Source organism: Mucilaginibacter corticis, assembly GCF_007558865.1.
Taxonomy (GTDB): Bacteria; Bacteroidota; Bacteroidia; order Sphingobacteriales; family Sphingobacteriaceae; genus Mucilaginibacter; species Mucilaginibacter corticis.
The window spans coordinates 173,015-230,685 of record NZ_VLPK01000004.1; the positions used below are offsets into that span (position 1 = coordinate 173,015).

Here is a 57,671-nt window from a genome sequence, read left to right on the forward strand (position 1 = left end):
TTCTCGCCCAGTTTAGGTACGGTAAATTTTAAAGCATTGTCCTCAAGGTTGATTTTAAAGGGTACAATGATCTCTTTCGAGTCGCTGTTATAACGGCTGCGGAACTCGATAATAGCCAGTTCAAGCAACTCCTCATCGCTTTCGTCAAGACGTTTTTTTAACTCAATGGTTTGTGTTTGGATGATAGTGCCGTTCATCACCTTTAAAAAGTTAACAAAGGCTATCTTTTCTTCGGATGCTATGCTGAACACATCAACATCGGTAATAGATGAATTTACAACGGTAGATTTACTTTGGTAATTCTCCAATAGATCAAACTTGCGTTTTAAACGGTGTGCAAGCTCATAATTCATACTGCTGATTGCACCGTCCATTTCGGCTTTCATTTTGCGCAGTACCGTACCTATCTTACCATTCAGGATATCTTTTATTTCTTCAATGCTGTTGGCGTAATCTTCTTCTGTTTGAAAATTCTGGCAGGGTCCTTTGCAATTACCTAACTGGTACTCTAAACACACCTTAAACTTGCCGGCCTCGATATTGGCGCGGCTAAGTGCCAGGTTGCAAGTGCGCAGGGGGTAGGTTTCTTTTATCAGCCCTAAAATAGCGTGCATCATGCTTACAGAGGCATAAGGGCCAAGGTATTTTGAACCATCCTTAACTATACGCCTTGTCCAGAATATGCGCGGATAATTCTCGTTTTTAATAATGATCCAGGGATAGGTTTTGTCATCCTTAAGCATCACATTATAACGCGGCTGGTGCTTTTTTATCAGGCTGTTTTCAAGCAGCCAGGCATCAACTTCGGTATCAACAATAGTAAATGTAATGTTGCGGATCTTTGATACCAGCACCCGCGTTTTGGCATTTACATTGGCGTCTTTATTAAAGTAAGAAGTAACACGGTTACGCAGGTCTTTAGCCTTACCTATGTATATAAGCTCTTTTTCCTCATTCCAGTATTGATAAACCCCGGGTTTATGAGGGATGTTTTTTAATGCCGCACGATAGTCGAAAGAGTTCATTAGTTCAATTGTTCATTAGTTTATTGGTCCTGTTTTGCGGGATTAAGTTTACCAATAAACTTGAGGTAAGCGTTTAATTTAAGATGAATGCTTTGTAATTTCTCAAATAGCTCATTAAACTGTTATTCAGATAATAAGTTTCTGTTCTTTGATTTTTTTAGCCAGCCTTTTGTCTCTATTATTGATCCCCTGCTGAATAGCAGAAGTTTCTATTTTCTTTGTAGTGAAACCTGCCATATCCCTCCGCAATATTAGCACTAATGGAATCAGCAGAACGGACAATTTGTTTTCCAACAGTATCTTTCGCAAAATAATCCCACCCATTTACAATGAACCAAATTTCATCGCTGAAACTTTCGGCTAATTGATATACTTCCAGGTCTTCGAGATTATGGTAACTCATAAATAATTTATCGAACTATCCACCAATGAACTAATGAGCCAGTGAACCAATGAACAATATTTAAAAACTCAATTTCTTATCCACATCATTGGTGCTTTTTTGATCCTGGTTATAAACGCCACAGTCAAGTACCATAGAGAGGCCTTTTTTAGGCAATTCAAAATCCTGGTTTGCTTTTATACCCAACGATTCATCAGCATAAACCTTTTTAAGATAATAACCAAAGATAGGCAATGCCGAGTTTGAGCCCTCGCCCATGCGGGTGGTACGGAAGTGAAAATCGCGGTTCTCGCAGCCTGTCCAGACACCGGTAACTAATTTAGGGGTAATGCCAATAAACCAACCGTCAGAGTTTTCCTGAGTAGTGCCGGTTTTGCCACCTATCGGATTAGTAAAACGGCCGTATCCCTCATGCCACCTCAACCTGTTACCGGTAGCGCCCGTCATATCCACTACGCTCCGTAGCATATCCACCATTACATAGGCGTTTTGCTCGTTCATTACCTGTTTAACTTTTGGCGTGTGGGTATACAACAGGTTGCCGTTTTTATCTTCAATACGCAATAGATAGGTAGGCTCTGTCCACACGCCATGATTAACAAATGTTGAATAGGCCGCTGTCATATCCATTACGGTAGCATCAAAAACACCCAGGCAGATACTTGGATAAGCAGGTACATCATTATGAATGCCCAGTCTTTTGATCAGTTCGGCAACCGGTTCAGGGTGTACTTCATTCATGATGTAAGCCGTCACCCAGTTTTGCGAATGAGCCAGCGCCTGACGCAAAGTAATCTTCCCCTGCAGCGTCTCTAATGGAGATGATCCAGGTGTCCATGGCCCACTACCATACCCAGTAATAGTTACAGGAACGTTGTCTACCGGGAAGCATGGCGAATAACCATTATCAATGGCAACAGCATAAGTGAATGGTTTAGCGGTTGATCCTACCTGGCGCGCACCTTGCTTTACCTGGTCGTACTTAAAATGCTCAAAATTAATACCGCCTACCCATGCCTTAACAAAGCCAGTGGTAGGGTCCATGCTCATTACCGCGTTACGCAACAACATTTTGCAGTAAACAATTGAGTCTACAGGTTTCATCACTGTATCAATATCTCCACGCCAGGTAAACAGGTTCAAAGTGTCTTTGGTATAAAAATTATGCATGATCTCTTCTTCAGATAACCCATCCGATTTTAACTCGCGATAACGGTCAGACTGATGGATGCCCTGATCTATCAACAGCTTATAATTCTTTATTTTTTCTGATAGTTTGACACCATGCCATTGCGTATTAAACTGGTTCTGCAGATCGCGCATGTACTTTTGCTGCGCCTCTTCGGCATATTGCTGCATCTTCGAGTTAAGCGTGGTATATATTTTCAGGCCGTCGCGGTCAATATCATAAGGTGTACCATCTGCTTTGGTTAATGTTGACAGGATGTTTTTAATATCATCCTTTAAAACCGACCTGAAATAGGGTGCCAGGCCTTCGTTGTGATCCGTCTGGTGGTAATCTAAGCCCAAAGGTTTTGCCTGGTATTCGGCCGCTTGTCCGTCACTGATAAAACCTTCGTCCGCCATCCGTTTCAAAGTGAAGTTACGATTGCTCTTTGCCCTGTCGGGATGCCTTACCGGCGAGTTTTTGGTGGGAGCGGTCAGCATTTGGATCAGCGTAGCTGCCTGGTCGGCCTTTAAATTGGCAGGCGTAGTATTAAAATAGGTTTGCGCTGCAGATGCTATACCAAAGGTATTTGAGCCGAAATCAACCGTATTTAAATACATGGTAATGATCTCTTGCTTGGTATAGTGTTTTTCAATACGTACCGCAATGATCAGTTCCTGTAGCTTTTGGATGAACCTTTTTAAAGGATTTTTAGCCCGGGCATGGTCTGAAAAAAGATTCAGCGCCAATTGTTGGGTAATAGTACTTGCACCTTGTTTTTTACCTACAAGGTTATAAGGGATAATAGAAAATGTGCGCCAAAAATCAATACCTGAATGGGCATAAAAATGATTGTCTTCTTTAGCTACCAACGCGTTTATAACATCAGGCGAGATCTCTTTGTAAGTTACGCTTGAGCGGTTTTTAAAATAGTATTTACCGATGATCTGCTTATCAGACGAAATGATCTCTGAAGCCTGGTCGCTTTTTGGGTTTTCAAGGTCGCGCAGCGATGGCAGGGTGCCAAAAACACCAAGCGTTGTAAGCCCTATCAATATTACTACAAATGCAAAACAGCCTATAAAAAACTTCCAGATGTACCAGTTGTATCTCTTTATATCCTGCTGGGATAATTTAGTTATCATTATTTTAATAGGGTTTGTTGATAATATTCAATATAGTCATCCAATATTTTCTTGGCCGCTAATTTATCCAGATTTTCTTGTGTTATGATAAAAAAACTGTATTTATCGGCAGGCACTTTCATTATCTGCGGCATCAGCGGGATAATTGCCCGTGCATAATCTTTGGCGGTTGCTAAACTGTAAAAGCGGCCCACATAGATCAACTGGTTATCAGGCCCGGCATTTTTTAGCTGATGTTTAATGGTGTTTTCCCTGAAATTTACACGATTAAATTGTCCTATCCCAAAACGCGACGACGACAGATCTGTTGTGCTGGTGCTAACATTTACCACAAAATAGTAATTGGTACTGTCGCGATTTGAAAATAGGGCAGATATAACTTTTTTCTCCGCAGGCTTTACCACAACGGTTGCCTGTACAGCAGGTTTGTTTTCAACTATCTTTTCTTCAACTTTTTTCTCCGCAGGTTTTTCTACAGGTTTATCGTTTGCTGCTACAAATTGGCGATGACGGTTAAACACGGCATCCTTTTGGTATTCGACAGGTGGTGTAAAGTATGCGCCTGTTGTGTCGGCATTCATTATGGCAAATTCTTGTGTTGCCAGTTGGGTTGCATTGGTGTCCACATAAGCAAGGTGTTGTTTAACCAGGGGCGTAATTAATTTATCACCGGGATAATTGGTAACCAGTTGCTGCAGTTCGGAACGGAAAGGTGCAACTTTCTCTGAATGCCCGGCAGATATTACGCGTAAATAAGCCAGCTGTGACGTTCGGTTATTGTCCGGGAAACGCTTTAACAAACTGTCGACACTATTAACAACCTGGCCGTATTTTTTTTGGCTGTATAAGTCATACACTTTATTATAAACCTCGTTAAACTGTGCGTCTTTATCATTCAGCTTTTTGCTGTACTCAGGGTCGATGATCACTTTGGCAAAAACAGTTTCAGGATACTCTTTTAATAGCCTGTTTTTATAATCGGCAGATTTATTGGCGTCGATATCAATATACAGCCTGTATAAACTATAATATATAGGTGCCTTATTATTGTCATTTGGGAATTTGCTTAACAGCAACTCATAATTGGCAATGGCTTCTTTTTTATCCTCTAAAATATCGCGGTAAAAATTGGCTATATCCAAATACGCGTTATAGATGCGTGTGTTTGACTGCAGTAACAGCACAGGTGTTAGCGGCAGATCGCGCAGAAGCGATTGTCTATACCCGGCCGCCGATATATCTGCCACACTTTTTTTCATATCGGCCTGTAAAGCATCCGGGTCGTTACCCGAGGATAACGCTACTGTTGGCGCAGGGATATTACTGCTGACTCCTTTATTTGCCCGTCGCCAGTTATCCTCTAGTTTACGGTTGCCCCACTTACGTTTAAAGTCGGTATAGCCCTGGCTTACCGCAGTTGCATTGTAAAAGTAAAAACTGCTGCCCGTAGCGGCTTTGCCGGTTGGGGTGCTTAGGTTATTGGTAAACGCGGCGTTTGCGGCGGCTATGGTATTATTGGCTGCTACGGCTTGTTGCTGTAACGTATGCGCGGTAACCATTGCATCAATGGCTTTTAAGCGGGCAGGCTCATCCATGCCGGCCAAGCGTTGCAGGGTATCCTCTCGGGCAATGATCTGTAATTTATCAACCAATACCTGCAGGTTATTACTTTTTTTGCGGATAGTTTGATACCCCGGGTAATTTACCGACAGGTTAATTAAGGTACTGTCGTAATATTTTTTTGCGTTAACATAATCGGCTTTGGTGCTAAAGTCAATGTCGGCAATGCGCAAATAGGAGAGGCCTTTTTGGTTTTGATTTTTTAAACTGCTGCGTGCCGATAGCTTATAATATTTTAACGCGTTATCAATATCCTTATTTGCCGCATAAATCTCTGCAACCTGGTAATAGATCTGGTCGTTAAAATCTACGTTGTTCTCATCCTTAAATAAACTCAATAATAAATTAATGCGATTGATCTTAATGCCGTTACGCATATCATTGATACGGATGCGGTTTAAATTGGCATTAAAAGCCATCTCGAACGATGCATTACTTTTTACAATGCGGGTATAGCTAAGCAGCGCGTCGTTGGTTTCATTATTCAATTCCTGCAGTTGACCCAGGATGAAAGTCCAGCGTAGTTTATCGTTGATATTACTACTATATTGTATCGCTTTTTTTGCTGATACTTCGGCATCAATATAGTTTTTGGTATTGATATCGTATTGCAAGGCAGCGGCGTAGATAGTTGCCGGCAGGTGTTTTTTAATGGAATCAGCTAATAAAAAAGCCGAATCAAGTGTATGCTTAGCCTCTGTTTTATTATCAAGATAGAGCAAGGAGCGCGTTTTCCAGGCGGCAGCTTCAATTACCAAATTTTTATCCTTGGGGAAGGACCGCATTACATAACTGAAAAACTCGACCGCGTTAAAAAACTTACCACCTAAAAAATTGGCTTTGCCTAATACCAGGTAAGCGTTGCCAATGTATTTGCTTTGCTCTTTCTCATTAATAATAGTATTGGCCTTAAATATGGCGGCGTCAAGATCTTTGTCAGGCGCGTCGGTATGGGCAACGGTGTCCTGGTAAACACTTAGTATGTTGGTATATTGGTCAATATAAGTGCCGGCGTAGGTTTCTTGTTTCTGGCGAAGCAGTTCATTAGCATTATATAATATATTATAATGTGCGGTTAAATTTTGCATGGCACGGTTAAAACCGGTCTTTTTTTCAAAAGAACAACCGGCAGTAAACAAAACTGCTACCAATCCAAAAAAGACAACCTGCTTATTTACAAGGGATATAGAGATGCGCTTCAAATTAAATACTTATTATAAAAGCATTGCTAATTTAGTAAACATTATGCAATAGGATTTAATAAATTTGCGGGATGGCAGAAAATGAACCAAACAATGGCGACAGCAGTAAGGACGCTGTAACCAATTACGCAAAGTTTGTTGGCGTAGCTTTCCAGATGCTGGCTATTATAGGCGTGTTTACTTATGTCGGCTACAAGATCGATCAAAGTGCAGGGCACGCCACTAAATGGGTTACTGCCGTGTTGTCTGTAGCAGGTGTATTCATATCATTATTCATTGTTATCAGATCTATAAAAAATTGAAAATCGCTCTTAAAATATTCCCGTTTTTAATATTTACCATATTATTGGCTGTTCCACCTGTATGTTTAATTTATTTTGGTGATAAAAGCTTATTAATACCACAGTTTTGGATATTATTTGCTTTTGTAGGCGGTTTAACCTTATTGGCCATAGTTGCCATATTGAAAGCCCAGTCTGTTAGCCCCGAATTGGGCACCCAGGCCTACATGGCAGCAACCGTTATCAAGCTACTGGCCTGCCTTGTTTTTGTATTGTTTTTATTTACGAAACATAAGGTTAACAGACCCGTTTTTGTGTACGATTTTTTCTATTTATATTTCTTAAATACGGGCTTTGAAGTTTATGTTTTGTTGTGTAACTTGCGCAACCAAAATTTAAAGTAAAAAACTTTATTTAGATGTATAAAAGTTCAATTTTGAAATCAAAAATTTTTAGAGGTTTACAGATTTTCTGCGTTTTTTTAACGCTGACAGCGTTTTTAACACCGGCATTTGCCCAGGAGAAACCCACCCAAGAACTTGAAAACGGCACTGAAAAGAAATTTGAGCCAAGCGAAGTAATTCTTGAGCATATTGCCGATTCGCACTACTTTCATATCGGTGGCGAGATCGCATTTCCGCTTCCGGTGATTTTATACACCGACAAAGGCCTGGAAATTTTCTCTTCAGAGCATTTTGATCACGGTCATGCTAACTATGCCGGAAAATATCATACTTATAGTTTAGTTAATGATAAGGTAACAATTACTGACGGAAGCGGCTCATTAACTGATCTTTCAATTACCCGTAATATAGTAAGTATGTGGATGTCTATTATTTTACTACTTATTATTTTCTTATCAGTTGCTTCGGCTTATAAAAAACGCGAAGGACAAGCGCCGAAAGGTCTGCAGTCTTTTATGGAGCCTATCATCCTGTTTGTACGTGATGATATTGCCCGCCCTAACATCGGTTACAAATACCAGCGTTTTATGCCGGTACTTTTAACCATGTTCTTTTTTATCTGGATCAATAACCTGATCGGCCTGGTGCCTTTCTTCCCGGGTGGTTCAAACTTAACCGGTAATATTGCGGTAACTTTAGTGCTTTCAGTTATTACCCTGTTTATGGTTAACCTAAACGGTAATAAACATTACTGGGCGCACGTATTTATCCCTGCCGATGTGCCAAAATGGATCTGGCCATTATGGTGGGTTATTGAGTTGGTAGGTATCATCTCTAAGCCATTTGCATTGATGATCCGTTTGTTTGCCAACATTACCGCGGGTCACATTATTGTATTAAGCCTGATCTCGTTAATTTTCGTTTTCAAATCAATAGCTATAGCACCGGTATCAGTAGCCTTCGTAGTATTTATGGATGTGCTGGAGTTATTGGTTGCTGCGTTGCAGGCGTTCATCTTTACATTGCTTACCGCACTGTTTATCGGTACAGCTATTGAAGAGGCGCACCACTAATTAGTAAATAATTATAATACATATATTAACTTTTAAATTTAAAACAATGATTGGAAGTATCGCTGCATTAGGTGCAGGTTTCGCAGTAATCGGTGCTGGTATTGGTATCGGACAAATCGGTGGTAAAGCCGTTGAAGGTATCGCTCGTCAGCCAGAAGCTGCTGCAAAAATCCAAACTGCAATGATTATCGCTGCTGCCCTTGTTGAGGGTGTTGCGCTTTTCGCTGTGGTAGTATCATTCTTAGGCTTGAAATAATCCTGAGACAAAAACATTAACCGTACCTGTAGCGGTTGGCAACAGGTGCGGTTATTTAAATTGATTTTTCACATATACTATATATAACGTAAATGAATTCATTAGTAACTCCGGATTGGGGTCTGGTACTTTGGACCACCGTATCGTTCTTTGTATTATTTCTGTTGTTAGCTAAATTTGCATGGAAGCCAATCATGTCGGCTATCACCGAAAGAGAGCGCAGCATTGAAGATTCATTGCTTAAAGCAGAGGCTGCTAAAGAAGAAATGGCTCGTTTAACCAACGAGAACGAAGCCTTGTTAAAACAAGCACGTGCAGAGCGCGATGTTATTTTACACGAAGCTAAAAAGGTTAAAGACCAGATTGTAAGCGACGCTAAAGAAACTGCACACAAAGAAGCTGCACGTATGATTGAGCTTGCTCGCGTTGAGATCAACAATCAAAAAGCTATCGCGATGGCTGACGTTAAAAACCAGGTTGCAACATTATCATTAGAGATTGCTGAGAAAGTATTGAAGCAACAACTTGCTGATCAGAAAAAACAAGACGAGTTGGTAAGCCAGCTTTTAAAAGAAGTAAAACTTTAATATCGGATTTCGTCCCGATCGCTATCGGGATCAATTTCTGATTTAGAAGTTGAACAAGCGAAATTTGAATAAGTAATATATACGTGAATTAAAGGATAAGTAAATTCGAAATTGAACATCCGAAATCCGAAATAAGAAATGTCAGAATTAACGGTAGCAGCCAGGTACGCCAAATCACTTATTGATCTTTCGCAAGAGCAAAAAGCACTTGACGATGTAAAAAATGATATGGTGTTTTTCCTGAAAACCTTAAAGGCAAACCCGCAACTGATAGCGGTTTTAAGTAACCCTATCATATCGCACATCAAGAAACTGAATATCCTTACAGATCTGTTTGAAGGTAAGGTTAGCAAAGTATCTATCGGCTTTTTTAAACTGATGATAAACAAAGACCGCGGTAATGTATTATATGCTACCTCGCAAGAGTTTATTAACCAGTATGATGTTTTAAAGAACATTACACAAGCTACCGTAGTATCTGCAACGGCTTTATCAGAAGCTAATAAAGCACAAATATTAGCTGAGGTAAAAGCGACAGTTGGCGGCGATGTAGTATTGGAAACTAAAGTTGACCCGGCGTTGATAGGTGGTTTTGTACTAACTGTTGGCGACAGGCAGATAGATACCAGTATTGCAAGTAACTTAAAGAAATTGAAAAAGAACTTTGCTCAGGGCATTGTTTAATAAATACGTAAAATCTCAAAATTAAAATAAACTATGGTAGAGGTAAGACCAGATGAAGTATCGGCAATTTTGCGTCAGCAGTTGGCGGGTTTCAAGTCAGAATCTGAATTAGAAGAAGTTGGTACCGTACTCCAGGTGGGTGACGGTATTGCACGCGTTTATGGTTTAACAAAAGTACAATCAGGTGAGTTGGTTGAGTTTGACAACGGGCTGCAAGGCATCGTGTTGAACTTGGAAGAAGATAACGTAGGTGTTGTATTATTGGGCCAGTCTGACGAAATTAAAGAAGGCGATACTGTAAAACGTACCAACAAAATTGCCTCTATTAAAGTAGGCGAAGGTATGTTAGGTCGTGTGGTTGACACTTTGGGTAACCCGATTGACGGTAAAGGCCCAATTGCCGGTCAAACCTACGAGATGCCTTTAGAGCGTAAAGCGCCGGGTGTAATTTACCGCCAGCCGGTAACCGAGCCTTTACAAACCGGTATTAAAGCTATCGACGCGATGATCCCTATCGGCCGCGGACAACGTGAGCTGGTTATCGGCGATCGTCAAACCGGTAAAACTGCCGTTTGTATCGATACCATTATCAATCAAAAAGAATTTTATGATGCCGGCAAACCGGTTATCTGTATATATGTGGCTTGCGGCCAGAAAGCTTCAACCGTTGCAAACATCGTTCGCGCGTTAGAAGAAAAAGGCGCTATGCCATACTCAATCATTGTTGCGGCTAACGCGTCAGACTCTGCTACCATGCAGTTCTTTGCTCCGTTTGCAGGTGCTGCTATCGGCGAGTACTTCCGCGATACCGGACGCCCTGCATTGATCGTTTATGATGACTTGTCAAAACAAGCGGTAGCTTACCGTGAGGTGTCTCTATTATTACGTCGTCCACCGGGCCGTGAGGCTTATCCTGGTGACGTATTTTACCTGCACAGCCGTTTATTAGAGCGTGCCGCTAAGATCAACGCCAATGATTCAATCGCACAAGCGATGAATGATTTGCCTGAGTCTATCCGTGGTATCGTAAAAGGTGGTGGTTCATTAACTGCATTGCCTATTATCGAAACACAAGCAGGTGACGTATCGGCTTACATCCCAACCAACGTAATTTCAATTACCGATGGTCAGATCTTCCTGGAGTCTAACTTGTTTAACGCAGGTGTTCGTCCGGCTATTAACGTAGGTATCTCGGTATCACGTGTGGGTGGTAACGCGCAGATCAAATCAATGAAGAAAGTAGCAGGTACTTTAAAACTTGACCAGGCTCAATACCGCGAGCTGGAGGCTTTCTCAAAATTTGGTTCAGACTTAGATGCTTCAACCAAAACCGTATTAGATAAAGGTGCCCGTAACGTAGAGATCCTTAAACAAGGCCAATACTCGCCGGTAACTGTTGAAAAACAAGTTGCTATTATTTACTTAGGTACTAAAAACTTAATGCGTAATGTACCTGTAAACAGGATCCGTGAGTTTGAAAGCGAGTTTACAACCCAGTTAGAGCAACGTCACCCGGAAGTACTTGCAGGCTTAAAAGCAGGTAAATTTGATGACTCTTTAACAAGCGTGCTTGAAACAGTTGCTAAAGAACTGTCAGCGAATTATAACTAATTAGATGTGAGACATGAGATGTGAGTATTGAGATAAATACTCACATCTTATAGAGATACAAAGAAACCCGGGATTGTATTTGATGAAATGAGCGAAATCTCAAATCTCAAATCTCAAATCTCAAATCTCAAAAAATGGCTAATTTAAAAGAAGTAAGAAACAGGATATCGTCGGTATCATCAACGCAGCAGATCACCAAGGCTATGAAAATGGTTTCGGCGGCTAAGCTGAAACGTGCTACCAATGCTATTGTACAATTACGCCCTTATGCAAATAAGCTGAAGGAATTATTGTCAAACTTGTCTGCAAGTTTAGAGGATGGTTCATCACCTTTTTTACAACAGCGCGAGCCGGTGCGTGTATTGGTTGTGGTTGTTTCATCAAACCGTGGCCTTGCAGGTGCTTTCAATACTAACGTTATAAAAACAGCTAATAACCTGATCGCTGAGAAATACAGCGACCAGTTAAAAGCAGGTAACGTTTCTATAGTAGCGGTAGGTAAAAAAGCGCAGGAGTTTTATGAGCGCCGTAAATACAACGTTATTGGCAACAATACCGAATTGTATAACGAGCTGAATTTCGCCAATGCTTCAAAGATCACCGAAAGTATCATGGACGGCTTTTTAAAAGGGCAGTATGATCGTGTTGAGATAGTTTACAACCATTTCAGAAACGCGGCAGTACAATACCTGCTCACTGAGCAATTGATACCGGTACCAAAATCCGAAGAGAAAAAAGAAGAGGTTGCTAAAGATAAAAATGCGGCACCAGCTGCGCAGGTTGATTATATCCTTGAGCCTTCTAAAGAAGAGATCATTGCCGAACTGATACCAAAGAACATCAAAATTCAGTTGTATCGCGCGGTGTTAGATTCTGTAGCATCTGAGCATGGTGCACGTATGACAGCCATGGATAAAGCGACAGAAAACGCAGGAGATCTGTTGAAAGCCCTGAAACTTTCATACAACCAGGCCCGCCAGGCAGCCATCACTACCGAGCTTACCGAGATAGTGAGCGGCGCTGCAGCGTTAGCAGGATAATCCCACCAACCCCCTGAAGGGGGAGTTGAATAACATAATTAAAAGGCTTCCCAAACCGGGAAGCCTTTTTGTTTTTAAACCTTTTGTCATTCTGAGCGATAGCGAAGAATCTGTGGACATTGCAATTGCCTCTCGATAGATGCTTCGTTTTTAATCCAACTAATTAATATTGACGTTACATTGGGTTACTTTTTACTCATATCCAGTATTAAATTAAAAACAACATTAGTCCTGGTAAAACCGGCCGGTAAAAAGGGATAGTTAAACCTATTTTAAAATCTTTAAACCTATGAAAGCAAAATCATTAATGATGCTGGCCGGCATTGTATTGTTCGGCGCGTGCAAGGGCCGGAGCGATTACGCCACAACCGACAGTGTGAACACAGGAAGCGCAAAGCTGGTAAAAACAGCCGATATGCGCATCAAAGTGAAAAATGTACAACAAGTAGCCGAGCAGGTCTCGAAGCTTACACAGCTATGCGGCGGTATAGTAATGCACCACACCATGAAAGCCAATGTGGTAAGTAACCAGGATCTGCAATTAAGTAACGATTCCATTAAAAAGCTAACCGTATATAATACCGATGCCGACCTGGTGATCAAGATCCCGACGGCATATATTGAGCCTTTTATGGACTCGCTTAACCATTTTGGTACTTATGTAGATCAGCGGCAAATGGATATTGAGGACCGATCTATCGATTACCTGTCAACAAAATTAAAAGCCGAGAACAGGCAAGCCTCAGTAACCTTACGGAAAAATATAAAACTTACCCAAGGCGGTGCCGACTCTATACTGGCTTTAAAGGATGATATCGTCGATAAAAAGATCAGTAATTTAAAAACTGACGATGCCGTTGAATACAGCACCATCACCTTGAACCTATATCAAAGCAACACCATACACGCAGAAACGGTAGCTAACGACGATTTGAGCAATTACAAAACGCCAATTAGCACCAGGGCAGGTTTAGCCTTCTCACAAGGCTGGTCGCTTTTTTCTGGAATAGTGATTGAACTGTTAAACCTATGGGTGTTTATAATAGCTGCCGCTATAATTTGGTACGCAGTAATATTATACCGGCGAAAAAGAAAAGCAGTTGTATAGTTACCAAACAATAAAGGCTTTGCATTTGCAAAGCCTTTATTGTTTAATTGTTATTCTGAGCGATAGCGAAGAATCTGCAAACTTTGCATGCACCGCGCGGCAGATGCTTCGTTCCTCAGCATGACAAAAGGAGACAATTTATATCAAATCAAACCCAATATCTTTCCTAAAATAACAGCCATCATAATAGATCCGACTGGCATCGGCAGTGGCTTGTTGCAGGGCGTCGAACATATTATCGCGCAGGGCAGTAACCATGAGTACACGGCCGCCTGTAGCTAAAATATCCTCGCCGCTTTGGGTAGTACCAGCCTGGAATACATGCGAACCACGAACGTTTTCAATACCGCTTATGGCTTTGTTTTTTAAATACTCGCCCGGGTAGCCGCCTGCTACGCAAACGACAGTCGCGGCAACTTTGTCAGACACGGCAAAGTCAACTTGATTTAAGTTGCCATTGGCTACACCTAACAGCAGGTCAACCAGGTCGGCCTCAATGCGTGGTAATACGCTTTCGGTTTCAGGGTCGCCCATGCGGCAGTTATATTCTATCATGTATGGGTCGCCGCCAACATTCATTAGCCCGATGAAGATAAACCCTTTGTAGGGGATGCCTTCCTGTTTCAATCCGTTAATGGTCGGGATTATGATCCTGTCCTCAACCTTTTTTATAAACGCGGCATCAGCAAATGGCACCGGCGAAACGGAACCCATGCCTCCGGTATTTAAACCGGTATCGCCCTCGCCAATGCGTTTATAGTCTTTAGCTGATGGTAATATTTTATAATTGTCACCATCGGTTAGTACGAATACGGATAGCTCGATACCGCTCAAAAATTTTTCGATCACTACTTTTGAGCTCGCCGCGCCAAATTTCGCTTCGGTAAGCATTTCTTTCAGTTCTTGCTCGGCTTCGGCCAAAGTAGGGCAGATCAGTACACCTTTACCGGCTGCCAGGCCATCGGCTTTTAAAACAATGGGTAAGCCTATGGTTGGCAGGTAGGCTAAACCCTCCTGCAAGGTGTCGGCAGTAAAAGTTTGTGATGCCGCCGCCGGGATATGATGGCGGGTCATGAATTGTTTAGAGAAATCCTTGCTGCCTTCTAACTGCGCGCCTTCGCGTTGCGGACCGATAACCGGGATATTTTTTAATTGCTCGTCGTTCAAAAAGAAATCATGAACACCCCTAACCAGCGGTTCTTCAGGGCCTACCAATACCAGGTCAATGTTATTGCTTAGTACGGCTTGTTTAATGCCTTCAAAATCATTAACGCCTATGTTTATATTGGTGCCGTACTGGCCGGTACCCGCATTACCGGGAGCAATAAAAAGTTTGTCGCATTTTGGGCTTTGGGCCAGTTTCCAGGCGAAGGCGCTTTCCCTTCCGCCTGAACCGAGGATCAGGATATTCATGCGGGCAAAGATAATTATTTGGTGATAGGTTGTAATATTTTATAAATTCACATTACCAATTTAAACCTGTCAATTCCCATGATCAACCAAATATTAAAATCGTTGTTTATTACCGCTATTTTAACAACGGTATTTACAAACTGCTTTTGCCAGGTTGACCCCTGGATAACTAATAAAACATATAAAGATTCAAGGCTTAAAGGAAGAGTCGACTCATGTGTAACTAACATTGTCTTTATTTCTTATAAAGACAGTACAGCAAAAAAGCAACTTAGTGCTAAAATTGTTGAATATTATAATAAGCATAATGAGATCATAAAAAAAGTTGACTATATGTTCAACGCTGACCCTGATACCGCTGAAGTTATGAAAAGACCTTTAATAACAGCTTACAATTACAACAAAAAAGGGGGTTTTGAAAAAATGTTTTATCGTAAGTCAAAGCCAATTTCAAAAGACATTTTTACTTATGCCGATGATAAAACAGCAGGGATTTTAAAACAATACAATTTACCGGATAATAAACTGTCTGGTATAACAAAAATAAAACTAAATGCCCGGGGCGATATAGAAGAAAGTGTTGAGTATAGAGATACTGCGTACAACGCAAAACCATTTAGAAAGATCAATTATGAATACAACCAAAATGGTTTTTTGACAAAGTATACTGCCAGCTATACTCATACCACACGCACACAACAAATTTTTTATACATATGATCAGGACAATAATATGATACAAGTACGCAGATCAGGAGATCCTGAACCCAGTATCGAGGTTTATACGTATCCTAAATTTGATAAATCACATAACTGGTTAGAGGAAGATATGTATGTGGATGGGAAATTGATTTATGTGTTTGAGCGGCGTATAGTTTATCATAAATAACTAGCAATATGAAGCGCCAATCATTAAAACCCTTTTTAATAATCATATTGCTATTGGTCAGTTCGGTTTCTCATGCCCAGTTTATTAACGGTTTGAACCATAGACTTAATTTACACGGCAAGGTACAATTATGCGTAACAACACAATATAACCACCTTAGGTATGATACTTCAGCCAGATATAAAGTTTCATTTGATAGCCTTATATTCAATAGTAAAGGTCAGGAGATTAAAGGTTTTACAACGAGTGCTGTACGGGGCGCTGATACAAATAAAAAGTATTGCTTCATTCCTAAATACGACAAAGCTGGTAACTTAACGGAAGTGTTATCTTACGACGAAAACGGCAATGCGGAATTCAAAAACGCTTATAGTTACTCGGCCAACAAAAAGCTTGTCACACTTAAAGGATACTTTCTGGACGGAAAACGTTCATACACAAATTCAGAAAGTTATAAGATAGATGCATCCGGCCGGATACTTGAAAAATATCATTACAATGAAGGTTTTGCGCCGGACGTTAAATACCAATATGAAAAAACAGTTTATAAATACAACGCGAAAGGTTTACGGGTTGAAGAGGTAGAATATGATTTGAATGGTTCAAAAACATCGCAAAGGTTTAACAAGTACAATCAAAATAATGACTTGGCAGAAACGAACTACATATGGCTAAAAGACCAGCGCGGTAATGAGCACATCACCTTTACCTATACAAAATATGACAAGCATCATAACTGGCTGATAAAAAATCTGTTTCTTAACGGTCATTTTCATAGTGTTACTGAACGGCAGATTACCTATTACAAATAACCAACAATATGATCCGTCAATTATCAAACTCATTTTTCTTCGTTATTCTGTTGCTAACTTCAACCACTATAAATGCTGTTGCTCAATTCTCCTATAAAGTTTATGCAGGTTCCAAACCCAAAGGAAAAATAGATTCTGTCATAACTACCTTGTCTGACCAAAATAAAACTGTGGAAATTTTTGACAAAAAAAGGCAGTTAGTCGAATTTTATGAATATCGTAATACAATTTATGAGTTTGGGATGGTTCGTGATACTACCAGGACATTTTATTATTATGATAAAAAAGGTCTTTTATTAAAAAGTGTAAACTTCAGGGTATCTTACTTTCCAAGCGCATCACCCAAACATCAAACAGACTCAACCATTTGGCATTTTGTAAAGGAGGGGGCTGGTTATATAGCTAAATTTGATTGGCATAATGGTTCTACAGTTGAGCACATATATAAATTAAATGAAGCATTTCAATTGATTGAAGAAAGCTTTAATCCAATAGGCGATAACCAAAACTGGTTTTATGAATATGATAAAAATGGATATTTAACAAAGCAAACTATGGTTTTGCCTCCCCGATATCATGTAAAAAACGAAAAATATTACGTAAATGATGCAAATGGTAATATTATAACAGCGGATATCCCAAACACAGAAGATACCCTAAGCCAAACTTTTAAATACTTCTACACCCACTTTGATAAAGCGGGCAACTGGTTGGAGAAAAAGATTTACAGATTGATCACTGAAGATTTTGAAGATTATTTGTTGAATAAAGAAGATTATTTATGGAATAAACAAGAACGGCGCATCACCTATTATAAATAACCAATCTTTAATTGTTTACAAATTAGATTAATAAACTTATGATACGCCAATTATTACTGATCTTTGTTTTATCAGTTTCTTCAGCAACTGTATTTGGCCAATTTATTGGCGACTCATATTGGGATTCTAGACCTAAAGGCAAAATAGACAGTGTGGTTGAAACCAAGTATGAATTTAACGATAACGATACAACAGGCAGGCGCTTTTTTGATAGGTTTGTCTATATCTTTAATGCTAAGGGCCAGGTAATAAAATCCACTGAACATTCTATGGATAGCTACTTTACATCAGTTACTTTTTATACCTATGATGAAAGGGGTTATATACAGCAAAAACAAATCGATGAAAAAGACAATAGAACCGGTACGCTTAACCCGGGTTCAATGATATTTTATACTTATACACCGAATTATCAATGGGTTAAAGTTGATCGTCATTGGACCGGTAAAACCAAGCCCGATTCTCCGACTGATTTTGTAGAGGCAATTGACCTTGACCAATCAGGAAAGCCACTCAAAGACAGTAGTTTCTATATCGGAACTTTACAGATGATACGCAGGCACAATTATAACTATAATATCAAAGGTAATCTTGTTGAGCTGGACGACGCTGAAGGGAATTTAGGTATCCTACCTTCAAAAACATACTTTACTTATGATGATAACCAAAATATAATCAAAGACGAATATATGATTCACCGTGGAACCTACAATAACATTAAAGCGCTTATAGGAACGTATATCCGGCAGTACAACTACCCTAAAGTGGACAATAACCATAATTGGCTTCTCAAAAAAGAATATGTTGATGGCAAATTCGAAAGTATAACCGAGCGACAGATTTATTACGCTAAATAGGTTCTTACTTAACAATCTTTAACCTTTTCTCCTTCTCCCTTTCGGCTCAAAAACGTACCTTTGCCTGCCATAATGACCTTAAAATTACAATGGCGTAATTATTGAGTTTGCTGTGACGTATCAATTATAATTTATGTTAAATTTTATAAGTAAGCTTTTCGGAAGCAAATCAGAACGGGATGTAAAGGCAATTATGCCTTTGGTTGAAAAAGTAAAAGCAGAGTTTGCCAAACTTGACCAGATAACTAACGACGAGCTTAGGGCCAGGACGTTAACATTTAAAGAAACCATCAAACAAGGCTTAGCTCAGATTGATGAAGATATACAGGCTATAAAAGATCAAACCGAGAGCAATCCGGATATGGATGTTCACGAAAAGGTTGAACTTTATACTCAGCTTGATAAATTACAAAAAGACAGGGATAAGGAACTGGAAGTGATCCTGTTAAACTTATTGCCAGAGGCTTTCGCGGTAGTAAAGGAAACTGCTCGCAGGTTTACCAACAACCCAACTATTGAAGTTACCGCTACTGATTTTGACCGTACGCTTGCCGCTAAAAAGAGCAACGTTATCATCAAAGGCGATAAGGCTATTCACCATAACAAATGGCTTGCTGCAGGTAATGAAGTTACCTGGAACATGGTACATTATGATGTACAGCTGATAGGCGGTATCGTATTGCACCAGGGTAAGATCTCTGAGATGGCAACAGGCGAGGGTAAGACATTGGTGGCTACGCTGCCTGCTTACTTAAATGCTATTGCCGGTCAGGGTGTACATATTGTAACCGTGAATGACTACCTGGCACGTCGTGACTCGGAGTGGATGGGACCATTGTATGAGTTCCACGGCTTATCGGTTGATTGTATTGATAAACATGAGCCAAACGGCGAAGAACGCCGTGCCGCTTACCTGGCCGATATTACCTTTGGTACCAATAACGAATTTGGTTTTGACTACCTGCGTGACAATATGACACGCAGCCCTGAAGAATTGGTACAACGCAAGCTGCATTATGCCATGGTGGATGAGGTTGACTCGGTTTTAATTGACGACGCGCGTACACCTTTAATTATTTCGGGCCCGATACCTCGTGGAGACGAACATGAGTTTTATGAATTAAAGCCACGTATCGAGCGTTTGGTTAATGCTCAAAAATCTTATATAAACGGTGTTTTAAACGAGGCTAAAAAAGCTATCGCCGAAGGCAAAACCGGCCCTGAAGAAGGTGGTATGGCCTTATTACGTGCCTTTAGGGGTTTGCCAAAAAGCAAGGCGCTTATAAAATATTTAAGTGAAGGCGGCAACAGGCAGACTTTGTTAAAGTCTGAAAACTATTATATGCAAGACCAGAACAAGGAAATGCATAAGGTAGATGCCGAGCTTTACTTCGTGATAGACGAAAAACAAAATTCGGTTGAGCTGGCAGAAAAAGGTATCGAGTTGATCACTGCATCTGGCGAGGATCCTCATTTCTTTGTGATGCCTGACGTAGGTACTGAAATTGCCGAAATTGAAAAATCAGATCTGCCTGCAGAAGAAAAAATCGCCAGGAAAGATGAGCTGATGCGCGATTTCTCCATCAAATCTGAGCGCATCCACTCAGTTAACCAATTATTAAAGGCTTACACTTTATTTGAAAAAGATACCGAATACATTGTTGACGAAGGCAAAGTAAAAATAGTTGACGAGCAAACAGGCCGTGTGTTGGATGGCCGTCGTTACTCTGACGGATTGCACCAGGCTATTGAGGCTAAAGAGAACGTAAAAGTTGAAGATGCGTCGCAAACCTTTGCTACCATTACGCTTCAAAATTATTTCCGTATGTACCACAAGCTTTGCGGTATGACGGGTACTGCAGTAACAGAAGCAGGTGAGTTCTGGGAGATCTATAAACTGGATGTGGTTGAGATACCAACCAATACCCCAACCAGCCGTTCTGACAAAGAAGATCTGGTTTACCGTACCGTACGTGAGAAATATAATGCCGTTGCCGACGAGATAGTAAAACTAACCCAGGCAGGCCGCCCGGTGCTGGTAGGTACCACTTCGGTTGAGATCTCGGAATTATTAAGCCGGATGCTGAAACTGCGTGGTATAAAACATAACGTACTTAACGCCAAAATGCACCAGAAAGAGGCGGACATAGTAGCCGAAGCGGGCCAAACCGGTACGGTAACTATAGCTACCAACATGGCCGGCCGTGGTACGGATATTAAATTAGGCGCCGGAGTGAAAGAAGCAGGCGGTTTAGCCATTGTAGGTACAGAGCGTCATGAGTCTCGCCGTGTTGACAGGCAGTTGCGTGGTCGTGCAGGCCGTCAGGGCGACCCGGGATCATCTCAATTCTTTGTATCGTTAGAGGATAACCTGATGCGTTTATTCGGATCGGAAAGGATCTCAAACCTGATGGTGAAGATGGGTATTGAAGAGGGCGAAGTGATACAGCATTCTATGATCTCGAACTCGATTGAGCGTGCACAGAAAAAGGTAGAAGAAAACAACTTTGGTACCCGTAAACGTCTGTTGGAATATGATGACGTAATGAACTCACAGCGTACTGTTGTTTATACCAAACGTAAAAACGCGTTGTTTGGTGAGCGTTTAGACGTTGATTTGAACAACACCGTATTTGACGTGGTTGAAGACGTAGTGACCGAGTATAAAGAACAAAATAATTATGAAGGTTTCCGTTTAGAGATCATCCGTTTGTTTTCCGTCGATGTAGAGATTTCGCAGGAAGAATTTACAGGCACGCAAATAAATCCGCTGGTTGATAAAACGTTTGCTGAAGTGACCGAGTTTTACAAACGTAAATCAGAAGCTATTGCACAGCAGGCGTTCCCTGTTTTGCAGGATGTTTATAATACACGCGGTAACGTCATCGAAAACATAGTAGTGCCGTTTACTGATGGCGTACATGCGATACAGGTAGCCGTTCCGCTTAAAAAGGCGGTTGAAAATAATGGCATTGAGGTAATTAAATCTTTCGAAAAAAATGTTACCCTTGCCCTGATAGATGATGCCTGGAAAGAGCACCTGCGCGAGATGGATGAGTTAAAACAATCTGTACAAAACGCGGTTTACGAACAAAAAGATCCGTTATTGGTTTATAAGTTCGAGGCATTTAACCTGTTCCGCTCGATGTTGGCTACGGTTAATAAAGAGATGGTGAGTTTCTTGTTCCGTGGCGGTATTGCAGCTCAGCAAGCACCCGAAGAGGTGCAGGAAGCAAGGCCGCAGCCTAAAACGGATATGCGTAAAATGCGTACCTCAAAACCGGAACTTGTTGGCGATGGTGGACAGGGCTTACCTGAGTTTGAGGATACGCGCGAACAGCAAAAACCAACGCCTATCCGTGTAGAACAAAAAATAGGCAGAAACGACCCTTGCCCTTGCGGTAGCGGTAAAAAATATAAAAGCTGCCATGGCATAGGCCAGGCGTAAAATTCTTGGACCTTGATTAAAGGATTAACTAATTACCTTGACCATGTTCAGGGTAATCCTGAAATCAAGCGAATCAAGGTTTAGACAATTTAGAAGCATGAAACACGCACCCGATTATAAAGCAATTTTTAGCAATATAGCCGGGTGCATTTTTTTTATAATTATTTTTATCCCGGTGGCGGTGCATGCACAAACCCGCGGCACGGTCGAGGTGATAAAAGATCCGCGGATAGATACACTGGCGGCAAGGCGTGCCGGCTTAAAGGTGAATGGTACTACGGCTGCCAACTATCAGGTTTCCAACAACGGTTACCGGGTGCAGATCTACAACGGAACAAACCGCAAGGACGCTTACAGCGCCCAGGAAAAGTTTACCAACTTATACCCGGATACACGCACCTATATATCGTACAGCGAACCTAATTTTAAGGTACGTGCAGGGGATTTCAAGACAAGGCTTGAAGCCGAAAAATTAATGCAGGAATTAAAGGGGAAGTTTATCAGCCTCTTTATCATCGAGGGTAAAATAAATCCCTAAAACATCAACAGGAAATGATTAAACAGAAGATACAGCAACTTTCTAAAAATATTTATAGTAATGTGGTAGCTAACCGCCGTCATATCCATTCGCACCCCGAGCTTTCTTTCCATGAGGTAGAAACATCTGCATTTGTGGCCAAGAAACTGGATGAACTGGGTATTGGCTGGGAACGCATGGCCGATAATGGTCTGGTAGCCCTGATAAAAGGCGAGAAGGCATCTGATAAAGTTGTTGCCCTGCGTGCCGATATGGATGCGTTGCCTATCACCGAGGCTAACGATGTACCCTATAAATCACAAAACGAAGGGGTAATGCATGCCTGCGGACATGATGTACATACCTCGTCACTGTTAGGTACTGCCAAAATCCTGACCGAACTGAAAAGTGAGTTTGGCGGCACGGTTAAACTGATCTTTCAGCCTGCAGAAGAGCGTTTGCCGGGTGGTGCGAGCCTGATGATAAAAGAAGGTGTCCTTGAAAATCCAAAACCAGATGCTGTACTTGGGCAGCACGTGATGCCTTTGATAGATGCCGGTAAATTTGGTTTCCGCGCAGGCAAATACATGGCATCTACGGATGAGTTATATGTTACTGTAAAAGGTAAGGGTGGTCACGGCGCTCAGCCACAACAAAATGTCGACCCGGTAATTATTACCGCGCATATATTGATCGCTCTGCAGCAAATTGTAAGCCGCTTTGCGGATCCTAAAAATCCTACTGTATTATCATTTGGTAAGGTGATAGCAAACGGCGCTACCAACGTTATACCTAACGAAGTTAAGCTGGAAGGTACCTTTAGGGCGATGAACGAAACCTGGCGCGCTGATGCCCACATTAAAATGAAAAAAATGGCCGAAGGCATTGCCGAAAGTATGGGCGGCAGTTGCGAGTTCAATATCATGAAGGGCTACCCGTTCCTGATCAACGAGCCTAAGCTTACCGACGCTACCCGCAGCCACGCCGAAGATTACCTGGGCAAAGAAAATGTGGTCGACCTGGATATCTGGATGGCAGCAGAAGATTTTGCTTATTATTCGCAGGTGGCTGATGCTTGTTTTTATCGCATGGGGATCCGCAATGAAAGCCGTGGTATAACATCGGCAGTACATACGCCAACCTTTGATATTGAAGAAACCGCGCTTGAGCAAAGCATTGGTTTAATGGCGTACTTGGCGGTTAAGCAGTTAGGGAATTAATTATTCCAGACTTGTCATTCTGAGCGATAGCGAAGAATCTGTAAACTTTGCAATCGCCGCTGTGCAGATGCTTCGTTCCTCAGCATGACAACCTATAATTTGATATGATCAAAAAATCCCTCATCGCTTTTTGCCTTTTGCTTTCTGCTTTTAGCTTAAAAGCGCAACAGCACCGTTTTAACCCGGATACTATATTGACAGTGGTGATCGATTCACCGGTTAATATCCGCTCGCACCGGTTAAATGCGCAAGATTTTATTGATGCCGTAATTGCCGATACCGGTTTTTACAAGGCTTTCCGCAATATGAAGCGCTACGGCTTCACTGCCGAAAACAGCATCTACACTTACGATAAAAATAATAAGACGGACGGCGAGATCCACCGTGTTGTAAAGCATACCATAGTTAACGGCAAGCATAAAACCGAATACCTAGTAAAGCAGGACAAAGGTAATGTGTACAAGCGCAACGGCAAGTATGAGCTTTACACTGTGGAGATGTTTGATTACATTTTTAACAATGCCTACAATTCTGATTTTTCTGCAAATGATCCGTTGGCAGGCGTGGGCAAAAATGGTTCATACAAGGATAAGCTGAAAACGCTCATCTTTTCACCAGGACGTAAGGTTACGGGGATTCCTTTTCTGAGTGGTAAAACAGAGATCTTTGGCCCCGACATGCGGCAATTTTACAACTACGAATTTGCCCGGGGTAAATACCTCGACTCTATACCCGTTTACCGCTTTAAAGTGATAAAAAAGCCAAGCGCTGCAGATGGTGATGTCATGATAAAAGAGCTGACCACCATTTTTGATATGCGCACTTTTAAGATTTTGGGCCGCTATGTCGACATGAAATACAATAATTTTTTGTTCGACTTTGATGTAAAGATGAACATTGAATTGATCCCTTATAATAACGAGTTACTTCCCGCCAAAGTAAGTTACCAGGGCAATTGGAATGTGCCGTTCCACAAAGAAGAACGGGCCAGCTTTTTGATCTTGCAGAAGGATTATTCGAAATGATATAAATCAAGTGTCTTTGCGCTTAATCGCAGAGGGATCAGCCCTATGCTTTGGCTCTCTTTTTTCGCTATTATTGTGGTATGAAAAAGTGTCTCCTTATTCTTTTTGTATTCGTCACTTTTAAATGCGCTGCTCAACCCTATGCAGACAGCGTTTACAATCCACATATCAAAACCATCGAGTTTTATAATACTAAGAAGCAGGCTTCTTTCCCGGTAATTACTTTACAGTCGGGCGAGCAGGTGCTGCTGACTTTTGACGACCTGCGCGGCGGCAGTATCAATTACTATTACAGTATTGAACATTGCGACAGCAAATGGAACTTGTCGAACATATCGGCAGCCGAATACTTAAAAGGTTTCCAGGAAGACAGGCTGACAGATTATACCTACTCGACCAATACGCTGCAAAAATATACCCACTACGAGCTCAAACTGCCAAATGACATCATAGCGCCCAAAATCCCGGGCAACTACATTCTTAAAGTTTATGAGGACGGCGACAAATCAAAGATCATACTTACCCGCCGGCTGTATGTGTTAAGCAACCGGGTAGGGGTGTCTGCCGACATCGTTTCGTCAAATGACCCATCGCTAAAGCAAACCAATCAGAAGATCAATTTCCAGGTAAATTATTCGGGCTTGAATGTGCAGAACCCAAATGCGGATATCCGGGTGCTGCTGCTGCAAAATGCCCGAAGCGAAACCGGCATCTGGAGTAATACGCCCACCAGTATCAGGGGTACACAGCTGATTTATAATGATGTCAGCATAAATGACTTTCCGGGTCGCAACGAGTTCAGGCGGTTTGATACCCGCAGCCTGAAATTAAACTCTGAGCGGGTAGGGCATATTTACCGAGATACCGCCAACACGGTTGTACTGTTAGGCGACCCGTTACGTAACCAGCCTGGTTACTCTTTTCAGTATGATAACGACGGTAACTTTTTTATCCTGAACACCGAAGGCAGCGAGCCGCGGCGCGACGGTGATTACGCGCATATGTATTTTAGCCTGGCTGCCAATAAAACGGATAAGGAAGGCGCAGCCTACATTGTAGGGAAATTTAACGACTATAAAACCGATGCTGATAGCAAACTGGATTATGACCCGGTTAAAGGGCGTTTCTTTACCAACCTGTTTTTAAAGCAGGGGGTGTATGATTATGAATATGTATGGTCAGACCGTGGTACGGGCAAGCCGGATGATATCCCGATAGAGGGTACCCATTTTGAAACCGAGAACGATTACCAGCTATTGGTTTACTATCGCCCGGCAAACGCGCGCTGGGAAGAACTGGTTGGTTACAGGTTGTTAAATACAGTTAAGAAATAGCTCCGACTAATTATCCTGTTCATGTCATAAAAAGCTCCTAGTCCGGCTTATCCGGCGGGCAATCCTTATTTTTACTTAATAAGGGAGAACAAGTTTGAATAATAATCCGCCTAAAAAGGCAAATACATCATCATTAACATTTAAGGAACGGCTGCAGGCCCTGCGCAATTTACCCGCGTTTTTTAAACTGGTTTGGGAAACCAGCCCGTTAATGACCATCGTTAGTTTTGTACTGCGCATTATCAGGTCAGCTATGCCGGTAGCCTTGTTGTACGTGGGTAAGCTGATCATTGACGATGTAATTATATTGAGCCACAACCACGCCGCGCAGACCTATCATTTATGGCAATTGGTAGGGTTGGAGTTTGTGCTGGCTATTTTAACGGATGGCCTTAGCCGCGCCATTACCTTAATGGATAGCCTGCTTGGCGACCTGTTTAGCAACCATACTTCGGTAAGGATAATGAGCCACGCGGCAATGCTTGACCTTGACCAGTTTGAAGATGCCGTGTTTTATGATAAGCTTGAACGCGCACGCCAGCAAACGGTAGGCCGTACCATCCTGCTATCGCAGATCATGAGCCAGATCCAGGACCTCATCACCATGGCATTTTTAGCTGCTGGTTTAATGGCTTTTAACCCCTGGCTTATCATTATGCTCTTGTTTGCCATTATCCCGGCATTTCTGGGCGAATCATACTTTAACGACCGCAGTTATTTACTTACCCGTGGCCAAACCCCCGAGCGTCGCGAACTTGACTATGTGCGCTACCTTGGTGCCAGCGACGAAACCGCCAAAGAGATCAAAATATTTGACCTGTCGGGATTTATCATCGACCGGTTTAAACAACTGTCAGCCAGGTTTTATAAGGATAATAAACGGCTGTCTATACAGCGTTCGTTGTGGGGTACTTTCTTTGCTATGCTGGGCAGTGTGGGCTATTACGCAGCCTATGTATTTATCATTGTCGGAGCTATTGAAGGTAAGGTTAGTATTGGTCAGCTGGCCTTTTTAGCAGGCTCGTTCAGGCAGCTGCGGTCGTTGCTTGAAGGGATTCTAACCCGGTTCACATCGGTATCGCAGGGCGCAATCTACCTGAGCGACTTTTTTGACTTCTTCGAGATCAGGCCAAAGATCAAATTGGCGGCAAAGCCATTACCGTTCCCTAAGGTCATTCAGCAAGGCTTTGTCTTTGAGGATGTAGGTTTCAAATATGTAAATGCAGAACGCTGGGCCAACCGTCACCTTAATTTCACGCTGTACCCCGGCGAAAAGCTGGCATTGGTAGGCGAGAACGGCGCAGGCAAGACAACACTTGTAAAACTCTTATCAAGGCTATATGACCCAACCGAGGGCAGAATCTTGCTGGATGGCGTAGATCTGCGTGAATATGACCTTACCGACCTGCGCTTAAACGTGGGCGTTATCTTCCAGGACTACCTGCGCTACCAAATGACATTTGCGCAAAATATAGCGGCGGGTAACATCAACCAGTTACACAATGACGCGCTCATTAAACAATCGGCAAAGCAAAGCCTGGCCGATCTGCTGGCGGCTAAGCTTCCGGGCGGGTACAATCAACAGTTGGGTAAACGTTTTGCCGATGGTGTTGAACTATCGGGCGGCGAATGGCAGAAGGTAGCCCTGGCACGCGCTTATATGCGCGACGCGCAATTGCTGATACTGGACGAACCCACATCGGCCCTTGACGCACGGGCAGAGTACGAGGTTTTTCAGCGCTTTGCCGACCTGACCAAAGGGAAATCGGCTATCCTGATCTCGCACCGTTTCAGTACCGTACGGATGGCCGACAGGATCCTGGTATTAGAAAAAGGCGAACTCAAAGAAATTGGCAGCCATGAAGAATTGCTGATAAAGGGCGGCATCTACGCCGAGCTGTTTGATCTGCAGGCAATGGGGTATAGGTAAAGACTGGCTATTTTATCTCCAGATGGGGGACGCTTTATGTGATGTTTTGTTTCACGCGAGTGTGAAACAAATGAAACAGATGAAACAAGACTTTTGATTAAGTTATTGATATTCAGTTTTTTGTTAAAAATCGGTGAAACAAAATGAAACAAAGAATAAGTCAGTAAGATTAGCTGTGAAATTTCTTTATTTTATTGACTTTCAAATGATTGTAAAATAGCTTTTTCGCTGATAACAAAACTCTGCTTACCTTTACCGCTTATATGGATAACCAAAATTCCGCGATTGCTGTTAAATGGCTTTACCTGTTTATTGGTTTAGCTGTTATTGTAAACTTTAGCGGATTATTTGTACCCATCATCGGCCCCGATGGTACGTTGTATGCTTCCATCGCCAAAACCATGGCATTGCGTAATGATTATGTAGACCTGTATGCCTATGGCGCCGACTGGCTGGATAAGCCGCATTTCCCGTTTTGGATAGCCGCTTTTTCCTTTAAACTTTTCGGGTTTACAACCTGGGCGTACAAGCTGCCGGGCATCCTGTTTTTACTGATGGGCGCTTTTTATACTTACCTGTTTGGCAAAGCGCTGTATAATAAACAAACAGGTTTGTGGGCGGTGTTGATCTTGTTGACCGCTCAACATATCATATTATCTGATAATGACGTACGTGCCGAGCCTTATTTAACTGGCCTTATCATAGCGTCGGTTTACCATTTATATAAGGCACACATCAACAATAATTATTGGCAGTTACTATGGGGCTGCCTGTTTGCCGCTTGCGCTATCATGACCAAGGGCATGTTTGCGCTTATACCAATCGGCGGTGCCATTGCAGGTCATCTGATCATTACCCGGCAATGGAAACAGCTTTTTAGCCTGCGCTGGCTGATAGCCGTTATTTTGGTGCTGATCTTTATTATCCCCGAACTGTATTGTCTTAACCACCAGTTTGACCAGCATCCGGAGAAACTGATCTTCGACAGGCATAATGTATCAGGCATCCGGTTCTTTTTCTGGGACAGCCAGTTCGGGCGTTTCTTTAATACAGGCCCCATAAAAGGCCACGGCGACCCAACGTTTTTTGTGCATACCACGCTATGGGCGTTTTTGCCATGGTCGTTATTGCTGTTTGCGGCCATTTACCAATTTATCAAAAAAGGCAGCAAGCAGGTAAACGTTACCGAATGGTATTGCGTTTCGGGCGCATTATTGACCTTCCTGCTGTTCTCGGCCTCAAAATTCCAGTTACCGCATTACCTGAATATTGTGTTCCCGTTTTTCGCCATTACAACAGCGCAGTACTTGTACAACGTGTCCGGTTTAAAGAGTATCAGGGCTATCCGGGTAACGCAAGTAATTGTTATTGTATTACTCATCGTTATAGTATGCCTGCTGCACTATTTTTATCAGCCTGAAACATTTACCATAGCCATTGGCATTTGCTTATTGATCCTGCTCGTGGCTTTGCTTTTTCTGCCGCAGGCGATTGCCTCAGATACCATTGCCAAAACATTTTTGCGGACGTTGTTAGTTTCGTTTCTTATCAATATTTACCTGAATACCGTATTTTATACCTCGCTATTGCATTACCAAGCGGGCAGCGAAGCAGCCATGTGGATCAATCAAAATAACCATGCAAAACTCCCTGTAGTGCAAATGAGCGACGAGTTTGTGTCGGCCACAAATTTTTATATCAATGGACCTATAATTACGGCAGGCAGCGATAAAGATTACCCGCAAAGCACATTTATGTTATACGCCGCCGCGGATAAGGTTAAAGATCTTGAAGGAAAAGGTTATAAGGTCAGGCAATTACAAACATTTCAACGGTATTGGGTAAGCCGCTTAAAACCGGCATTTTTAAATAAAGCCACCCGCGAGAAAGAATTAACACAGACAGCGGTGGTGATTGTTAGCCGTTAATTAAGTTCTTTGAGCGCTTAAAGTAGTTGAACATTACCCTCTTTCCGCCGAAGGCGAAGAGAGGGTCGACAAGCGTAGCGTAGTCGGGGTGAGTAATAGCCAATGTGCAGTTGTAATTCGCTTCGTCAGGACTCACCCGACCGTCGCTTTGCTCGGTCACCCTCTCTTTCGCAAGCGGAAAAGAGGGTTAACCGAAAGAATTATTAAAAGCGATTTTCTTTGGGATTTAGATTAGTCTTAACGCTCGACCAAAAAAATAAACCCTATTTTTGCCGCCCGATGGATACTTCACTAAAAAGCAAATACGACAGCATAATTTTTGATCTGGATGGTACACTTTGGGATAGCTCTGCCAATGTAGTTTTGGCATGGCAGGCCGCAAAAAACCAGGTTGATTATATAAAAGAAGATTTTACACAGCCCATGATCCATTCCATCACCGGGATGACTTATAAGGCTATTTTTGAGACCCTGCTGCCTTACCTTGATGAAACGCAGCGCGAAGAATTTAAAGCCCTGGCCGGCAAATATGAGCTGGAAATACTTTACGAAAAAGGAGGGGAGTTGTATGCCGGTTTAGAAGAAGCGCTGCAATACCTGTCGCAAAAATACAAGCTGTTTATTGTAAGCAATTGCCAGAGCGGGTACATCGAGGTTTTTTTCAAGATCAGCGGGTTTGAGCATTATTTTCAGGGCCATCAATGCTACGGCACAAAAAGTCAGCCTAAATCAGAAAATATTCTTGACATTATAAAAGACCATAATTTACAAACGCCGGTTTACATAGGCGATACTATGGGTGATTATACAGCTGCTACCAAAGCCGGCGTGCCTTTTATTTTCGCAGATTACGGTTTTGGTGTAGTTAATGAAGACCAGGTGGCAACGATCAGTAAGTTGACCGATTTGGTAACGTTATTATAGTTTGGTACTGGACCCGCTTGACCGACGCTTCGCTGGGTCACCCTCTTTCCGCCAAAGGCGAAGAGAGGGTCGGCGAGCGTAGCGAAGTCGGGGTGAGCAATATTCAAACTTTTCCATCTATTTCAGGTTTAAATTTTATAATTATCCCTCGTTATGAAGATCTCTAAATACCTGCATTCCTGTTTAGTTTTTGAGTTGGATGGCTATAAATTATTGTTTGATCCCGGCAAGTTTACCTTCGCCGAAGGCCTTGTAACACCAGAAGTATTTGCTGATGTAAACGGTATCGTCATTACGCATATCCATCCTGATCATTTAGATATTGACAATCTTAAAAAGATCGCTGATATAAGTAAAGCCTCAATTTACACCAACGCCCAGGTTGGCGAAGCACTGCAAAAACACGGTATCGCACATACCGTATGGCATGACGGGCTGCATCAGCTTGGCCTGTTTAAATTACAGGCGATCCCGGTTATTCACGAGCCTATTTTAGATAATCCCTTACCGCAAATGACCGGGTTTTTGATCAATGATAAGGTGCTGCACCCTGTTGATTCGATGGAAGAAGCTTTATTAAAATATCAGGGTGTTGAGTTATTGATCATGGTTACTATGGCGCCCTTCGCCAATGAACTGCGCATAACTGATTTTGCCGACAGGCTGCAACCCAAACAGATCCTGCCCGTTCATGACGGCTACGCTAAAGAGTTTTTCATTAAACAACGGTACGAGGCGTATGGTAAGCATTTTGAAAAGCGTGGTATTAAATTCAATCATATTTATCAAATCGGTGATAATTTGACTGTTTAACGCTTAATCCCGTTCATAACTCCGAAGCATTTTAAAACTGGCCTCAAGCGTATCGAAATATTCCCCGGACATAAAAAACTTGTATATACATTTACTCAAAATTAAAAGTTTACGTTTAGGGTAATTTCACATACTTATTCGTCATTTTTTAGACCACATTTTTGTTACATTGGGCTAAACATTAGTTTATATGGTCAACTAATATTTACCTTTGTTGCACATAACACCCCGATATGTCTAACTACACTTATAAGTATGTCTTCCTGGGCATATTTTTTATCTTATTTTACAACAAGGCTAAAAGTCAGCAAAAAATTTTAAGCCTTAAAGATGCAGAACAAACAGCGCTTAACAACTACGCCAGCATCAAGGCAAAGGCAAATCAGTTAAATGCGTCAAAAGCATCATTAAAAGAAACACGTGCAGAGGCTTTGCCTGATCTGAACGTTTCTGCTCAGCAGGATTACGGCACTGTGAACGGCCAAACCGGGCCCTTGTTTGGGTATCATGGTTTGTCTGTAGCGTCATCAGGGCCTGCCCTTGCAAATCAAAATTACAATGCCGCGTTTGGTTCATTGTATGTAAGCAACATCAACTGGGACGTTTTTGCCTTTGGCAAAGCAAGAGAGAAAACCAAAGTTCAGGGCGCGGTAGTTGCACTTAATGAAACTGATCTGGTACAAGAACAATTTCAACACCAGATCCGCGTAGCGAGTACCTATTTAAACTTGCTGGTAGCGCAACAATTGAGCAAAGCACAGCAGGATAACCTTGACCGGTCTGTACAATTACAAAAGGTTGTAATTGCCCGCGTTCAAAACGGCCTGAACCCGGGTGTTGATTCTTCACTGGCAAATGCCGAAGTATCAAACGCCAGGATAGCCTTAACCAATGCGCAGCAGGTTGTCCAGGATCAAAGCAACCAACTGGCGCAATATTTGGGTATCCCGCCGCAGGATTTTGTTTTGGATAGCACCTTTGTAACCAAAGCCCCGCCAAAGCCAAACGTTAATCCGCTTATCCCTTTAGATGATCACCCTGAACTGCGTTACTATCGTAACCGTATAGGCGTGAGCGATGAGCAGGCGAAATATTTTAGTACGTTCAGCTATCCAACATTCAGTTTGTTTGGTGTTTATCAGGGCAGAGGGTCAGGCTTTAACTCAGATTATGGCAGCAGCAACTTAAACGATTATACTTCAAACTACGGTGCAGGTGTAAAACCAACCCGCTATAACTACTTATTAGGTGCGGCAGTTATCTGGAATATCACTAACCCTTTCAGGGTGCATTACCAGGTGAAGTCGCAAAAATTCACATCAGATCAGTACCGTAACGAATACGAACTGGTAAATCAGCAGCTAAAAGACCAGCAGGTACTAGCAGAAACCCGCATAGCCAACGCTTTAAAAAACTACGACGAAGCGCCTGTTGAGGTAAAGGCCGCTACCGACGCTTACAATCAAAAGTTTGCACTGTACAAGAACGGGCTGTCAAACATTGTTGATTTTACGCAGGCACTGTATGTGCTTAACCGAGCCGAGGTTGACAAGGATATCGTGTCAAACAATGTATGGCAGGCAGTGCTGTCAAAAGCCGCGGCTACCGGCGATCTGAGTGTGTTCATGAATAATTTTTAATAAAAGATACAGGTTTTACAATGGGAATGATTAAAGGTGCGCTCAGAAAGCCAATTACTATACTTGTTATAGTAGCAGGGCTGTTTTTCTTTGGTATAAGCGCGATAAGAAGTATTAAGATTGATATTTTCCCTGATCTTAATCTGCCGGTTATTTATGTTTCGCACCCTTACGGCGGTTTTACTCCCGACCAGATGGAGGCGTATTTCGGCAAGCAATATGTTAACTTATTATTGTTCGTTTCGGGTGTTAAAAGTATCGAAACAAAAAATATACAGGGTTTAACACTAATTAAAGTAACTTTTTATGAGGGTACAAACATGGCCCAGGCGGCGGCGGAGGTCACGAGTTATACCAACCGTGCCCAGGCCGGTTTCCCGCAGGGTTCACAGCCACCGTTTATCTTAAGGTTTGATGCTTCTACCTTACCTGTGGGCCAATTGGTACTAAGCAGCCCGACACGTACCAACAACGAATTGCTTGACTTTGCTACCATATATATCCGTTCGGCGTTTACAACTATTCCGGGCCTTGTGGCGCCGGCTCCGTTTGGTGGTAACCAGCGTACAGTTGTAATCAAGGTTGATCCGGATGCGCTGCGGTCACATAATTTAACGCCGGACCAGGTAGTACTGGCCCTGCGCGACAATAACCAAAACACACCTGCGGGTAACGTGCGGATAGGTAACTTAAATTACCTGGCGCCGGCCAATACAACTATAGCTAAGGTGCCTGATTTTGGTAACATACCGCTCTTTAAAAATGGTGTACAAACCGTTTTTTTACGCGATGTGGCCACTGTTGAGGATGGGGCGGACGTTACACAGGGTTATGCCCTGATAAACGGGAAGCGCTCGGTTTACCTGCCTATCACCAAATCGTCAACAGCTTCGACATGGGATGTGGTTCAAAATCTGAAAAAGGCGATGCCGAAGTTCCAGGCATTGTTGCCTCCTGATGTGAAACTGTCATTCGTGTTCGATCAATCTATTTATGTAATAAACGCGGTAAAAAGCTTGGCCGAAGAGGGTGCCATTGGCGCAGTACTTACCGGTTTAATGGTATTGCTTTTCCTGGGTGACCGCCGGGGGGCATTGATCGTAATTTTGACGATCCCTACCTGCGTAATTTCAGCGATATTCTTCCTTTCATTGTTCCACCAAACCATCAACATCATGACGCTGAGCGGGCTTTCGCTGGCTATCGGGATCCTGGTTGATGAGTCGACGGTAACTATTGAGAATATTCACCAGCATTTTGATATGGGTAAACCCAAGGCCCTGGCCATATGGGATGCCTGTAAGGAGATTGCTTTCCCTAAGTTGCTCATCTTGTTTTGTATCCTGGCGGTATTTGCCCCGGCATTTACCATGAGCGGTATCCCCGGCGCGTTGTTCCTTCCGTTGGCGTTGGCCATTGGTTTCTCCATGATCGTTTCTTACCTGTTAGCCCAAACATTTGTGCCAATTATGGCCAACTGGCTGATGAAGAACGAGCATGAAGACAAGAGCCACAAAGACGGCTACGCCATGGATGACGAAGGAGATCATTGGAAACAAAAAGAACTTGCTGCCGAACATGCGACAAATATTAAAGGTAAAGACCTTAAAGGGTTTGATAAATTCAGAGTTGGCTATCTTAACCTGATAGATAAAATGATGCCGCACCGCAAAATAATTGTGTGCGCATATATTATCGGAGCTTTTGGTCTTGCTTTCTTAGTATTCAACATTATCGGGCGAGACATATTGCCCAAAGTAAATAGCGGCACTTTCCAGGTAAGATTGCGCGGTGCGGATGGTACCCGTTTAGAAAGAACGGAGGTTACCGCTGTAAAAGCTTTACATGTGTTAGAAAACTTGGTAGGGCGTGAAAACGTGGCCATAACCTCAACAATGGTTGGGCAACACCCGTCGTCGTTCTCAACCAACCCGATATATTTATTTATGGCCGGGCCGCAGGAAGCCGTTATGCAGGTCAGCCTTGCAGAAAGCTATAAAGTGAAAAACCTGGATGAACTGAAAGAAAGATTCAGGCTGGCCCTGAAAAAGGCGATGCCCGATGTAGCCATCTCTTTCGAACCGATTGAGCTTACAGATAAAATTTTGAGCCAGGGATCGCCAACACCAATAGAAGTTGCCATTGTTGGTAAGAATAAAAAGGAAAATGCAGACTTTGCCAACAAGATAGTCAACAAGCTTAAAACAATTGACTACCTGCGCGATGTACAGATAGCGCAATCTTACAAATACCCGGCTATCAATATCGACATTGACCGTACCCGTGCTGCCGAACTGGGTTTAAGTATCAATGACATATCACGTACGTTAACGGCATCAACATCGTCGTCAAGGTTTACCGAGAAAAACAACTGGATAGATCTGAAAAGCAATTACAGTTACCTGGTACAGGTGCAGGTGCCTGAATATAACATGGCCAGTATTGAAGATATTAAGGAGATTCCGGTGTTAGCCAATCAGTCAAGGCCTAACATGGGCGACGTAGCTACCATCACTCAAAAAACAACCAACGGCGAGGATGACGATATCGGCGCGGTACCTACATTGTCGGTAACTGCCAATACCTATAACAAAGACCTGGGCAGCGCCGCACGCGATGTACAAAAGGCGGTAGACGAAGTAGGCAAACCACCACGCGGCCTTACTGTTGAACTGCGTGGCCTGGCTAATACACTGGTAGAAACATTAGATAGCCTGCAGACCGGCTTATTGGTTGCGGTACTTGTGATATTTTTAATGCTTGCAGCCAACTTCCAGTCGTTCAAAGTTTCGCTGGTTGTGTTGTCAACTGTGCCGGCAGTATTGTTTGGTTCGTTATTGCTGGTTAAGTTAACCGGCGCTACACTTAACCTGCAGTCGTATATGGGTATGATCATGTCGGTAGGCGTGTCCATATCGAATGCAGTACTGTTAATTACCAATGCCGAAGAATTGCGCATGCACAACGGCGACGCGATAAAATCGGCCCGCGAGGCAGTTGCATTGCGTGTACGCCCGATATTAATGACAAGTTTGGCCATGGTTGTAGGTATGATCCCTATGGCATCAGGTATCGGCGAAGGCGGTGATCAAACCTCACCATTAGGCCGTGCGGTTATCGGCGGTTTATTCGCGTCGACGTTCGCTGCCCTGTTAGTATTACCTTTGGTATTTGCCTGGGTACAAGGCAGTGCCAGCACACAATCTGTTTCGTTAGATCCTGAAGATAAAGAAAGTAAATTTTATGTCCCTTTGCACCACAATGAACATCACTAAAAATAAATCGGTACTTACCCTGATGGCTTTAGCCATGGGTACTATTTTCCTAACCTCGTGCGGTGAGGATAAAAAAGAAAAAGAAGAGCAGGATGCAACGGTAAAACAGGTTAACGCCATTGATACCCCGGCTGTATCTTTAATAACTGTTACAAAAGGTAAGCTAAACTCAAGCATATCTGTACCCGGCGAATTAATACCTTACCAGGAAGTTAACCTGTATGCCAAGGTAAACAGCTATGTTAAAAAGTTAATGGTTGATATAGGTTCCGAAGTTCACAAGGGACAGTTGTTGGCAACACTTGAAGCGCCAGAGATCAACTCGCAACTGGCATCGGCAAAATCAAAAATAGAGCAGCAAAAAGCAGTTTATTTTGCCAGCAAAGCTACTTACGACCGCTTGGTAAATACCAGTAAAACGCCCGGTACCATATCTCAAAATGATCTAGAACAGGCAGAGGCCAAGAAAAACTCGGACGCTGCCAATGTTGAAGCCGCAAAGTCAGATTATGCAGGTGTAGCCGCTAACTTGAATTACCTTGAAATACGCGCGCCGTTTGATGGTGTCATTACACAACGTAATGTAAACCCGGGCGCTTATGTTGGCTCGGGTGGTAATGGCAACGTGCCGCTTTTTGTTGTGCAGGATCAAAAAAGAATGCGTCTGGTGATCTCTATCCCTGAAAGCTCGACCGGTGGCCTTAATAATAAAGATAAGGTCACTTTTAGCGTACGCTCGATCCCTAACAAAAAATACACGGCCCAGGTTGTAAGGCTTGCAGGTGCTTTGGATGAAAAGCTAAGGTCTGAACGTTTGGAGATGGACGTTTATAACAAAAATAAAGAGCTGCTGCCCCACATGTTTGCCGAAGTTGATGTTCCGCTGCCATCAAGAGATAGTACGCTTATCGTCCCTAAAAGCGCTGTAGTAACCTCGACAGAGAAGGTGTTTGTTATTACGGTTATTGATCACCATGCACATTGGGTTGACGTTAAAAAGGGAATCCAATCAGGCGATAATACAGAAGTTTACGGCGACTTAAAATCCGGCGATAAAATAATTAAAGTTGCTACCGATGAGATACGTGACGGGCAGATTGTAAAAGACAACTAAGACTGGACTAAGATTCTTTGGATTCAAGGATGATAGGATTAGATATTCTATCATCCTTTTTTTGGGTCATTACTGCAGTAACTTTAATAGCCCAACCCCGGTAGTATCTGTGCTTGCACCTGAGTTTGACAGGATAATAACCGCTATATTCTTTTCGATATTATAAGCCAGGAAACTGCTGCTGCCGTCTGTGCCGCCGTTGTGGAAATAATAATTCACGCCATCTACATTAATGATATGCCAGCCCATGGCCACTTTGGTATCATTACTAAAAGTAATTTGGTGGGTTAGTTCAAATGCTTTTGACAGTTTGGTATCAGCCTTAACCATATTGGCTTTGGTGTACAACAAAAGGTCGTTTATGGTCGATCGTAATGAGCCGCAGGCTGCCAGCGCGTCAAAATCCCAGGCTGGTGTCTGGCTGCCATTCTCATCGTAAACTGTGGTAAATCTTGTTGAAATTAGCGGGTATAAATGTTGTACGGTGCTATTCATACCTAAGGGTTTGCAGATAATATCGCTTACTAACTGCTCGTATTGTTTACCGTTTATACGTTCTAAAATAATGCCCAGTAAGCCAACGGCCAGGTTGGAATAAGCATATCGAGTACCCGGTTCGCTTCTTAAAGTGCAATTCTTCAGATAGCTAAAAAGCATACCCTTGTTATAGTTTTTATAGGGGTTTGTTTCCTGGTAAGCTTTCTGCGCGGTAAAGTTTGAAGGCAGACCGGGTAAACCCGATGTATGATTGGTAAGGTTAACCAATTTAATATTCTTTAACGATGGATTAGTTGCCACAGAGTCTGGCAGGTATTTGGTTATGGGGTCGGTCAGGCTCAGTTTACCCTCGTTAACATACCAGGCCAATAGGGTAGCCGTAAAAGTTTTGGTGATGGAACCAACCTCATAAATCGAACCGATGTTAGGTAACTGCCCATTGCCTTTTTTGGTTTCACCGTAATTATAGGTGCGCGATTGCCCGTCTTTAAAAATGGCTATGCTCATCCCAACCGTATTCGATTTCTGGATATAGCCTCTCACAACCGAATCTACTTTTTTATCCAACGTGGTTTTTAATTCGTTGCTTGACACCACGCGTGCTGACTTATTGCTCACAAATTCTGTAAATGGTTCCAGTTTAAAATAGGTCAGCTTATCGTTGTCGCCAATACTTATGGTGAGCTGCATGGTTACCGCGTCCATCTGCATTTTGTAGGTTGCGGTAAGGTTGTTTACAAAGGATAAGAGCGAGTCTTTTTTTATCGGGCCAAGCGCAAATAATTCACGAAAGAGGTAATCGCGGAACGTTCCCTGCGTAATAGATTGCTTAAACCGGATGGCAGCCAGGTCATAAATTGCGTCAGCATCTTTGATTTTGCTGTACTTTTTTATCAGCCTGAATACTGAATCTGTCTTTTTTAATTGAAGGCTTTGGGCTGATGTATTTACAGCAACAAATAGCCCCAAAATCAATAATATTATCCCCCTCACCAATCTCATGGGCAAATAGTTTATTATGGAGTTTGACCAGCCAGCAGGTAAAGCACCGCCATGCGGATAGCTACGCCGTTTTCTACCTGGTCTAATATGATGGATTGCTTACTATCGGCAACATCGCTGGTGATCTCTACACCACGATTAATAGGGCCGGGGTGCATTACAGTTATTTCCTTATCCAACGAGTCTAAGATCTGCTTATTAAGGCCGTACAGCATCGTATATTCGCGCAGCGAAGGGAAATACTTGATGTCCTGTCTTTCCAGCTGTATGCGCAGCATATTGGCTACATCGCACCAGTTAAGGGCCTTGATAAGGTCATGCTCAACCTTTACGCCCAGTGCGCCAATGTATTTTGGGATAAGCGTTGTAGGGCCGCAAACCATTACTTCGGCACCAAGCTGTTTCAGGCATAATATGTTTGAAAGCGCTACACGCGAGTGCAGGATATCGCCTACAATAACCACTTTTTTACCGGCAACATCGCCATATCGTTCGCGGATAGAGAAAGCGTCAAGCAATGCCTGAGTAGGATGCTCATGTGCTCCGTCTCCGGCGTTTACTATCTGGGCCTTTACATGCTTTGATAAAAAGGTAGCAGCACCGGCATAGGGATGGCGCATTACCACCATATCCACTTTCATGGCCAGGATATTGTTTACGGTATCTATCAGGGTTTCGCCTTTGCTAACTGATGAAGATGAAGCAGCAAAATTTACCACATCGGCAGATAAACGTTTCTCGGCAAGCTCGAACGATAAACGGGTACGGGTTGAGTTTTCGAAAAATATATTGGCAATAGTAACGTCACGCAACGATGGAACCTTTTTTATCGGGCGGTTTAGCACCGTCTTAAAATTATCGGCAGTTTCAAATATCAATTGAAGATCGGATACGTTCAGATCCTTTATTCCTAATAAATGTCTTGTGCTCAGTCCTGCCATGTTTTTTTAAAATATCGAACATCGAATGACGAATATCGAATAATGAGTTATTTAATGTTAAATAATAGAAAGGTGAATTTTAGAAGCCTTTCTGTATGATTTATTTTAGATTATTTTTCTTTGCTGTATCAATACTTTTAACAAAAATTGATATTAGTTGATTGCATTCATCTTTTACCAATACTACCTCGTTAACTGCGAACAGCTTTTTCCTTTCTATAATTTTTTGAGAGATAAAAGATTCTCTTAACTCTTTTAATATGATTTTCATTTTATGAATAAAATCATTTCTTGACTCTGCCGATTGGGCTTCTCCATAATTTAGCGCCGGAGAACATCCCGAACGTACCAGTTGCCCGGCGATATAGTTTCCAAGCCTGGTGTTAGGCAAACCTTCAACAATGTTTGATATTATAACGGCAAAATCTATTAATCTTTCTTCTAAATCAAATTTGTTATCAGCCATTATTATACTTCGTAATTCGAAATTCAAAATTCAGTGTTCGATATTTTGATTTTAACCTACACTATTTAGCTTCTGATAATAAAACTATCTTATCCTCACCATCTGTTTCTTTCCAGCTAACCACAACTCTTTGCGACGCGATGGAATCAACCTCAATACCAACATAATCTGCAGCTACGGGGATGTGGCGCGAATAGCGACGGTCCACCAGCGTTAGCAGCTCTACTCTTTCAGGCCTGCCAAAGGCAAGCATGGCGTCCATTGCCGCGCGTATGGTCCGGCCTGTCCAAAGCACATCATCCATCATGATCACTTTTTTGCCCTCAATAATAAAATCTATTTTGGTTTGATTAGGCACCAGAGGCGATTCGCGCCTGCGGAAATCGTCCCGGTAAAAGGTTATATCCAGGTCGCCCTGTTCAATAGTATGCCCGGGCAGTATTTTGCGTAACTCTTCGGCAACACGTTTGGCTAAATAAATGCCGCGTGGCTGAATGCCAATTAATACAGATTGTGAAAAATCGTTATGATTTTCAATTAACTGACGACATAGACGTTGTATGGTGATTTGAAATTTTTGACCGTCGAGCAGCGTTAGATTTTGCATCGTATGGGTGGATTTGGGCAAAGGTAATAATTTTAGTGATTACTTGTGTACATAGATTTTCTTAGGCAAACGTGGACATGATCTTATATCAAAATGGGTAATTCAAATAAATAATAAATATTACACCTTTCGGGAATATATGTTATATTTACGTTGCTGATAATCAGTAACCTAACATAAATCCTTGTCTAATGTCTGTACGTAACCGCTCATACGAAAACCTGGTGCAATTTGTATTTGGGTTTATGATTGCATTGGCAACGTGGTACTCGTTGGTTATTTTTTTGGGGCATTTAATTTCCCGGTATTTATTAAAGTAAGATCTAATTAATATTTATCATTCAGTCTAGGTTGTTAGGTACTGCGGGGCACTAAACTAATTTTTGAACTTATTCCATACGTTTAGGCCTTTTGGTTTTACATCCACGTTGTACTTAGCTACTTTAGTAATTAAGTACAGGTTAATTTTCGCTGCATTCCTGTTAACGGCATCTATGTCTGCATCTATTTTAAGTCTGTTGATGCTATTGTTTTCTACTTCAAAATATTGAGCATAGGCTTCTAAATAGACACATTTATATAGATAATCATTGTGGCTTTTAATTGTAAAATAAAACCCTTTGCCAGGAAACTGATTAAACAGGCTGATTACTTTTGACAGATCTATTTCTTTTTTACTTAAATATTTTATATATTCTTCACTACGTTTTGATAAAGGCATATAAAATAAGGTATCCTTGTTAAAATCATTGTGATGCTTGATTTGATCTTTAAGATTATCGGCGTTTAATAATACTTTTCCTTCAATTTGCACCGGCAAAAAAAAGCTGGTATGTTCTATATCAGTCATCACAAAAAAAGACTTCCCTTTTTGTTCCCTTAGCTTCTGCTTGTAGTAATTGACAATGTCGGCTTTACTTATTTTGGTGATATAATATCCTTTTATTGATATTAAAGAATCCAAATCTCCGGCTCTAACGCATTGCATCAGGGGCAACAAAATAACTGTTAACCAGATTCTTTTCATCTTTAATTGTTAAGTGGTTTGGGTTGTAATGTACAGACTTTTAGAGTATAACTAAATCTATAAATAAAATCTCAAAAAACAAAAAGCCCCATCGATTGCTCGACAGGGCTTTGAAAAAAATATTGGTTAAAGCTTATTTAGCTTCTTCTTCAGATTTTTTAGCTGCTGCTGCTTTTTTAACAGCTGCTTTAGTTTCTGCACCTTCCATTTGTTCTTTCAATTGGGCAAGTACACTTAAATCACCTAAAGTTGATTTTTCAACCGAATCTTTCACTTTCTTAACCGCGTTAGTTGCAGATTTTGCTTCTTTTTTACGGTTTTCGAAATCTTGTACACGAGCGTCAGCGCGAGCTTCTTCCCAGATACGTGAGTGTGAAATAACGATACGTTTGTTTTCTTTGTTAAATTCGATGATCTTGAAGTCAGCTGTATCTTCAGCTTTTAAGCTCTTACCATCTTCTTTAACCAGGTGTTTGGTAGGTACGAAACCTTCAACACCATAAGGTAAAGCAACAATAGCGCCTTTGTCAGTTACTTTTAACACGGTACCTTCATGTATTGAATCAATAGTGAAGATAGTTTCAAAAGTATCCCAAGGGTTTTCTTCTAATTGTTTGTGGCCTAAGCTTAATTTACGGTTTTCAACATCAAGTTCTAAAACAACCACGTTTAATTTTTCACCAACTTTAGTGAATTCATTAGGGTGGTTGATTTTTTTAGACCATGAAAGGTCAGAGATGTGGATCAAGCCGTCAATGCCGTCTTCCAGTTCAACAAACACACCAAAGTTGGTCATGTTTTTAACTGTAGCTACGTGTTGTGTACCAACAGCATAACGTTCGGCAGCATTTTGCCAAGGATCTGGAGTTAATTGTTTGATGCCTAATGACATTTTACGCTCGTCGCGGTCTAATGTCAATACTTGTGCTTCAATTTCGTCACCAACTTTTAAGAACTCTTGCGGATTACGCAGGTTTTGAGACCATGACATTTCTGACACGTGGATCAAACCTTCAACACCCGGGATGATCTCTAAGAAAGCGCCATAGTCGGCAACGGTAACTATGCGGCCTTTAACTTTCGAACCAATTTGGATTGCTTCGTCAAGTGATTGCCAAGGATGAGGAGTTAATTGTTTCAAGCCAAGAGCGATACGTTTTTTCTCATCATCAAAGTCAAGAACAACAACGTTGATCTTCTGATCCAATGATAAAACTTCTCTTGGATGCTCAATACGGCCCCATGAAATATCTGTAATGTGTAATAAGCCATCAACACCACCAAGGTCAATAAATACACCAAAGTCAGTAATGTTTTTAACTGTGCCTTCCAATATCTGGCCTTTTTCAAGTTTGGCAACAATTTCGGTTTTTTGGTTTTCCAAATCGTCTTCGATAAGCACTTTGTGCGATACCACAACGTTTTTAAACTCGTGGTTTATCTTAACAACTTTAAACTCCATTGTTTTGCCCACGTACACGTCATAATCCCTGATAGGTTTAATGTCGATCTGTGAACCTGGTAAGAAGGCTTCAACGCCCATGATGTCTACAATCAGACCACCTTTTGTTCTGCTCTTAACAAAACCGGTAATGATCTCATCGTTATCCAGTGCAGAATTAATTTTCTCCCATGATTTTTGAGTTTTTGCACGTTTACGAGAAAGTACCAACTGTCCGTTAGCATCTTCTTGTGACTCAACAAATACGTCAACTTTGTCACCGATCTTAAGATCAGGTGTATCACGGAATTCAGAAACAGATACCAAACCATCAGATTTAAATCCAACGTTTAATACTACATCCTTGTTGTTAACATTTACAACAGTACCGGTGATAATTTCGCCCTTGGTGATCGAACTGAAAGTTCCATCATACAATTTCTCCATTTTCTCGCGCTCGCTGTCGCTGTAGTTACCAAATTTTTTGTCGTCAGCATCCCAGTCAAAATCTGCGTTAGGTACTGATGCAATTTGAGATTTGATCTCTTCGATTGATATTGAATCAGCCTCTGACTCAATAGTTTCTTTTTCGCCTGTCGCAGTAACTGTATCCAGCTCTGCTTCTTTAGCTTTTAATTCTTTTTCTGCTTCTTGTTTTTTTGCCATTAAATAATTTATCTCCTTTTCCCAATTTGTTAATTGGGACTGCAAAGGTACGACTATATTTTATTCGAAGAAATTTTATTTAATGTTAAATGCTGATTTTTAAGGCTTTTTGTAAGATAAAGGCTGTTTTTTGCCCATATTACTTACCCACAGCCTATTAAGGTGGTGAAAATGATAGCTATGCCGCTGATAATTTGCTTTCGATCTCGGTAAAAATTGACATAAAATCAGGCAATAAAAAATGCCGGTAAGCAATCAGCACGTCGGTCATCAATGTTTCATGCTGTGGGGTAAAAGGGTTTTCCCATACGCGCATACAAATGCGTTTCAAAGCATAGGTGATCTGGTCGGCCTCGGCATAGGTGTGCAAATATTCTGATCGTTTAAAGCCATCGTAAAAATGAAAGAAGCGGTCGTTATTTGTTAGCCCGGCACTAACCAGGAAATCGTCTATTACATGAATATCGCATTGCTTTAAATGATTGTAAAAATCATCCGCAGTTACTTTGTTAGTGGTAAGCAACAGGTTGTCAATGATCAGCTCGACAGCTATATGTCCCAAAAAAAATGGCTTAACTGGCGACCCGGCAATGGCTGGGATCAACTGTTTTTTTAATCGGTGCGAGTGGGTTGTGAAAAAATCAGCCGAATGAAAATGACGGTCTACCTCTAAATGCTTGTTCCATCCCGCTACTATGCTGTTTACTTTTGGATCGGCATGGTGCAGTTTTTCAGGGTGCAATATGATGGTTTTATCGGCATTCTTTAACAAGTCGGGCAGTACGGTTCCCAATATAAAGTAACAGTCGTTAACGTTGCGGTCAAAGTAATAATGAGATAAAAAATTCATACATGTGCCTCAAGCTAAAAGTAGGAAAAAATACCCGTAGTAACATGTAATTAAGCATTAAATTAATTTTTAATGCTTAATAGTTATTAAATTAACAATAATGCTATTGTTTTTCTTTTCTGCACCAAAGCACATAATCTGTTATCTTTGGCGTCCCGATGGATAACGGGAATGAAAAAGATAATTTACACCAATGAATTTTGTTGAAGAACTACGCTGGCGGGGCATGCTGCATGATATTATGCCCGGAACTGAAGACCTGTTAAATAAAGGTATGACATCAGGCTATATCGGGTTTGACCCGACCGCCGATTCATTACATGTTGGCCATTTAACCCAGATTATGACATTGATCCATTTTCAAAGGGCTGGTCACAAACCTTATGCATTGGTTGGCGGCGCTACAGGTATGGTGGGTGATCCTTCAGGTAAATCCGCAGAGCGTAATTTATTGTCTGAAGATGTTTTACAACATAATCTTGAATCAGTACAGCTACAACTTCAAAAATTTCTTGATTTTAACACCGGGGCAAATAGCGCCCAAATGGTGAATAACTACGATTGGTTTAAAAGTTTTACTTTCCTGGATTTTATACGAGATGTTGGCAAACATATCACTGTAAATTATATGATGTCCAAAGACTCGGTAAAAAAACGCCTTGAAGGGGATACGGGCATGTCGTTTACTGAATTTACCTATCAATTAGTTCAAGGATATGACTTTTATTATTTGTGGAAACATAACGATTGCGTGTTACAAATGGGAGGATCTGACCAATGGGGAAATATAGTAACCGGTACAGAACTGATCCGTCGTAAAGATGCAGGCGAAGCTTATGCTTTAACTACTCAGCTTATTAAAAAAGCTGATGGTACTAAGTTTGGCAAAACTGAAAGCGGGGCGGTTTGGCTTGATCCGGCACGTACAACACCTTATCAATTTTATCAATTCTGGTTAAATACTACCGATGTAGATGCCAAAGCCTACATAAGAATTTTTACTTTGCTTGAACGTGAAGCGATAGAAGCAATGGAAGCCGAACAAGATGCAGCGCCTCATTTACGCGTACTGCAAAAAGCATTGGCAAAAGATATCACTATCCGTGTACACGGTGAGGCCGAGTATGAAAAAGCTATTAAATCATCTGAGTTTTTATTTGGCAATACCGGCATCGAGTTTTTAAATGAATTGAACGAAGCTGAAGTGATTGGTTTGTTTGAAGGTGTGCCTAACTTTAAGATTGCTTTATCCGATCTGCAGGCAGGTATTAACTCTGTCGATTTGTTAGCTGCAAGTACTGCGGTTTTTGCATCAAAAGGTGAGGCTAAGAAAATGATACAAGGTGGTGGCGTAGCTATTAACAAAGTTAAAATTGAGTCACCCGAAAGTGTATATAACGCAGATGCATTAATTGGCGGGAAGTTTTTGGTAGCACAAAAAGGAAAGAAGAATTATTTCTTAATTGTTGTTGAATAATTTGATATTGCGACAAAATGTTTATATATTTGGATAAATGTCTGATATATGAGCGATGATATCAAAAATGACAGTTTAAATGAGCCTATGGCCGTTTATGCTGTGCAATCCAGTAATTTATTTAGCAATCTGTTAGGCAATACTACAGTGCAGTTTAACTTTATGAGCGATTTTGATATCCTTGATACTACGCGCAAGGGTTTGCCTAAAAACCTTTTAATGGCTTTTGCTAAACGGATATCACTAACCTTACAAGAGTTTGCTAACATTATGCATATTTCTGAGCGTACTTTGCAGCGTTATGATGATACCGAGATCATCAAAACTGAGTATGCAGAAAAGGCCGTTGAGTTAGCGCGCCTTTATACCCGTGGCGAAGAAGTATTTGGCTCTTTAGATAAATTTAAAGCCTGGATGAAAACCCCGCTTTATGTTTTTAAAGGCGTGGCACCGGTTTCTCTTTTAGATACATCTATCGGTTTTGATATTGTTTTTAAAGAGCTGGGCCGTATTGAACACGGTATTTTTGCCTAAATGCTGCTTTACAGGATAGTTAAAACCGCTTATGCCGATCTGAGCGGCAATGGCGCCCGATTATACGGCGGCCGCTGGAACAGCGAAGGTAAACCGATGGTCTACTTGGCTTCGTCAAGATCATTGGCCGTGCTTGAGGCGCTGGCGCATTTAAGCCCTACAAACATTCCGGATGATTATTGCATGCTGATAGTTGAATCGCCCGATGATGCTTCGATCACCTTAGATACTAAAACGTTGCCCGAACACTGGAACGAGTATCCCGAACAAAATATTTTAAAACAGATCGGTAATCGTTTTTTGCTGGATAAGCAACACCTACTGCTTAGGGTGCCTTCTGCTATAGTTAATGAGGAATATAACTACTTATTAAACCCGCTGCATGCTGATATGGAGAAAGTTAAAATAATCAGCAAGCAGCCGTTTAAATTTGATGCACGGCTGCTTGCGTAATTTTCTTATAAATCGTTCAGCAATTCCAACTTTTTGTGATTGTATTCTTCCTGCGATATCAGGCCGTTATCAAACAAAGTACGTAGCTTTTTAAGTTTCTCTGTTAATACATCGGGTTTTGGTTCTTCATGAACTACTACCGGCTCGGGTTTGGGCTCAGGAGCAGCAGGTATTGGTTGTTGTACAGGTTGTTGTTGCGGTATATATGCTGCCGCTACAGGCTGCGACGGATTTTCAAACTGCACCGCGCCTGATTCTGCGCGTTTTTCTTCAAGATCGCGTAAACGGCGTGCTTCCCGCTCAGACTCTTTACGCTCTTGAGCGTATTGGTATAATTTACGGGCCTGTACCTTTGGCAGGTAATCAACGCCCATTTCGGCACCGTTGGTGGTTTTTACACTGAATATAGCGCCTATGATCTCTTCTTTAGTATAAACGTCAACAACGTCTTTCCAAACAAAATCAACAAATTTTATAGACAACCCCAGGTTAGCCGGAGTGAAAAATAATACACGTTTATTGGTTATGGCGATGCAATCTGGCAATAAGTTAACCAAAGGTTTTTTCTGAGCTGCTATGTATATTATTTCTTCGCCGGTGGTTAACAGGTCAACCAGGCGGGTATATACTTTCTCAATAGCCTTAGGGTCTTGTTCGTCTTGCAAAAATTTCTCTATCATCGTATCACTTATATTTTGAGCTGCAAAAATATATAAATTCTGTTAGTTGTATATTAAGTTTTACGCTATCAATAAATTACATCCTCGGATATCAGCATTGTCAAATCTGCCCAATACCTCGAAAGATCCATCCTCATAGATCTTCCCCAGATCTTGGGTGGCTATGAATGCGCACGAGTTAATATTTGCCAGATCGATAACATTAATGCCGCCGGCTTTGCCGTTGGTAACTATGCTTAACGGATCATTAGTATCACGGGTAATAATACGCATCCATGGGGGACAGTTAAAAATACCGGATCCTTTTGAATAAGCTTGTGATAACAATTCGGTCATGCCGTATTCTGAGTGAATGGCATTAACGCCAAAGCCTTTACATAACGTATCATGCAATTCTTCGCGGATCATTTCTTTACGACGGCCTTTCATACCACCAGTCTCCATAACTATCAGTTCAGGAAAATCAATCTGGTATTGCTCAACAAAATCAAGCAAAGCAAAGGTTACACCTATCAATAGCGTAGGTTTATTAGCTTGTTGCTGCTTTTTAAGCTGATCAAAAAGATCAGCATGGTTATAAAGATAAAAGCCGCTATCAGCGTTATCTGATTGGGTAATCAGGTCCTGAGCCATGTAAATGAGCGATGATCCCTGTCTTTCTAAATAAGCCGGCAGCAAGGCAAGCACTGTATAATCTTTGATATCGCCATAAAACAATTGGGATGCTTTTCTGAAACTTTCTTCATACCAGCTAACATCTGTTATGTAGTGGCTGCTGGTTATCATACCTGTTGTGCCCGAACTGGTAAAAGTTACCTGTACGTTGTCTGTCGAGCTTAAAATGGTGTGCCCTTTAAAAAATTCGATAGGCAGGAAAGGGATTTGCTTTACCGATGTTACGGCAGCCGGGTCAATGCGCAGCCCCGCGATAAAATCAGCGTAAACCTTACAGTTTTTTGCCTGATGTTGAAAAACCTGCAGGGCAGTGCTGTCAAATTCTTCAGGACTGTTTATTGAAAATACCTGTTGTTTATCGGGCTTCATTGCCGCAAAGATAAGTACCTGTGCAGATATGGCTGTATGTAAATATTGATATAGGATAATATTATGACCAATACTCGTTTAATTGTGTAGATATTCGGCCAAACAACTCGTGGCGTTACGGGTTGTAGCATTAATTAAAAAACGAACAAAAAAAATGAAAACATTAAAGTTATTTATACTGCCGGTACTGTTAAGCGCATTTATTGTATTGGCATCGGCAACGGATGCTGGCAAAGAAACCGAACGGATCCATAATGCGGCAAACGTGTTAAAGGCCTTTGGTAAAATGAAAGAAAGTATCCCCCATCAATTAATAACAGATTACCAGGGAGTGGTGATCATTCCAAACTTGATCAACGCGGGTTTTGTTGTTGGTGGTAAAAGGGGCAGGGGTATAGCTATGGTGAAATTAGCCGACGGCAAGTGGAGCGATCCTGTATTTATTACGTTAACAGGTGGCAGCCTGGGTTTACAAATTGGTGTGCAGTCTGTAGATATGATTTTGGTATTCAGGCATAAAGGTGTGCTTGCTAAAGTTAAAAATGGCGATTTTACCATTGGTGGTGATATCTCTGCCGCCGCCGGACCGGTTGGGCGCAGTTCGACCGCGAGCACCGATTACAAGCTTGAAGCTGAAGTGTATTCTTATTCACGCAGCAGGGGATTATTTGCCGGGGTGACCATACATGGCTCAAATTTAGCAATTGATAAAAGTGCTAATGCCGCGTTTTACGGTAAAGAACTAAGTTCGAGCGAGATCTTCGAAACCGGCAAAAGTACCAATGAGGCCGTGGGAGTGTTAAGAACTACCTTAGGCGCATTGTAATTATTTGACATCATTATAGCGATGGGTTTTAATCCATCGCTACTAAAAACTAACTTTCTGGTAGTTAAAATTATGAGTTTCATAATTTTTGCCAATTACTCATCTTTTCGGGCCGATTATAACTTGATTATTGAATAAAAATCGTTTATTAGCTGTTGAAACAGGCAATAGCCGGCGTGTTTATGCGCATTCACAACTGAAATGTTTATAGGCATGAACCAATAGATTAATATAGTTTTATGGAAGATAATACAATAGATCCAGAATTAGAATCGAACAAAATAGCTGAAGATGATGATACCTTTCAGCATATAAATAACCCCATTGTTGGTATAAAGCCTATTATTAAAAAATACCTCGGCGTACCTAATCATGCAGACCAGATAGGCAACAAATTCTTTTTAACAGACGGCGAAGCCAAAGTTGAAATTACTGTTGTTACCGATCAGATCATCAGGGTAAGGCTGGCACCTCATGGCGTATTTCTTGAAGAGTTTTCATACGGTGTACCTAAATTGGTGCAAAAAGCTACCGCGTTTACTTTATTTGAGAATGATACTGAGTTTAGGGTGTCTACAGGTGTTATAAATTGCCATATTCGTAAAGCCGACTTCTTTATATCATTTTCTGATAGCAATGATAATGTTACCAGTACTGATGCCGTGCCTATGCACTGGGAAGAAAACGTAGCCTTTGGCGGTTATTATGTTTTCTGCACCAAAACCTGCGGCCCTAAAGAAAGCTTTTTTGGTTTAGGCGATAAACCTACCGAACTTAACTTACGTGGTAAAAGGTTTGTTAACTGGAACACCGATGCCTATTCGTTCCAATGGAACCAGGACCCGATATACCGTACCATTCCTTTTTATATCAGTATAAATGAAGGCATATCGCATGGTATCTTCTTCGACAATACGTATAAATCGCATTTTGATTTTGGTTCTGAAGAAAAAAACAAAACCAGTTTCTGGGCTGATGGCGGTGAGTTACAATACTACTATATCCACGGCCCTCACATGATGGACGTGGTTAAAAATTACCATATTTTAACCGGTACACACCCAATGCCGCCGCTTTGGGCGTTTGGCTACCACCAATGCCGCTGGAGCTACTACCCGGAAGCAAAGGTTACTAAAATTGCAAAGACATTCCGCGAGCAAAAGATCCCATGCGATGCTATCTACTTAGATATCGATTATATGGATGGTTACCGTTGCTTTACCTGGAACAAAAAATACTTCCCAGATCCTAAAAAAATGGTGAAGGAACTTGCTGCCGACGGTTTTAAAACGGTAGTAATTATTGACCCGGGGATCCGTGTGGATGATAATTACTGGGTATTTAAAGAAGGTAAAGAGAAACGCTATTTCTGCCGCCGAAGTGATGATTACTTTATGGAGGGCCACGTATGGCCGGGCCGTTGCCAGTTCCCTGATTTTACCAATCCCGAAGTTCGCGAATGGTGGGGTGGGTTATTTGAAGGACTGGTTGAAACCGGTGTGGCAGGTGTATGGAACGATATGAACGAACCTGCCGTATTTGGTACAGGTTCATTCCCTGACGACGTTCGTCACCAGTATGACGGTCACCGTGGGTCGCACCGTAAGGCACATAATGTTTATGGTATGCAAATGGTGCGTTCAACTTACGAAGGTTTGCGTACCATAATGAAAAATAAACGTCCGTTCACTATTACCAGGGCGGGTTATTCGGGTGTGCAGCGTTATTCGTCTGTTTGGACAGGTGATAACGTAGCTACCTGGGAACACCTGAAATTAGGTAACGTGCAATTGCAGCGTTTGTCTATGTCGGGTATCTCATTTTGCGGTACCGATATCGGCGGTTTTAGCGGTGAGCCTGACGGCGAGCTATTTACCCGCTGGATCCAATTGGGAACTTTCGCGCCGTTTATGCGCGCGCACTCTGCAGGTGATACCAAGGAACGTGAGCCATGGAGCTTTGGCGAGCCATATACTTCGATCAATCGTAAATTTATCGAACTACGTTATAAACTGATCCCTTATTTATACTCGACCTTTTGGGAGCACCACCGTTACGGTTTCCCTATTTTAAGGCCGCTGGTAATGCAGGAGCAGATAGAATCTGATAATTATTTCCGCCAGGATGAGTTTACTTATGGCGATAAGATCTTGATCTGCCCGGTATTAGAGCCGGGGCAAAAAAGCCGTAAAGTATACCTGCCTACAGGCAAATGGTACAATTTCTGGACGCTTGAAGTAGTTGAAGGCGGTAAAGAAGTTGAAGTATTAACCCCGTTAGAAACCATCCCGATCTTTGTAAAAGCCGGTTCGGTTATCCCTGAATACCCGGTAATGCAATACGTAGGCGAGAAAGAAATTGAAGAAGTTAAACTGAATGTTTATTACAGCGATTACGTAGCCAACTCTTTCTTCTTTGAAGATTACGGCGAAACATTTGCGTATGAGCAAGACATCTACTCTGAAAAGAAATTTGCGGTAGATGGTAACAAAACCAGCTTTTCTATTCAGCAAAGTCTTGAAGGTTTGTACACACCACGATATGAAACCTATTCGTTCACCGTATCGGGATTGCCGTTTAAGCCATCAAAAATTACAATAGATGGCAAAGCATTTAAAGATTTCGCGGTTAATGCCGATAAGATCCTGGAGTTTAAGTACAGCAAAAACTTTAAAAAGATAGAAATCAGCAAATAATTTTAAAGGCTCCGGAAACGGGGCCTTTTTTGTTTTTATCTGTTAATGTTGCAATTATCAGCCATAACATTTTATTTGCACACCAAACAATAATGATATATTTGATTGTTATAACTAAACTCATTAACTTAAATGAGTTTATCTAAATCGCCCGAAAGGGCTTCCAGCATGGCAAAAAAAACCACCACTACCAAACCCGAAGCTACAGCAGCTAAACCGGAAAAAACCACCAAAGCTAAAGTTGTAAAAGAAGTAAAGAAACCGGCGGAGGTAAAAGCCGAAAAAGCCGTTAAACCTAAAGTTGTAAAAGAAGTAAAGAAACCGGCAGAGGTAAAAGCCGAAAAAGCCGTCAAACCTAAAGCTGTAAAAGAAAAGGCCCCGGCAACGTCAAAAGAAACCGTTAAAAAGGCCGCAGTTAAAAAAGAAACGACTAAAAAAGCAACCGAACCAAAAGCTACCGAAGTTCCTGTTACAACTTACAATGCTGTTATACCTTACAGCCGTTTTACAGATTTTGATATCGCGCTGTTCAAATCGGGCAAGCATTACAAATTGTATGAAAAATTGGGCTCGCACGTGGTTGAGCATAATGGCGTTGTAGGGACCTATTTTTCTGTTTGGGCGCCAAACGCGCAATATGTTGCTGTTATAGCGAATTTTAATGGTTGGAACCGCGGCTCGCACCCCTTATTTATCCGTTGGGATGGTTCAGGGATCTGGGAGGGGTTTATACCGAACGTAGGTAATGGCGAGGTTTATAAATACTTTATAAATTCATCCACCGGCGAGGACCTGGAGAAAAGTGATCCTTTCGCTTTACGCTGGGAAGTTCCGCCGCGTACCGGCTCTATAGTAGCCGATACCTATTATGAGTGGAAAGATACCAACTGGATGGCTAACCGTTACCAACATAACGCGCTAGACAAGCCGTATTCGGTTTACGAAGTACATTTGGGCTCATGGGCGCGTGATTTTAATAATCCGGACGTGTTTTATAATTATGAGGAACTGGCAACAATGCTGGTGCCTTATGTAAAGCATATGGGCTTTACCCACGTAGAGCTTATGCCGATCATGGAGCATCCTTATTATCCAAGCTGGGGTTACCAGGTGAGCGGTTATTTTGCCGCGTCGTCACGTTATGGTACCCCGCAGCAACTCATGTTTTTGATAGAGCGGTTTCACCAGGAAGGAATAGGCGTGATATTGGATTGGGTTCCGTCACACTTTCCGGGCGATGCTATGGCGCTGTACAATTTTGACGGTACACACCTTTATGAGCATGCCGATGAACGTAAAGGCTTTCATCCCGACTGGAAATCGTACATATTTAACTATGGCCGCAACGAGGTAAGGGCATTCCTGATCAGTAATGCCTTGTTCTGGCTGGACAGGTACCATGTTGACGGCTTACGTGTCGATGCGGTAGCCTCTATGCTTTACCTGGATTACTCGCGTAAGCATGGCGAGTGGGAAACCAATATCTATGGTGGAAATGAGAACCTGGAAGCGGTTTCATTCTTAAAAGAATTTAATGAGGCCTGCTACAGCCACTTCCCTGATATTCAAACCATAGCCGAAGAGTCGACATCATTTACAGGCGTAAGCCGCCCGGTATTTTTAGGTGGATTGGGCTTCGGTATGAAATGGATGATGGGCTGGATGCACGATACCATTAAATACTTCCAGGAAGATCCGATCAATAGAAAATATCACCATAACCAATTGACATTTAGTTTGATCTATGCCTTTACAGAGAACTTTATGCTGCCTTTCTCGCATGATGAGGTGGTGTATGGTAAAGGCTCTATGCTACGTAAAATGCCCGGCGACGAGTGGCAGCAATTTGCCAACCTGCGTTTGTGTTACAGCTACATGTTTATGCACCCGGGTGCCAAATTGCTGTTTATGGGTGCCGAGTTTGGCCAGGGCACGGAGTGGAACTTCCAAAACGCATTGCAATGGCATGTGTTAGATTATCCGAACCATAAAGGGGTAAGTGAAACTGTTAGAGCGCTTAACCATCTGTATAAAACCGAGCCTGCTTTGTTTGAAAAAGCATTCTCGCCTGAAGGTTTTGAATGGATCGACGGTGGTAACGCTAATGATTCGGTAGTGGTATTTGCGCGTAAGGGCCATGATCCTAAAAATGATCTGTTGGTAGTGTTGAATATGACACCAGTTCCGCGTCATGATTTTAGAGTAGGGGTAACGGCAGCCGGAAACTGGCAGGAGATCTTTAACTCCGACCTACAGGAGTTCTGGGGTAGCGGCACAACCAACGCCAAAACACTAAAAAGCGAAAAGATCCACTGGCACGGAAAAGACAATTCTATCAATATTACCTTGCCGCCATTAGCAGCATCGGTATTTAAGAAAGCATAAAAGCATAAGGTGTGGGCTATTTGGCCCACACCTTATTTTCAACACTTATACGTACTGTTAGCATAGCCGCGTTAAGCAGGGTGAAAATTATGGCAGTATAGTACAGGTGAAACACCAGCGGGATAATGGCTATCTCGCAAACCACTTCCATATAATTAGGATGTTTGAAGATTTTGTAAGGGCCTTTCTTTACAGGATATACGCCGGGTATGCGGTAGATCCTGGTGTTCCAGTACTTACCTAATGACGATAGCGCCCAGAATTTAAATGACAGCACTAACAAAAAGGCGGTCAGTAGGATCCAGCTGATAGGGGTGCCGCCCCTTAAGTAATACTCGGCAATAATGGATATGATAAACAGCGTGTGCATGGCCACCATGTATGGGTAATGGCTTTGTCCGTATTGTATCGCTCCGTTTTGTAATAACCACTTTTCGTTACGACTGGATATGTACAATTCTGATAGGCGTTGCAGGATCAGGAAAGAGATGAATATGATAAAGTACATATCAATCTTTAGCCAGCTTGAGTAAAACCATCTCGCTTGAAAAACCGGGACCCATGGCCATCATTAAACCATAGCCATCCTCAAAGCCTTCGGTCATAAAACGTTCAAGCACGTATAAAACGGTAACGCTGCTCATGTTGCCATTGTCGTTCATAACAGCGCGGGTTTTATTCAGGAAATCGCCTTCGACGCCTAAGGCATCGGTGTAAGCATCCAACACCTTTTTACCGCCGGGATGAAAGATGAAGTTTTTGATATCGCTTAGCTGTAATTGGTGTTTGCTTAAAAACCCGGTGATATCATGCTTTACGTTTTCATGGATAAATGTGGGAATATCTTTTGAGAACAATACCTTAAAGCCGGTGTCCTGGAAATCCCAGCCCATTACTTCAAGCGAGTCGTAGTATAATTTGCTGCTTGAGGCTACGTAATCTATTTTTTGATCGCCGCGGGTATGATTGTCACCTTTAACAATACAAGCCGCTATACCGTCCGAAAACAGGCTTGAGCCAATGAAATTGCTCTTGCTGTAATCGTTTTTGATCAGGGTGAGTGAACATAACTCTACAGCCACCAGTAACACTACCGCGTCGGGGTTGGCTATGGCCGCCATATTAGCTTTTGCCATGCCCGATACGCCGCCGCCGCAACCTAAACCCCAAAGCGGGCTGCGGTTAATATGCGGGTTAAGGCGCATTTTATTGATGATCAGCGCGTCCATACTGGGTGTGGCCAAACCGGTGGTCGATACAAAGATGATATCGGTAATGTCTTCCTTTTTGATGCCTGATTTAACAATGCAATCCTCAATAGCTTCGACCGAATAGTTCAAGGCATTTTCAAGATAGTCGTTGTTCCGTTCCTCGAAGGTATTGGGCTCGGCGTAGTAGGACAGGGGCTTGCAGAAGTTACGGGTGACGATCTCTGTATTATCAAAAGCAAAGATCAGCCGGTCCGTTTGCGGGAAGTTCACCGAAAACAGGTCATGCGCCTGTTGTTTAACGTCTTGCTGTTTGGCTTTGTAAGGTAGATCAATGGTGGATGTGGATGATATATGGGGCATATAGTAGTTACGTAGTTCTTTAGCGTTCAGTTGCCCTATACTAAGCAGAAAAAGGGATATTTGTTTTACCTCTCCCCAACCCCTTTGATCAGGAGAGGTGCAAACTCCTCTTTACACCCATTTCCAGCCCGCGTAACTCAGCCAGGCCTTTTAGCCTGCCGATAACCGAATAACCCGGGAAGGTGTCATAATTAAAGTCATCCAGCAGCTTATGCCCGTGGTCGGGGCGCATGGGTATAGCAATGTCTGTGCGGCCGGCTTGCTGCCTTTTCTGTTGTTCAAGTACCAGGTTCTTCATTACGGCATACATGTCTGTGCTGCCCTCTAAGTGGTTATCCTCATAAAAGCTGCCATCAACTTCGCGCTTTACATTGCGCAGGTGCAGGAAATGAAAATGCTGCCCTAACCGTTCTACGATTCCCGGTAGGTCGTTATCGCCGCGGGCGCCTAATGACCCGGTGCAGAACGTGATACCATTACTGGCCGACGGCGCGGCGTTCACCACATCATTCAGGTCTTGTTCTGTCGATACTATCCTTGGCAACCCAAATATCGGGAATGGTGGATCATCTGGGTGTACGCACATTTTTATGCCCAGCTTCTCAGCATCGGGGATAATAGCCTGTAAGAAGTAAGCCATATTGGCTTTAAGCCCGTCGGCGTCGGTATCTTCATAACGTTTCAGGAAGTCTTTGAACTGGCCGATGGTCAGTACATCCTTTGTACCGGGTAAACCGGCCATGATGTTATTGATGAGCAATTGCTTTTGGTCCTGGCTTAAACCATCCAGGTATAGTTTGGCGGCTTGCTGTTGCTCGACGGTGAACTCGTCAAAAGCGCCGGGACGCTCTAAGATATACAGATCAAAGGCGGCATGGGCTCTGGCATCAAAACGCAGTGCCGACGCTCCGTTAGGTAAGCGGTAGTCGATATCGGTACGG

48 protein-coding genes (2 of these 48 running past the window's edge) are annotated in these 57,671 nt (G+C 42.1%); 31 read left to right on the forward strand and 17 right to left on the reverse strand.

The genetic code is table 11. The annotated features are described in order from the left end of the window. The 4 genes from uvrC to porW form a co-directional block, all read right to left on the reverse strand. Positions 1-1,025: the 5' portion of an excinuclease ABC subunit UvrC gene (uvrC, locus tag FO440_RS19400; protein WP_144249955.1), read on the reverse strand. Its footprint begins 835 nt before the window's first position; only the first 1,025 of its 1,860 coding nucleotides appear in the window; the start codon lies at positions 1,023-1,025; its stop codon lies beyond the left edge, outside the window. Positions 1,026-1,203: 178 nt separating this feature from the next. Next, positions 1,204-1,428, reverse strand: a complete 225-nt coding sequence (locus FO440_RS24750) for a four helix bundle protein (RefSeq protein ID WP_222104023.1) — start codon at positions 1,426-1,428, stop codon at positions 1,204-1,206. A gap of 60 nt (positions 1,429-1,488) precedes the next feature. Then, positions 1,489-3,741, reverse strand: coding sequence for a transglycosylase domain-containing protein (locus FO440_RS19410; RefSeq protein WP_144249956.1), 2,253 nt, complete (start codon positions 3,739-3,741; stop codon positions 1,489-1,491). After that, positions 3,741-6,563, reverse strand: coding sequence for a type IX secretion system periplasmic lipoprotein PorW/SprE (gene porW, locus FO440_RS19415; RefSeq protein ID WP_144249957.1), 2,823 nt, complete (start codon positions 6,561-6,563; stop codon positions 3,741-3,743). The genes FO440_RS19410 and porW overlap by 1 nt, the downstream gene beginning before the upstream one ends. A 71-nt stretch (positions 6,564-6,634) precedes the next feature. Between porW and FO440_RS19420 the strand changes: the two genes are divergently transcribed. The 9 genes from FO440_RS19420 (at position 6,635) to FO440_RS19460 (ending at position 13,607) form a co-directional block, all read left to right on the forward strand. Next, a complete protein-coding gene (locus FO440_RS19420; protein ID WP_144249958.1) occupies positions 6,635-6,865 on the forward strand; it encodes an AtpZ/AtpI family protein in 231 nt (76 codons plus the stop codon). Beyond that, a complete protein-coding gene (locus FO440_RS19425) occupies positions 6,862-7,248 on the forward strand; it encodes a hypothetical protein (protein ID WP_144249959.1) in 387 nt (128 codons plus the stop codon). The genes FO440_RS19420 and FO440_RS19425 overlap by 4 nt, the downstream gene beginning before the upstream one ends. A 32-nt stretch (positions 7,249-7,280) precedes the next feature. Further along, on the forward strand, positions 7,281-8,321 hold the full coding sequence (atpB, locus tag FO440_RS19430; RefSeq protein ID WP_246104276.1) for a F0F1 ATP synthase subunit A: 1,041 nt from the start codon (positions 7,281-7,283) through the stop codon (positions 8,319-8,321). A gap of 46 nt (positions 8,322-8,367) precedes the next feature. Then, complete coding sequence (gene atpE / locus FO440_RS19435) at positions 8,368-8,577, forward strand: ATP synthase F0 subunit C (RefSeq protein WP_144249961.1); 210 nt, start codon at positions 8,368-8,370, stop codon at positions 8,575-8,577. Positions 8,578-8,669: 92 nt separating this feature from the next. Beyond that, positions 8,670-9,164, forward strand: coding sequence for a F0F1 ATP synthase subunit B (gene atpF / locus FO440_RS19440; protein WP_144249962.1), 495 nt, complete (start codon positions 8,670-8,672; stop codon positions 9,162-9,164). A 138-nt stretch (positions 9,165-9,302) separates the two neighbouring features. Beyond that, positions 9,303-9,848 carry an ATP synthase F1 subunit delta gene (gene atpH / locus FO440_RS19445; RefSeq protein ID WP_144249963.1) on the forward strand — a complete coding sequence of 182 codons (546 nt, stop codon included), beginning with the start codon at positions 9,303-9,305 and terminating at the stop codon, positions 9,846-9,848. Between the two features lie 33 nt (positions 9,849-9,881). Continuing rightward, positions 9,882-11,459, forward strand: a complete 1,578-nt coding sequence (gene atpA / locus FO440_RS19450; protein WP_144249964.1) for a F0F1 ATP synthase subunit alpha — start codon at positions 9,882-9,884, stop codon at positions 11,457-11,459. A gap of 134 nt (positions 11,460-11,593) precedes the next feature. Continuing rightward, on the forward strand, positions 11,594-12,499 hold the full coding sequence (gene atpG / locus FO440_RS19455; protein ID WP_144249965.1) for an ATP synthase F1 subunit gamma: 906 nt from the start codon (positions 11,594-11,596) through the stop codon (positions 12,497-12,499). Positions 12,500-12,788: 289 nt separating this feature from the next. Then, positions 12,789-13,607, forward strand: coding sequence for a DUF4349 domain-containing protein (locus FO440_RS19460; protein WP_144249966.1), 819 nt, complete (start codon positions 12,789-12,791; stop codon positions 13,605-13,607). Between the two features lie 138 nt (positions 13,608-13,745). Here the strand turns inward: FO440_RS19460 and purD are convergent, their stop codons facing one another. Further along, positions 13,746-15,020 (reverse strand): phosphoribosylamine--glycine ligase, encoded by a 1,275-nt coding sequence (gene purD / locus FO440_RS19465; protein ID WP_144249967.1) that lies wholly within the window; start codon positions 15,018-15,020, stop codon positions 13,746-13,748. A 78-nt stretch (positions 15,021-15,098) separates the two neighbouring features. Here purD and FO440_RS19470 point away from each other — a divergent pair, with 78 nt between their 5' ends. From FO440_RS19470 to FO440_RS19545, 16 genes are all read left to right on the forward strand, one after another. Next, positions 15,099-15,908: a hypothetical protein gene (locus FO440_RS19470; protein WP_144249968.1), complete on the forward strand. Its 810-nt coding sequence runs from the start codon at positions 15,099-15,101 to the stop codon at positions 15,906-15,908. 323 nt (positions 15,909-16,231) lie between these two features. Further along, on the forward strand, positions 16,232-16,720 hold the full coding sequence (locus FO440_RS19475; protein WP_144249969.1) for a hypothetical protein: 489 nt from the start codon (positions 16,232-16,234) through the stop codon (positions 16,718-16,720). 8 nt (positions 16,721-16,728) lie between these two features. After that, entirely contained in the window at positions 16,729-17,541 is an 813-nt protein-coding gene (locus FO440_RS19480) for a hypothetical protein (protein WP_144249970.1), read from the forward strand. Between the two features lie 38 nt (positions 17,542-17,579). Then, complete coding sequence (locus tag FO440_RS19485) at positions 17,580-18,398, forward strand: hypothetical protein (RefSeq protein WP_144249971.1); 819 nt, start codon at positions 17,580-17,582, stop codon at positions 18,396-18,398. A 133-nt stretch (positions 18,399-18,531) separates the two neighbouring features. Then, positions 18,532-21,846 carry a preprotein translocase subunit SecA gene (secA, locus tag FO440_RS19490; protein WP_144249972.1) on the forward strand — a complete coding sequence of 1,105 codons (3,315 nt, stop codon included), beginning with the start codon at positions 18,532-18,534 and terminating at the stop codon, positions 21,844-21,846. A gap of 97 nt (positions 21,847-21,943) precedes the next feature. After that, positions 21,944-22,384 carry an SPOR domain-containing protein gene (locus FO440_RS19495; RefSeq protein ID WP_144249973.1) on the forward strand — a complete coding sequence of 147 codons (441 nt, stop codon included), beginning with the start codon at positions 21,944-21,946 and terminating at the stop codon, positions 22,382-22,384. Positions 22,385-22,398: 14 nt separating this feature from the next. Then, positions 22,399-23,583, forward strand: a complete 1,185-nt coding sequence (locus FO440_RS19500; protein WP_144249974.1) for a M20 metallopeptidase family protein — start codon at positions 22,399-22,401, stop codon at positions 23,581-23,583. 104 nt (positions 23,584-23,687) lie between these two features. Beyond that, positions 23,688-24,608, forward strand: a complete 921-nt coding sequence (locus tag FO440_RS19505) for a hypothetical protein (protein WP_144249975.1) — start codon at positions 23,688-23,690, stop codon at positions 24,606-24,608. Positions 24,609-24,688: 80 nt separating this feature from the next. Next, the gene (locus FO440_RS19510) at positions 24,689-25,942 is read left to right on the forward strand and encodes a type IX secretion system plug protein (RefSeq protein ID WP_144249976.1); all 1,254 of its coding nucleotides are present in this window, start codon (positions 24,689-24,691) and stop codon (positions 25,940-25,942) included. A gap of 94 nt (positions 25,943-26,036) precedes the next feature. Further along, positions 26,037-27,872 (forward strand): ABC transporter ATP-binding protein, encoded by a 1,836-nt coding sequence (locus tag FO440_RS19515; RefSeq protein ID WP_246104277.1) that lies wholly within the window; start codon positions 26,037-26,039, stop codon positions 27,870-27,872. Positions 27,873-28,135: 263 nt separating this feature from the next. After that, complete coding sequence (locus tag FO440_RS19520; RefSeq protein ID WP_144249977.1) at positions 28,136-29,800, forward strand: ArnT family glycosyltransferase; 1,665 nt, start codon at positions 28,136-28,138, stop codon at positions 29,798-29,800. A 279-nt stretch (positions 29,801-30,079) separates the two neighbouring features. Beyond that, on the forward strand, positions 30,080-30,724 hold the full coding sequence (locus FO440_RS19525) for an HAD family hydrolase (protein ID WP_144249978.1): 645 nt from the start codon (positions 30,080-30,082) through the stop codon (positions 30,722-30,724). Between the two features lie 153 nt (positions 30,725-30,877). Further along, the gene (locus tag FO440_RS19530) at positions 30,878-31,537 is read left to right on the forward strand and encodes an MBL fold metallo-hydrolase (protein WP_144249979.1); all 660 of its coding nucleotides are present in this window, start codon (positions 30,878-30,880) and stop codon (positions 31,535-31,537) included. 233 nt (positions 31,538-31,770) lie between these two features. Then, on the forward strand, positions 31,771-33,177 hold the full coding sequence (locus tag FO440_RS19535) for a TolC family protein (RefSeq protein WP_144249980.1): 1,407 nt from the start codon (positions 31,771-31,773) through the stop codon (positions 33,175-33,177). 20 nt (positions 33,178-33,197) lie between these two features. Continuing rightward, a complete protein-coding gene (locus tag FO440_RS19540) occupies positions 33,198-36,452 on the forward strand; it encodes an efflux RND transporter permease subunit (protein ID WP_144249981.1) in 3,255 nt (1,084 codons plus the stop codon). Then, entirely contained in the window at positions 36,439-37,566 is a 1,128-nt protein-coding gene (locus FO440_RS19545; RefSeq protein ID WP_144249982.1) for an efflux RND transporter periplasmic adaptor subunit, read from the forward strand. Before FO440_RS19540 ends, FO440_RS19545 begins: the two co-directional genes overlap by 14 nt. Positions 37,567-37,635: 69 nt before the next feature. Here the strand turns inward: FO440_RS19545 and FO440_RS19550 are convergent, their stop codons facing one another. The 7 genes from FO440_RS19550 to FO440_RS19580 form a co-directional block, all read right to left on the reverse strand. Then, positions 37,636-39,066: a serine hydrolase domain-containing protein gene (locus FO440_RS19550; protein ID WP_144249983.1), complete on the reverse strand. Its 1,431-nt coding sequence runs from the start codon at positions 39,064-39,066 to the stop codon at positions 37,636-37,638. A 14-nt stretch (positions 39,067-39,080) separates the two neighbouring features. Next, entirely contained in the window at positions 39,081-40,007 is a 927-nt protein-coding gene (locus FO440_RS19555; RefSeq protein ID WP_144249984.1) for an aspartate carbamoyltransferase catalytic subunit, read from the reverse strand. Positions 40,008-40,107: 100 nt separating this feature from the next. Next, positions 40,108-40,473, reverse strand: a complete 366-nt coding sequence (locus FO440_RS19560; protein WP_144249985.1) for a four helix bundle protein — start codon at positions 40,471-40,473, stop codon at positions 40,108-40,110. 61 nt (positions 40,474-40,534) lie between these two features. Beyond that, positions 40,535-41,080 (reverse strand): bifunctional pyr operon transcriptional regulator/uracil phosphoribosyltransferase PyrR, encoded by a 546-nt coding sequence (gene pyrR, locus FO440_RS19565; RefSeq protein ID WP_144249986.1) that lies wholly within the window; start codon positions 41,078-41,080, stop codon positions 40,535-40,537. Between the two features lie 376 nt (positions 41,081-41,456). Further along, positions 41,457-42,107: a hypothetical protein gene (locus FO440_RS19570; RefSeq protein WP_144249987.1), complete on the reverse strand. Its 651-nt coding sequence runs from the start codon at positions 42,105-42,107 to the stop codon at positions 41,457-41,459. 133 nt (positions 42,108-42,240) lie between these two features. Continuing rightward, positions 42,241-44,214, reverse strand: coding sequence for a 30S ribosomal protein S1 (gene rpsA / locus FO440_RS19575; RefSeq protein WP_144249988.1), 1,974 nt, complete (start codon positions 44,212-44,214; stop codon positions 42,241-42,243). A gap of 178 nt (positions 44,215-44,392) precedes the next feature. Continuing rightward, a complete protein-coding gene (locus tag FO440_RS19580) occupies positions 44,393-45,064 on the reverse strand; it encodes a hypothetical protein (protein ID WP_144249989.1) in 672 nt (223 codons plus the stop codon). 193 nt (positions 45,065-45,257) lie between these two features. Between FO440_RS19580 and tyrS the strand changes: the two genes are divergently transcribed. The 3 genes from tyrS to FO440_RS19595 are packed head-to-tail and all read left to right on the forward strand — an operon-like array spanning position 45,258 to position 47,528. Beyond that, the gene (gene tyrS, locus FO440_RS19585; protein WP_144249990.1) at positions 45,258-46,541 is read left to right on the forward strand and encodes a tyrosine--tRNA ligase; all 1,284 of its coding nucleotides are present in this window, start codon (positions 45,258-45,260) and stop codon (positions 46,539-46,541) included. A 48-nt stretch (positions 46,542-46,589) separates the two neighbouring features. Then, complete coding sequence (gene parS / locus FO440_RS19590; RefSeq protein ID WP_144249991.1) at positions 46,590-47,075, forward strand: type II RES/Xre toxin-antitoxin system antitoxin; 486 nt, start codon at positions 46,590-46,592, stop codon at positions 47,073-47,075. Beyond that, positions 47,076-47,528 (forward strand): RES family NAD+ phosphorylase, encoded by a 453-nt coding sequence (locus FO440_RS19595; RefSeq protein WP_144249992.1) that lies wholly within the window; start codon positions 47,076-47,078, stop codon positions 47,526-47,528. Between the two features lie 5 nt (positions 47,529-47,533). On the opposite strand, the gene FO440_RS19600 is transcribed toward FO440_RS19595, so the two are convergent. After that, positions 47,534-48,208: a PH domain-containing protein gene (locus tag FO440_RS19600; RefSeq protein ID WP_144249993.1), complete on the reverse strand. Its 675-nt coding sequence runs from the start codon at positions 48,206-48,208 to the stop codon at positions 47,534-47,536. A 60-nt stretch (positions 48,209-48,268) separates the two neighbouring features. Then, positions 48,269-49,252 (reverse strand): LuxE/PaaK family acyltransferase, encoded by a 984-nt coding sequence (locus FO440_RS19605; RefSeq protein ID WP_144249994.1) that lies wholly within the window; start codon positions 49,250-49,252, stop codon positions 48,269-48,271. 154 nt (positions 49,253-49,406) lie between these two features. Between FO440_RS19605 and FO440_RS19610 the strand changes: the two genes are divergently transcribed. The 3 genes from FO440_RS19610 (at position 49,407) to glgB (ending at position 55,159) form a co-directional block, all read left to right on the forward strand. Then, the gene (locus FO440_RS19610) at positions 49,407-50,078 is read left to right on the forward strand and encodes a lipid-binding SYLF domain-containing protein (RefSeq protein ID WP_144249995.1); all 672 of its coding nucleotides are present in this window, start codon (positions 49,407-49,409) and stop codon (positions 50,076-50,078) included. A gap of 239 nt (positions 50,079-50,317) precedes the next feature. Next, the gene (locus FO440_RS19615) at positions 50,318-52,774 is read left to right on the forward strand and encodes a glycoside hydrolase family 31 protein (RefSeq protein ID WP_144249996.1); all 2,457 of its coding nucleotides are present in this window, start codon (positions 50,318-50,320) and stop codon (positions 52,772-52,774) included. A gap of 132 nt (positions 52,775-52,906) precedes the next feature. Beyond that, positions 52,907-55,159 carry a 1,4-alpha-glucan branching protein GlgB gene (gene glgB, locus FO440_RS19620; RefSeq protein WP_246104278.1) on the forward strand — a complete coding sequence of 751 codons (2,253 nt, stop codon included), beginning with the start codon at positions 52,907-52,909 and terminating at the stop codon, positions 55,157-55,159. A gap of 16 nt (positions 55,160-55,175) precedes the next feature. Here glgB and FO440_RS19625 read toward each other — a convergent pair whose 3' ends face one another. The 3 genes from FO440_RS19625 to uxuA form a co-directional block, all read right to left on the reverse strand. After that, the gene (locus tag FO440_RS19625; RefSeq protein ID WP_144249997.1) at positions 55,176-55,667 is read right to left on the reverse strand and encodes an isoprenylcysteine carboxyl methyltransferase family protein; all 492 of its coding nucleotides are present in this window, start codon (positions 55,665-55,667) and stop codon (positions 55,176-55,178) included. Between the two features lies 1 nt (position 55,668). Then, positions 55,669-56,730 carry a type III polyketide synthase gene (locus FO440_RS19630; protein ID WP_144249998.1) on the reverse strand — a complete coding sequence of 354 codons (1,062 nt, stop codon included), beginning with the start codon at positions 56,728-56,730 and terminating at the stop codon, positions 55,669-55,671. Positions 56,731-56,818: 88 nt separating this feature from the next. Next, on the reverse strand, positions 56,819-57,671 hold the 3' portion of the coding sequence (uxuA, locus tag FO440_RS19635; protein WP_144249999.1) for a mannonate dehydratase. It continues 344 nt past the right edge of the window; 853 of the gene's 1,197 nt are visible here — the last part of the coding sequence; its start codon lies beyond the right edge, outside the window; the stop codon is at positions 56,819-56,821.

Bases quoted from the DNA above. Each gene is read 5' to 3' on its own strand.
- FO440_RS24750 (WP_222104023.1), bottom strand. From the start codon at position 1,428: ATGAGTTACCATAATCTCGAAGACCTGGAAGTATATCAATTAGCCGAA.
- FO440_RS19410 (WP_144249956.1), bottom strand. From the start codon at position 3,741: ATGATAACTAAATTATCCCAGCAGGATATAAAGAGATACAACTGGTAC.
- FO440_RS19420 (WP_144249958.1), top strand. From the start codon at position 6,635: ATGGCAGAAAATGAACCAAACAATGGCGACAGCAGTAAGGACGCTGTA.
- atpE (WP_144249961.1), top strand. From the start codon at position 8,368: ATGATTGGAAGTATCGCTGCATTAGGTGCAGGTTTCGCAGTAATCGGT.
- atpF (WP_144249962.1), top strand. From the start codon at position 8,670: ATGAATTCATTAGTAACTCCGGATTGGGGTCTGGTACTTTGGACCACC.
- atpH (WP_144249963.1), top strand. From the start codon at position 9,303: ATGTCAGAATTAACGGTAGCAGCCAGGTACGCCAAATCACTTATTGAT.
- atpA (WP_144249964.1), top strand. From the start codon at position 9,882: ATGGTAGAGGTAAGACCAGATGAAGTATCGGCAATTTTGCGTCAGCAG.
- atpG (WP_144249965.1), top strand. From the start codon at position 11,594: ATGGCTAATTTAAAAGAAGTAAGAAACAGGATATCGTCGGTATCATCA.
- FO440_RS19460 (WP_144249966.1), top strand. From the start codon at position 12,789: ATGAAAGCAAAATCATTAATGATGCTGGCCGGCATTGTATTGTTCGGC.
- purD (WP_144249967.1), bottom strand. From the start codon at position 15,020: ATGAATATCCTGATCCTCGGTTCAGGCGGAAGGGAAAGCGCCTTCGCC.
- FO440_RS19470 (WP_144249968.1), top strand. From the start codon at position 15,099: ATGATCAACCAAATATTAAAATCGTTGTTTATTACCGCTATTTTAACA.
- FO440_RS19480 (WP_144249970.1), top strand. From the start codon at position 16,729: ATGATCCGTCAATTATCAAACTCATTTTTCTTCGTTATTCTGTTGCTA.
- FO440_RS19485 (WP_144249971.1), top strand. From the start codon at position 17,580: ATGATACGCCAATTATTACTGATCTTTGTTTTATCAGTTTCTTCAGCA.
- secA (WP_144249972.1), top strand. From the start codon at position 18,532: ATGTTAAATTTTATAAGTAAGCTTTTCGGAAGCAAATCAGAACGGGAT.
- FO440_RS19495 (WP_144249973.1), top strand. From the start codon at position 21,944: ATGAAACACGCACCCGATTATAAAGCAATTTTTAGCAATATAGCCGGG.
- FO440_RS19500 (WP_144249974.1), top strand. From the start codon at position 22,399: ATGATTAAACAGAAGATACAGCAACTTTCTAAAAATATTTATAGTAAT.
- FO440_RS19505 (WP_144249975.1), top strand. From the start codon at position 23,688: ATGATCAAAAAATCCCTCATCGCTTTTTGCCTTTTGCTTTCTGCTTTT.
- FO440_RS19510 (WP_144249976.1), top strand. From the start codon at position 24,689: ATGAAAAAGTGTCTCCTTATTCTTTTTGTATTCGTCACTTTTAAATGC.
- FO440_RS19520 (WP_144249977.1), top strand. From the start codon at position 28,136: ATGGATAACCAAAATTCCGCGATTGCTGTTAAATGGCTTTACCTGTTT.
- FO440_RS19525 (WP_144249978.1), top strand. From the start codon at position 30,080: ATGGATACTTCACTAAAAAGCAAATACGACAGCATAATTTTTGATCTG.
- FO440_RS19530 (WP_144249979.1), top strand. From the start codon at position 30,878: ATGAAGATCTCTAAATACCTGCATTCCTGTTTAGTTTTTGAGTTGGAT.
- FO440_RS19535 (WP_144249980.1), top strand. From the start codon at position 31,771: ATGTCTAACTACACTTATAAGTATGTCTTCCTGGGCATATTTTTTATC.
- FO440_RS19540 (WP_144249981.1), top strand. From the start codon at position 33,198: ATGGGAATGATTAAAGGTGCGCTCAGAAAGCCAATTACTATACTTGTT.
- FO440_RS19545 (WP_144249982.1), top strand. From the start codon at position 36,439: ATGAACATCACTAAAAATAAATCGGTACTTACCCTGATGGCTTTAGCC.
- FO440_RS19550 (WP_144249983.1), bottom strand. From the start codon at position 39,066: ATGAGATTGGTGAGGGGGATAATATTATTGATTTTGGGGCTATTTGTT.
- FO440_RS19555 (WP_144249984.1), bottom strand. From the start codon at position 40,007: ATGGCAGGACTGAGCACAAGACATTTATTAGGAATAAAGGATCTGAAC.
- FO440_RS19560 (WP_144249985.1), bottom strand. From the start codon at position 40,473: ATGGCTGATAACAAATTTGATTTAGAAGAAAGATTAATAGATTTTGCC.
- pyrR (WP_144249986.1), bottom strand. From the start codon at position 41,080: ATGCAAAATCTAACGCTGCTCGACGGTCAAAAATTTCAAATCACCATA.
- FO440_RS19570 (WP_144249987.1), bottom strand. From the start codon at position 42,107: ATGAAAAGAATCTGGTTAACAGTTATTTTGTTGCCCCTGATGCAATGC.
- rpsA (WP_144249988.1), bottom strand. From the start codon at position 44,214: ATGGCAAAAAAACAAGAAGCAGAAAAAGAATTAAAAGCTAAAGAAGCA.
- FO440_RS19580 (WP_144249989.1), bottom strand. From the start codon at position 45,064: ATGAATTTTTTATCTCATTATTACTTTGACCGCAACGTTAACGACTGT.
- tyrS (WP_144249990.1), top strand. From the start codon at position 45,258: ATGAATTTTGTTGAAGAACTACGCTGGCGGGGCATGCTGCATGATATT.
- parS (WP_144249991.1), top strand. From the start codon at position 46,590: ATGAGCGATGATATCAAAAATGACAGTTTAAATGAGCCTATGGCCGTT.
- FO440_RS19595 (WP_144249992.1), top strand. From the start codon at position 47,076: ATGCTGCTTTACAGGATAGTTAAAACCGCTTATGCCGATCTGAGCGGC.
- FO440_RS19600 (WP_144249993.1), bottom strand. From the start codon at position 48,208: ATGATAGAGAAATTTTTGCAAGACGAACAAGACCCTAAGGCTATTGAG.
- FO440_RS19605 (WP_144249994.1), bottom strand. From the start codon at position 49,252: ATGAAGCCCGATAAACAACAGGTATTTTCAATAAACAGTCCTGAAGAA.
- FO440_RS19610 (WP_144249995.1), top strand. From the start codon at position 49,407: ATGAAAACATTAAAGTTATTTATACTGCCGGTACTGTTAAGCGCATTT.
- FO440_RS19615 (WP_144249996.1), top strand. From the start codon at position 50,318: ATGGAAGATAATACAATAGATCCAGAATTAGAATCGAACAAAATAGCT.
- glgB (WP_246104278.1), top strand. From the start codon at position 52,907: ATGAGTTTATCTAAATCGCCCGAAAGGGCTTCCAGCATGGCAAAAAAA.
- FO440_RS19625 (WP_144249997.1), bottom strand. From the start codon at position 55,667: ATGTACTTTATCATATTCATCTCTTTCCTGATCCTGCAACGCCTATCA.
- FO440_RS19630 (WP_144249998.1), bottom strand. From the start codon at position 56,730: ATGCCCCATATATCATCCACATCCACCATTGATCTACCTTACAAAGCC.